Genomic DNA, 57221 nt, shown 5'->3' with positions numbered 1-57221 from the left:
ATCTTCTCCTCCTCGGCGGCCAGCGCCCACCCGTGCGTGGTCACCCGCAACACAACCGTGGCTTCCTGGGCGACCTTGTCCCACAGGAAGCACCCGCCGTCGAAGACCGTCCCGACCATGTCCAGCACGGTCAACCGCGCCCCGACCGCACCCGGCACGGCCACCGCGCCGTCGACCTGCTCGGCGCCAACCCGCACGACGGTGCGCGTCTGGCCCAGGACCTTGCGCAGCCCGAACAGCCCCACCGTGCTCACCCTCTCCAGGAACGACCTGCCCTTCCACGACCCGCACGCCAGCACCCCGACCGGCGCCGTCCACACCAGCAACGACACCAACGCCACCCCGAGATCACCCGCAGCCACCAGATCCCACACCGGACGCACCAGGCCCACCGCCACCAGCACCAGCTGCGCACCGGACAGCCCGGCGATGACACCGGTACGGGAGATCGGCGCGAACACCGCCGTCGGCACCTGCTGCTCACCCACGCCCGATCACCGCCCACCGAACGGGTTCGGACCACGGCCACCCTCACCGCCGGATGATGGCGGCGAAGGAGCCGGAGTCGCAGCGGGCGAGGACGGCGCACTCGGTCCCGGCTGCACGCCACCCCCACCCGAGCCACCCGACCCCGGGCCGCCCGTCCCGCCATCACCCGACGACGCGGGAGCCGGCGGCTCACACTCACCTGACCCCGTGGACCTGCCCCCGGCAGCTGCCTCAGACGATCCTGCGGGCACTTCACCGCTCTCGTGGACCGGCCCAGCCTGCACGCCGCCGCCACCACTAGAACGCGCCGAGCCCGCACCCGACTCACCACCGGTGACAGCACCGGAGGAGTCACCTCGCTCACGGACCTGGTCCGCGGCGGCAGCACCCACACCCTCAGGCCCGGACGAGGCTCCGAGACCGCCACCGGTATCGAAATCGCCGTCGACACTCTCACCGCTGTCCCCGGCAACCCCGAGCCCGTCCTGACCGGCAGTCCGAACGCTGTCCTCGCCGGCGCCCTGAACGTCGCCATCGGGTCCCTCAGGCACCGCCGCGCCAGCGGGCGGCTGGCCCGGCCTGCTCGCACCGTCATCGTCTGGTGCGGGCGCGGCACCGGCACCGCCGGATTCGGCGTCCTCGCTCTTGTCCTTGTCCTTCGAGCCGAGGTCGCTCAGCTTGGACGCGAGCCCCGACATTCCCATCGCCTTCGCCAGCCCCGCGGCCTGGTTGCCGAGCGTGGACAACGCCTCCTTGTCCGGGCCCCCCAACGCCATCCGGGTCATCCCAGCCTGGGTCGCCTGCGAACCCGCGGACTTGACCGCGTCGGAGTGCGCGGTCAGCGCGGCCGACAACTGCCCACCGGCGAACGACACCAGGGACAGGGCCAGGGCGGGGGAGAACACCGCGACCCAGATCCCGACCGTGCCCATGATGAAGCTGTCCAGATTGCCTTCACCGGCCATCTCCAGACAGAGCACGATTATCCCGGCGCCGAGCGGCTTGGTCAGCAGCAGACCGACCACGACCTCGACCCACTTGCTGGCCATTCCCCGGGTGCCCTTGAACCCGACCATCATCAGCGCCGTCGGGGCGAACCCCGTGGCCACCAGCAGGCCGAACGCGCGTGCGGCCATCACCATCGCGATCAGTACCAGCCCGACGATGCACACCAGCGCACCGATCACGATCACGATCCACCCGCCGCCCACGGTCAGCGCGGTCAGCCCGCCGGCGGCCGCCCCCATCGCGGTGGCCGCCGCCGCGGACCCTGTCGCGCCGGACCCGGCGACGTTGTCGAACATCTGCCCCGACAGTCCGTCGGTGATCGACACCAGCTGGGCCAGCAGCAAAATAGCCGCCACGGTCATCGGCCAGGACAGCACCGCGATCATCCCGGCCCGCAGCACCCGGGTCGCGTCACGCACGATCAGCGCAGCCACCACCTCGACCGCGCACATCGCGACCGCCACAACGGCGAACACCGCACCCCAACGTGCGGCCTGCCGGGTCGCGATCTGCCACTCGACGTCGGAGATCTCGGTCAGCGGGTTGTTGAACGCCAACGACATGAACTGCTCACACGCCGTCGAGATCGCATCGATCGCAGCCTTGACGATCCACTCACCGATCTTGTTGAACACCGCCTCCACGGCCGGGTCCCACCACGCGGCCGAACACAGCGCCACCACCCCCACCGCCACCACACCAGCGCCCAGCACCCGACGGCGCCGATGCCCGGGCTCGCGCTGGCTCGCCCACCAGGTTCGGACCAGCGCGGGAGCAGCCGCCAGCTCGGCGGCCGACCTACGCACACCCGCCTGCGGGAAGACGTCCGTGGGCACGGGTGTGGTGGCAGTGCTCATGCCACGACCGGGTCGAGCATGCCGGAGGCGGAACCGAAACCGAGGTCGAACCCGGTCGCCCAGACCAGGACCGCGAAGATCACCGCGATCGCGATCCCGGCGATGAACGCCCACAGCAGGATCGTCGCGGACACCTTTTGCACTTGCTGGGACGAGGACAGCCGCCCGGCGACGAACATCACCGTGCCGAGCACCGCGCAGATCCCGACCAGGATCAGGCACGTGGCCTGCAACCCGCCCGCCCACTCCTGCAACTGGGCCATCCACGGGAAGGCGGAGAAGTTGATCGACACCCCCATGTTGTCCGGGATCTCGTCCTCCGCGGAGACCTGGCCTGCCGCGAGGTACGCGGCAAGGCCGCCCACTGCTGTCATCACGATCTGCTCCTTCTGCCCGAGCGCGGAGTCCTGCTGACCCCGCCTGTAACCGGCCCCGCCCCAGGCAGGGCCGCGCGCCGCGTGCGATATCGACGCCCCGTCACCAGCCGACGGTGATCCCCGCGTAGTGCGTCATCGCCGCGGTCACCGCCCCCAGCACCAGCGCCCCGAGCAACCCCGCGGTCACCGCACCCGAGGCGAACGAAGCAGCCTTCTGACTCACCGGAAACCCGACCTTCCCGGCCACAACCGTCAGCACCCCGATCACGGTGGCAATCCCGCAGCCGATCAACGCCGCCGCCAGCAGTCCGCCGGCGAGGTCCTGCAGCGTGGCGACGGTGTCCGCACCCAACCAGGTGAAGTCCAGCCCGAACCCGTCGATGTCCATGCCCACCCGCCCACTCACGGCAGGTACTCGATCCACGCCGCTCCGTCGCCGATCAACGCCGCCGACACCTGACCGCCGGAAACCTCGACCTCGCAGGTCACGTGCAGGGCCATCGCCGACACCCCGACCTCCGGCGACCCGGCCGTGGTGACCGTGACCTCCACTACCACCCACCCCGCCGGCCAGATCTGCGGGTCGGTGACATCCACCACCGCGACCTCGTTCGGGGTCGGCGCACCCGCGGAGAGCGCCGCCGCGTGGTCCAAGACCGCCCCGGCCACGATGTCCACCTCCGCACCCGGAGCCAACTCCTGCGCCCGGGACCGCGCCGCCGCGGCGTCCTGCTCCTGCGGCGCCCACCCGACCAGCGTCCGGACCCACTGCAAGGCGACTTCAACCTCACTGGACTCAACGTCCCCAGACCCCTGAGCCGACGGCGTCGGTCCCTCGAGCTGCCCGGCGTCCGGTGAGGTGCCGACCGTCCCGCTCACGGCAGGTTCGGCCGATGCGGTGCCGGCATCAGCGGTCTCCGGCGAGCCGCCGGGGGTGACCAGCAACCAGATCGCAGCGGCGATCATCGCCGCACACGCAAGCAAGGCGGCGGTGCCGGTAGCGACCAACCGGCGCCGCGAGGGCAGGGCCGCAGGATTGGCGGACGCCGTGGACGGTGCGGGGTTGTCAGCCATCAGGATCTCCGGAGGTCGGGGGAGCGCGCGCCGAGTTGTGGGCGCACGACGGTCAGGGCTTGGACGGGTCTGCGTCCGGCAGGTACTGCCAGTGCCACGGCTCGGACTTCGCGTAGTCCTTGTGCCCGGGCTCTGCCCACGTCGGATGGAAGAAACCGAACTCAGACCCGTGGTTCTTCATCCACGCGTACGGCGCGGTGTCGTAGGAGTTGATGCCTTCGCCCAGGTCGAAGGCCAGCGCCCACCCGTGGTTCGACGTGCCAGGGGTCGCGGCCATATTGCACTTGCCCCGCGCGCACCACGACGCCTTCGCCGACTGCTGTCCGGCGAAGTCCCGGTAGGCGTCGGTCACCTTGATCGGCTCCCCGAACTGCGCGGCATACGCGGCCGACATCCGATCCAGAGCCTGCGCAGCATCACAGCGCGCCCGCAGCGACGGCGCCATGCTCAGCGCGCACAACTCGCTGGTCGGGATCACCCCGTTGGCGTACCCACCCCAGGCGTTCGCCGACCCGCCCCGGTCCACGAACGTCGAACCGTCCGGGTCGTAGGACACATCTGCGGTGATCGTGCCGCCGGCCCCCGCGGTCGGACTCGCCGAGGCCAGCCCTTCCGCCTCGTCGAAGCCACCGAGCACCATCTGCGCACCGCCGACGATCCCGATCAGTACCAGACCTACGCACATCAATGGCAGCCCCACCGCGACCAGGCACCCACAGCCGACCCGTCGGCGGAACCTCTGCGACCCGACCTTCTTCGCGATCTGGCGCGCGGCCAGGACCTCGACGCTCACGACGCCACCTCGACGCGGGACACACCTTGAGTTGGACGACGCGGATGGTGGACGGCGGCGGGCACAGTGGCCTCCCGATGGGTGCGATCAGGTCACCCAATGCCTCGCTGGTTCGCCGTCACGTGCCGGTCAGCGATATCGCACGCGCGCAGCAACTCCGACCCGCCTCGAGGACAACGCTGCCGCCCTCGACGTGCACCTCACCTCGAGGAGGTCGAGGGGCTCCCCGCTGCAGCCCGGACCGTCCCCAGCACGCAAGACACCACATGGTGTAACGGACGTCATCGACGCCCGGGGCGCCAAGACCATCGGGCACTGCCCGGCGGCCCACGCGCGCTAGCGCCGGCCGCTTGAGCGGTAACCGATGCAGAGCCTTGTCACGACGCGGTGAGCGCCCTAGTGAACTGTGCGGCAAGCTGCCTGAGTTCGTCATCGTCGTCGGTACCGAGAGGCATCACCTCTGCGGTCACGCCCCGACGAACGAATCGCGCGTCCGGGATCTGCGTCAGGATGTGGTCGAGGTCCACCAGCGCAGGTCGAACCTGCTCGAGAGGCCCGCGCTCGAACGTCGCAGCGTAGATCGGCTCGACCCGCCTCTCAGGACCCGCCGCTCTCCGGTCACGGCGCAGGACAACGACCCGTACCTCATCGGTAGATGGGGAGGTCATCAGCGCTTCGCGCACCGTTGCCAGGACCGTCGAAGCCAACGCTCGGACGTACAGCGCGTTGCGGTCGGTCTTGGTGCGCTTCTTCAACGTGGGTTTGCCCGCGGGGGTCAGCACGGCGGCCTTTTCCGGAATGAGGTCGGCCGAGTCGAACACGATCACAACGGTCGTGTACCTGGTGCCGTCCTGTTCGATGCCGGCGTCCACGCAGGTGGACTCGGACGCGTTGTCCGCGAAGGCGGTATCAACCGCCGAGATCACTGTTGTAGGGTCGTGCTCGACCAAGCGTTGGAAATCCGCCGCGGCAGCCGCGAGCCACTCGCGATAGATTCTCAGGTTGTCGGCGTCGACGCGAGCTGCTTGCGAGACCGCTTCAGCGCGTGCACGCTCCTTGGCTGCGCGCCGCTGTCCGGGTCGATAGAACGCGATGCCCTTCACAGCGGCACGCTGATACTCCTTCGCCACGACATCGACGTCGGTTGGTTCTGGGGCTGGGATGGGCTCGGGTACGGCAGCCGGAAACTGCTCGAGATGCAGTGAGGTGAGCTGACGCTCGATCTGCGTGACTTCCTCTGCCTGCGCGGCTCGTTCCAGTTGGGCGAGCGATGGGCGCCGCTCGGTCGGCCGATGGCCGGCCGACGAACCTGCGCCCGTGCTGAACCCTGCAGCGCTGACGCGGGTTGACGTGCGTCCCGAGGAGTATGTGTTCTGCGAGACCCGGACGCCAGCGACCTTCATCGAGGTGTAGGTGCGCCCTCCACCAAAGGAGACTCGGGCCGTGTTGGTCCCGATACTCGTGCGTACCCCGCGGCTTGAGGCGCTGATGCGCACCCCCGGAGCCACCTTGAAACTTACTCGGCGTCTGGCCATCGGATTCTCCCTGCCCCCAGCTCTCCTCGTCGCCGGTGACGGGGCGTGCGGGCCGAGACCCCCGCCCCACAATTCCCGTGCGATCGAGCCGAGACTACTGCGTACAACGTGCTCCGGGGTCTGATTACCACCGCGACCAGAGTCGACCGGCGCAATGCCGCGCCCGCACCGCCCGCCACCGTCACGACGGACGAACTCCGCGGAGATTAGGTGCGCTCGGAGACGCGCGGCTCACGCGCATGCGGTACTTGCGCGGATGCTCGCGAGTCGGCGCTCCGGCTCGCACGGCACTGAGTTGTTTCTGTCAGTTGAGAACGGGGATCTCGGTGACCAGTTCGATCGGACCGTTGACGGTATTCGCATGCACGACGGTCACTACCGCCCCACCCTGGTCGGCCGACCGAGCGGTCACGCCCCGTGCGGTTGCGACCACTCCAGCCGCGGGCGCGCCGTCAACCAGCAGGGCCTCGTCGGTGGGCGTCACCGACTCAGGCTGGACTTGCATCGCCGCCCGCAGCTCGTCCTTCGTGGGGGACCCGGTCCCCGCGCCGTCAGCAAACCAACTGCGAATCGCGGTGGCCGCGGCGACTTCGGGCGAGTGCTCCCTCTGAGCAACGGTGACGGTCAGGAGGGTGTCGTCGCCCAGACCCCATCGAGAGAACGCACCGGTGGCCGGCCCTCCTTCGCCCGACCAGGTCAGCTCGGTGCAGTTCAACACCGTGCCGCCCGCGCGCCTGAGCGCTCGATGGAGCCTCGGGTTGTCGACTCCTGAAGGAGCCTCATCGTTCACAAACTCGTCATCGAAACTCGCACGCACGAGAACCCCCATCAATATGCTGCGAAGTAAGCCTCACCTTCGAGGCTACAGAATAAAGGGGGATCGATGAAGACGAAGCTCGGCCGCGGATCGGCCATTCTCGTAGCCGCGGGCATGGTTGCGGCACTGTGCGGGTTCGCGCCCGCCAACCACACTCCCACCCAGACGGATCCGATCATCACGGTGATCGAGACCCCCATGGTCGCGGGCGGCTTCGACGAGGACGTCGCGCGGGCCAACGGATACAAGATCGTCACCGACGCGAACGGTGAGCAGCGTTCCGTGCCGGTGACCGCCGCGGCGAAAGCCGCCGACGCGCAGATCCTGGCCCAGCAGCAGGCCGAGGGGACGGTCTCGCCGCTGGCAACGGTGGTTGCGGGGGACTGCGGGTCGTCCCGAATCGTCATCGCCGACGGTGCCGGCTTCCGCGACGCCGGAATCAGCACCTCCTTCACGGTGACCCACCCCGCGGTCGGCTACACCTGGTTCGTGGACATCACGGGTAACTCCACCTCGACCCGGCGCACCTTCTCGGGTGGTCTCGCGCTGCGCACGACCTGGCAGCACACCTTCGCCCACACGGTGCCCGCCGCCGGCACCTACATCGCCTCCGTATCGCGAACCAGCAACGCCGTACTGAACAACGGGACGATCTGCTTCAGCGGCGGCCCGTCGGACTCGGACTACATCTCCTGACACGGGGGCTCCGCAGGGTGTCATCGTGACCCCGCGAGGCCCCGGACACAGGTGAAGAACACCGCGCCGGGTCAGCGCCCGAGACCGGATGCGTCTCGGGCGCTAACCCGCCCCGGGTGGTGTGTTGTGCCCGGCTCGCAGCCGCGACGTACCAACCGCGTCAACAACGCTGCAGTTAGGTGCCCGTGAGTCCGCCAGGTTGACTGCGAGGTTGTCGGGGTCTCGCGTGCGGGTAACGGCTCGATCCGTGACGACTGGTTGGCGCAGAGGAGCCGAGATCGCACGCGTATCGCCGTGGGGAAGACCCCAACGTGCGCGGTGCTCGTCCAGACGGATGAGCTTGTCGACCTGCGCCAGCGGGTCCAGGAGCGCGAACCGCGCCGTGGCTTCGAGCGATCGCCGCGCGTACTCCCCGGGCCTAAGCGATGCCCTCCACTGCTCGTAGCGCTGCCGCTCGCTCATCCCCGTCCCGTCCCGCCGACGCGCCCACCGGTCCTTGCTAGCCGCCTGATCGGCGAGGGACAGCGCGTGGAAGCTCGCGGTGCACTGAGCGCGTCGGTGATGGCGTTCTTCGGAGGCCAACGACGCCCACCACTGAACTTGCCGGACCCGCTGGGCCTTGCGGCTACTCGCGATCGCCGCGGCACGTTGGACCCGCCACCGTGCTCGGCGCGCGTCCACGCTCACCACCGCTCGGAACTCGGCTCGCTCAGCTCTGATCACGGCGGTCTTGCGGCGCAGCTCGTCGCGTCCTGCGCCCGCATGCTCGACGGCCAGACTCGCCGCGGTCCGGTGCCATCGGCCCTCAGAGTCCACGTCGGCCAACCCGAGTCGCCCGAGCTCGGCCAGATGGGCCGCGGCAGTGCGCAGAGATGACGCTGTGGGGGAGAGGCCATGCTCGGGGCAGAAACCTCCTGCTGCGGCTGCGGCAGCCAGGGAGAGTCCGTCGCCGGTGTCCGCTGGCAGGTGAGTCCACAGCTGGGCACTGGCGAGTCCAAGGGTGAGGCGGACGGACAGGGATGGGGGCGGCTGGGGGTGTGAAACCCAATGTGGGTCAATGACCCGCACAGCTGCTCCGTCAGCCTGTGGTTCGGGTGGTCGAACGACAGCGCGGATGGTGTTGCTGGTGTCGGTGGTGCCGGGTTCGTAGGTCGCCTCGACCTGGATCCCGCCGGCGGCCGTGAGGCGGGCCATGGCGGCTCGCAAGGTGTTCCTGCTGGCGATCACGGTGTGCAGGAGCAACTCACGCTGGGACAGGTGCAGCGCCGTGCTGGCGTGCCGGTCCATCAGGTCTGCCAGGGCGGTGGCCACCTCGTAGTCCACCCGGCGGGTGCGGACTGGCCACGTCAGCCATTCGCGCTCGGCCCAGTCCCGGAGCCCGACGCCTTCGCCTGCGGTGGCTACGGACTCAGCCCGGTGTTCGGCCGTCCACACGTCGGCGTCGACGACCGCGCGGTTCCACTGGTGCCACCACCAGCGCCGACCTCGCTCCTTGGCCTTCACGAACGCGGTCCGGGCCGAGGTCGTGATCGTCGTCCAAGCCTCGTCCTCGGTGTACCCGGCGATCACTAGCTGATAAGTGGCGGCCGCCTCGATCAGCGACCGGTGCTCGGGCTGGGCGTCGACCGCACGGGCTGCGCCGCGACCGCGGGCTATGTACGCCTGCCACACCTGCGGTAGGTCCCGGCGGCGCCGCCCCGTGCGCGGCGTCAGAGGCTGGATCGGCCCGCGCAACGGCGTCGCCGGGGCACGTCGTGCACGCCCGGCCCGCACCCGAGCACTGGCCGGTTGCCACGACAGCGCCTCCGACGCGGACGCGATCGCAGAAGCTAGACCGTCCGGTACGGGTGTTGGCCCGGAGACCCTGTGCGGCGCGGATAGCGGCCGAATCTTCTCCAGCAGCGCGATGCTGTGGGTTGGCACGCCGCCGAGTTCCCGACGTAGCCCGCCGAGCATCTCGACCATGCGGTCCAGGTGCACACCAGGCAAGACCAGAACGTGCGCGCGCCCCCACCCGCCCCCGGATTGCCGCACCAGGTGCCACAGACCCCGACGCGCACACCAGTCGGCGACTGAGGCGATGGCGGTCGCCCCGAGCTCACCACCCAGGTCGATGTCGACGGCCCGAGCCTCGGGGCGCAGCGTCCCGACGATGGATGCGACACGCCCTTGACCGATCAACGCCAAGCCCGCGGTCAACGTCGGAGGGTTCACGCCCCGCACGCGGGTGTTGCGCCGGTCGATCGCGAACCAGCCTCGGGGAAGAAACAGAAGATCGTCGAGCTGCCGGACGTCGCCGCCCGCCGTGCCGGCTGGGGCCGACCGTTCGATCACCCTGGCCGCCGGTTCTCGAGCGGATCAGTAGCGTCTGCGCTGTTCGGCACCAGCTCGGGGTGCGTCCATGACAGCCACGCCGCCAATGCCCGTGCCGCGCCGGCCCGTTGCGGGACCGGGTGGTCGTCAACCAACCCCACCTCCCGCAGCACGCCCGCGTCGATGTCGGTGCCCTCGTGCGGTTGCCCGGTCGCCCACCACACGGCCAGGTCTCGCCTGGCCCGGGTGGTGTCGGCGCACACCCCGTCGCGCACCGCATGCGCCGGATTCAGATCCCGATCCGCGCACCGACGGCCGGCCGCCCACATCCCCGCACTGATCTGAGCGGTCCGGGCGATCCGCGGGACGTCCACCCGGCCGCCGGCGGAGACCGCGGCGAGCTGGGACACCAGGAGCGTCCGCAGCGCCCGGCACCGGCCATGGGCGGGCCCCAGCACGATCACGCACACCCGGTCCCAAGCCTCGGCCCCGAGCCGGTCGACGACCTGCGCGCGGACCTGCCACAGCGGCCCGGACCAGTCCGGACCCACCGTCGTGTCTGAGCCACGGGGCCGGGTCTCGGGATCCGGCAGGCGTTCGGCCTCTCCGTCGGCCAGCGGCACCTCGAGTGCGGCGCGCGCTCGGGCGGCGCGCACGCACCTGGCCACCTGGATCCGGGTCACCCCGAACGCCCACGCTCGCGCGTCGCGCACATCGGCCCAGCGCACCCGGTTGCTCCACAACGTCACCAGGACCTCACCCACGACGTCGCAGGCAGCGGCGTCCAGGTCACCCACCCCGGCGCGCACCGCACGCGAACTCGCACACGCTCCGGCCAGACGCCGTCGCGCGAACGCCTCCAACTCCGGACGCCACGCCACCAGCTCCGCCGGGTCGCCGGCGTCATGGGCGACGGTGGCGAGCTGGGCCAGGCTCATCACCCGACCCCCAGGTCGAGCTCGCCCTGGTGGGCCAGAGCCCGGTTGGACCACACCGACAACCCGCCCGCGAACGGCTCGACGTAATGCTCGTGTGCCGGGAAGTACGACACGATCTGCGCAGCGATCTGCTGCTTGCCGCCGAAGTACGGCACCGGCGGGCGCATCAGAACACCTCGGGCCGGGCCGCACGCAGCTCGCGCAGCCACCGCCTGGCTGTCGACGTCGAACCAGCAAGCCCCGCGGCCACCAACTCCGGACCGTTGACCGGCCTGCCTTCGCGCACCTGCGACTGAACCCAGGCCACCAGCGCCGGATCCCCTTCCGCCACCGCGTTCGGTGCGGGCTCCGGCGATGGCGGGACGGGGTCCGAGACCGCCCGAAGTGGCGACGGTTCGCCCACAACCCGCAGCGCCCGACCGCCATGGCCCCCGACCACCGACAAACCGGCACCCAGCGTGCCGGCCCCGCGAGGGCCAGAACCGACAGACCTGGCAAGCCCGGACGACCCCGGAGCGCTGGCGACTTCACGCGCGGCCCGCACGGACTGGCCCCCAGGGGGTCGGTGCGAGGACGACCCCGCAGCCCGGTCCGGCGCCAACGGAACCGCACTGGCGCGCGACGGTGGGATGCCCACCTCGGACGCCGGCGCCAGGCCGGACACTGCCGATTGAGCCACGGTCGCCGGCTCCGCACCGGTGGCCCCGCCGTCGGTGGCGACCGTGATGGCGGGTCGAGCCGTCGCGATCATCAACAGCATGTGCGAGGCCACCAACAGCGCTACCGACGGCACCGTCGAGAACGCCGTGGCAGCCCACCCCGCCAGCAACAGCCCATCGACCGCGACCGGGCGGGCATGCAGCGCGTTGCCGGTCATCGAAACCACCGAGAACACCACGAACGCCGCCCACGGATACCACGCGCCCCGCAGACGCCCGGCCCGGAACCGCCACGCCGCCCACGTCGCCAGGAGGATGAACCCGTCCACGATCAACGGGAACGCCCACCCCAACCGCACGTCGATACCCGAAGCCACACCCACCGCCCGCAGAGCCGAGAACGACAGCACGAACGCCAGCACCGCCAGCAGCCCTGACAGCCACAGGCCCGGCCACATCGCCGCCCCGAACCCACTCCGGGACCCCGCGACCTCTGCACGACCTCCGGCGGCGCTCACCGGGGCCACCCGATCGCGAACGCCCGCCGCGCGAGGACCGTCCACTCCCGCCACGCCGTGTCCGTGCGTGCCGCGTCGTGCCCATGCACCGGGCAGCACGCCGCGCCGATCGAGGTCAGTCGGTCCTGCCCGGCATCCCACAGGACATGGCCGAGGACCTCGACCACACCAGGGTCGTGCTCAGCGAGGACATCAGCGGCACCGGCGCTGTGCACGAACGTCTCCCCGTGCACCCGCACCGGCGGCACCACGCGCCCTCGGCAGACCGCCCGTACTAGGTGCACGCACCAGCGATCCCCACGGACCATGCCTGCGGTCACGACGCTCAGAGCGCATAGCGCGAGAGCCCCCAGGTGCAGAACGGCGCTGATGCATCCAACCCACCCGATGACAACGGTCAGCAGCACAGCGCAGATCTGCACCGCCACCAGTGCCCACACCGCCGCGGTCAGGCGACCCGGATTCATCCCCGCGTACGCCACCAGCCGTCGATGCCACCACGGAGCCTGCTCCGGCAGGACGACCGTCCACGCCGACCACCCCACCCCGGCCCAACGTCGCCGCGGCCTGCCCCGGTGCTTGGCCGGCACTTGCGTCGCGTTCACTTCTCGCCTCGTTCCTGCTTGCGTCGGGTGCGGGCAGCGGCGTCCCGTTCACGGGTGCTCATCGCGCCCCACACCCCGGCCCTGCCCGGTTCAGTCATCGCGCCCTCGGCGGCCAATTCCCACGCCCCGCACTCGTCCACGACCGGGCAGTGCGCCGCGCACGCCGCCTTCGCCCGCGCGATCGCCCTATGCCCCTCGGCGATCCACGACAGGTCAGCGGCCTCCGGGGTGGCGCACCACGCCCGGGCCATCCACCCGCGCCCACCACCGACGCAAACGCCCGCATGCGTCAGCGACGGGTCGGCGTTCACGAGGCGCCACCCAGCAGACGGCCGCACGACGCCGCAACGGCGAGCACGGTCACCACCCATGCGAACCACGCCGCGGCCGGCGCCCGACGGGCCAACACCGACACCGCGACGCTCGCCGCCAGGGCGGCGACCACGACCGGGACCAGAGCGAAGCCAGCGAGCTGACCTGACATCCATCCGACGTGCGCGCCGGCGTGGACCACCGCCCACAGCAACAGACGCCGCTCTCGGTTCGCCGTGCGGCCCAGCCCCACCAGAGCGAGACCCAGCACGAGCCAGACTCCCAAGACCATCAGGCCCGGGCCGGCGAGCTGCCGCAGGAGCCAGCACCAGGCCAGGACCGCGACCCACGCCCACCCCAGCGTGTGCAGTTCGCCGAGCCCCAGACCGTCCACCCAGCGGCCGACCCGGCCGCGCTCGGCGCTCACTGCGCACCCACCTGCGACCACGGCGCCCCGTAGCACGTGCCCCAGCGGTCGTGAGCGGGGTCGGCCCACCACTGCTCGGCTACCCGGCCCAGCTCTCGGCAAAGGTCGCCAGCCTCGCGGTCGAGCGCCGCACAGGTTGAGGCGAACGCGGCCAGGAACACCCCGGCGTGTGCGCGGCCGCGCGTCGACCCGGCAAACAGAGCCAGGCTCATGGCGACCTCGCGCGCGAGGTCCGTGCCGTGCAGTCTGAAGGCCTCGGAGACGGCCCACCGGTGGGTGTCGTCGAACAACTCGTCGGTCAGGGGCCTGTGCGTGCCGGGGTAGGTCATGCGATGCTTCCTCTGCAATCTCTTCGAGAGCGACGAGGCCGGTGCCGGGCAAAAGCAGCCGGCCTTCGTCGTGTCCGGGGTCAAAGAACCGCGGGCGGACTACCCGCTGCCGGTCGGCGACGAGGCGTTCGGTCGTCGGTCCGCCGGTAGCGCAGCCACCTCACGCGCGACTGACGTGACGACCTCGACGTCCAGACCGAGGTCTGCGGCGACCTTGGCCGGCGGCGCACCACTGGCGAGAAGCCCAGCGATCTCGCGAACCCGTACCGACCTGGTCACGTGCACTCCGGCAGACGCGGGGACATGGACATCGGCCGGATCGAGGTCCAGGTGCGCGAGCACGTACTGCAGCTGCGCCGCGGCGTCCGCGAGGCTCGGCCCGGCGGCGACGGCCACGTCCGCGGGCAGCAGCGGGTCCGTGGCCCACGCGTCGGCGTCCACGACGACCTCGCGCAGCGTCCGCGCGTGACTGGCCAGCGCTGCCGCACGGATCTGGGCCTCGGTCAGCAGCCCGCCCGCGACTGAACGAGCCATCGCCGGGTCCTCGGTCTGCGAGAGCTGCTGCTCCTGATCCCGGGGCAGGTCGAACATCACCACCGGATCGAGCGCGCCGCGGGCCGCCGCGGCGGACAGGTACGCGCTGACCGTCGACTGCGCGACACCCAACTCCTGCGCGATCTGGACCTGCGTGCGCCCCTGCGAGCGGAGATCCACCACCGCCGCAGTCCGACGACGCACTTGCTCCGAGTCCTGCCGACGAGCCGGCCGCTCGCGCCCGTCACGGCCGACTGTGCTATCGACTGCTCCATCTGGAGCAGTCGATAGCGCCTGGACATCGCGATGAACGGTGCCCGCGCCGACTCCGAGGACCGCCGCGACGGCCCGCTCGGACAGTCCAGCGTCCCGCAGACGAAGAGTCGCGCGCTGACGCTCCGCGACGCTCTCCCAGAGTCGGACACCCGAGAACTCCTCGGCGCAGTACGCCTCCCATGACTCATGGCCCAGAGCGCGCCACGCCCGGCCCTGGAACGCGCGGGTTACGAGCACATCGACCTCGGACAGCACGTCGATCGTGCGGGCCACCGCGGAGCGAATCTGCGACGTCAACTCGCGGGCGGCCTCAGCGGACAGCTCTGGCGGAGACGCCGCACCCGGTTCGGGCACCTCCGTGACGGTGCTCACGCGTCATCACCCTTCGAGGAACCCTGACCTTGCAGCAGCGCCTCGATGTCGCGTCGGCGGAACCGGAGCTGGCCGCTCGGCAGTCGGAGAGACGGCACCCGCTCTGTAGCCGCCCAACGCTGCAATGTGCGCAACGTCACTCCAGGAAGCAAGTCGCATGCTCCAGCCGAGCCCAACCACTCGGACTCTCGATCAGTCCTCATAGTTCTAGACATGAGCCGAACGTACGACCGGCGCGACACAGGCGTCAAGCTTGTGGACAGTCGCAGGAGGAATGTCCTAGATTGACGCACATGACGTTGCAGCCTGAGGCATTGGTCGATCGCTCCATCGACGAGCAGATCGGCGAGCGCGTGCACCACCTCATGTGGAAGGCGCGGATCACGCAGACAGCGATGGCCCCACGGATGGGGATGGCGCAGTCCGCACTCTCGAAGAAGCTCCGTGGCGCGATCACCTGGACCGCCCGCGACATCGTCGCCGCGGCGGCGATCCTCAACGTGGACGCCGGATCCTTGCTCCCGACGCTCGGCTCACCTGCAGAAACAGAAGGCCCCCAGCAGCGGATCGCTGCCGGGGGCCAGGCGCTCCCTCGGTTGGACTCGAACCAACAACCGTCCGATTAACAGTCGGATGCTCTGCCAATTGAGCTACAAGGGATCGTGCGGGGAAAACTCTAGCAGCACTCGGGCGGTGCTGAGGCACACGTCCCGCTCAGTCGCGCAGCCCCGCGGCGGCCCGGACCTCCCGCTCGGCGGCGTCGACCAGTGCGACGGTGCCCGGGTCGGCCAGATCGACCTGCGCGGAGCCGATCACCTGGGTCAGCAGCGTGCCGTCGGGGTCGCGGCGCAGTGCCACCCGGACGGTGCCGGCGCCGGGGACCTGGACGTTCTGCACGTGCACCACGGAGGACTGGACGCGTTCGCGGAAGGTCTGGGTGAACCGGGCGGGGCGGGGGTCGGCGAGGACGTACTCGTCGGCGTCGCCGGTCACCCAGTGCACCGTGATGGACGGGACCTCAGGGTCGAAGGTGCCGCGGTCCACCTGGGACCAGGAGCGGGTGAGGCGGTCGCCCGCGGCGGGCAGGACGTGCAGGGCGAGCCGGGTTGCGACAAGCCACCCGCCGTCGGCGCCGAGTTCGGCGGCGGCCAGGACCGTGTCCCGGGCGGGCAGGTCGAGGCTGCGGCGCAGCGCGTCGGGCAGGGTGGGGCGACGGGTGAAGAGCGGCACGTGCCCACGGTAGTCGCCGTCGACGGCTGCGGACCCGGGACGTGTCGCGCGGCCCGCAGCCGGATCGAGGTAGGCCAGGTGGGGCTTGAACCCACGACCGACGGATTATGAGTCCGCTGCTCTGACCGGCTGAGCTACTGGCCCTTGGTGTCGGTCAGGCTAGCGGACCCGTCGGACGACTCGTGCCCGGTCAGGACCCGAGCACCTCCCGCAGCCACGCCGCCTGGCGCTGCCAGTGGTGCCCGCCGCCGCCCTCGTGCTGGTTGTACGGGTAGACCTCGATGGACGAGGGGCCGGCCCAGGCGTGGTGGGTGGCGAAGACGGTCGACGGCGGGCAGACGGTGTCCTGGAGGCCGACCGAGAACAGCGAGGGGGCGGTGGCGCGGGCGGCGTGGTGCAGGCCGTCCAGGTAGGACAGGGTGCGGAACACCTGGTCGGCCTGGTCGCGGTGCACGGCGAGGTAGCGGGTGACCTCGCCGTAGGGGTCGGTGTCCGAGACCTCGACGCCGCGGGCGATGTGGCAGAGGAACGGGACGTCGGGCAGGGCGGCGGCCAGGCCGTCGACGAGCCCGGCGACCGCGACGGTGAGCCCGCCGCCCTGGGACCCGCCCGCGACCACGATCCGATCCGGGTCGAGGCCGTCCAGGGTGCGGACCGCGTCGACCGCGCGGACGCAGTCGGTGATCAGGCGGCGGTAGTAGTGCTCGGCGGGGTCGAGGATGCCGCGGGTGAGGAAGCCCGTCCCGGCGGGGCCGGAGCCGTGCGGATCCGGGGTCTCGCCGCCGCTGCCCCAGCCGGAGCCCTGGCCCCGGGAGTCCACGAACAGGTGCGCGTAGCCCGCGGTGGGCCAGGCGAGGCGCTCGTGCGGGAGACCGCGTCCGCCGCCGTAGCCGTTGAACTCGACGATCACCGGCAGCGGGTCGGTGCGGCCGGCCGGCCGGACCAGCCAGGCGCGCACCGGGTCGCCGTCGAAGCCGGGGAAGGTCACGTCGTCGACGTCGACCAGGGACAGGGGGCCGTCCACCCGGCGCAGGGTGACGTCCATCGGGTGCCGGCGGGCCTCGGCGAGGGTCCGGGACCAGAAGTCGTCGAAGTCGGCGGGGGCGGGGACGTCCGGCCGGTACTCGCGCAGGGCGGACAGGGGCAGGTCGACCTGGGTGATGCGGTGGCCTCGGCATCGTCGCTGATCGGGACGGGTGCAGTCTGCCGCACGCCCGGGTCCGTCGTGCGGTCCGCGGCCGCCACGACGTCGACCGCCCGCAGCTCGTTGGCGGTGCGAAGGACGGGGGAGCGGGTGAGGTCGGCGGGGTCGAGGTCGGCGGCGGTGCGGACTGTGAAGGTCGCCGTGGCGCCCGCGGGCAGGTCGACCAGGGCCTCGTCGACGACGGCGTCGGCGGCCAGGCGGTCCGGCAGCAGGGTGACGTCGCGAGCGGTGGAGTGCGCGGTGACGTGCACCCGGTAGCCGCCGGGAACGCGCTCGGCGGTGGCGGTGATGGGGTGCGGGTCGAGGGCGGAGTCGATGTCCTCGGCGTAGACGTGCAGGTGGCGGGTCTCGCCCAGCCCGGCGACCAGGACCTCGACGGCGGGGTGCTCGGCGTTCGGCGCCGGGACGCGGGTGACGGACCGGGCCGCCACCGTGACCGGGTGCGTGGTGCCGGACAGCGCCGTCCCGTCGTGCCGCTGCCGCCGCAGGGTCAGGTCCCCGTCCCAGACCTGGTCGGTGTCGTTGACCAGGACGACGTCGCCGTCCAGCACGGTGATCAGCCGTGGCGACCCGGCGTTGCGCAGCGCGTACCAGAGCGGCTTGGGGCGCTCCTCGGAGTCGACCGCGGCCCAGGAGGTCACCGGCCAGCAGTCGTTCAGCTGCCAGACGATCCAGCCCGCGGTGCGCGGCCACCAGCCCCGGTAGTGGGTCACGGCGTGCTCGACGGCGCGGGCCTGGTTGAGCTGGGTGGCCCAGTGCCAGTCGGCGAAGTCCACCGGGACGCCCAGGTGCGGGGCCAGCCCGCGGTCGAGTTTGCCGTTGCCGCACTCGGCCTTCTGGTGGATCAGGAAGGTGGGGTCGGTCTTGGGGTCGTCACCGGTGTGCACCCAGTCGGTGAGGGTGCGCCAGGTCGGCGGACCCTGGAAGCCGAACTCGGAGCAGAACCGGGGGATCTCCGAGCGGTACTCGCGGTAGTCGACCCGGTTCCAGACCTCCCACTGGTGGTGGCTGCCGTGGTCCGGGTCGTTGGGGTGCAGCTCGGGTCGGCCCGGCGTGAACGGGCTGTTGTCGGTGTAGGGGCGGGTGGGGTCGAGCTCGCCGACCACAGTGCGGAACAGGTCAACGGCATAGCGCTCGCCCCAGGTGGCGTCGCCGAGCCGGCGCTTCCAGTCCCAGTCCTCGTGGCCCCAGAGGTTCTCGTTGCCGCCGTTCCAGATCACCAGCGACGGGTGCGGGGCCAGACGTTTGACGTTCTCCCGGGCCTCGGCCTCGATCTCCGCGCCGATCGGGTCCTCCTCGGGGTAGGCGGCGCAGGCGAGCAGGAAGTCCTGCCAGACCAGCAGGCCCCGCTCGTCGCAGGCGGTGTAGAAGTCCTCGGACTCGTAGATCCCGCCGCCCCAGATCCGCAGCAGGTTGAGCCGCGCGCCGAGGGCCTGGTCGAGCCGGCGGTCCAGGCGCACCCGGGTGATCCGGGTCAGGAAGTGGTCGTCCGGGATCCAGTTGGCGCCGCGGACCGCGATCGGCCGGCCGTTGACCACCAGGACGAACGAGGTGCCGTGCTCGTCGTCGGTGAGATCGAGCCGGACCGTGCGGAAGCCGATCCGGCGGGTCCACCGGTCCAGGTCGTCGCCCAGGACGACGGTCAGCTCGTGCAGCGGGTGGTCGCCGTGTCCGACCGGCCACCACAGCGGGGCGTCCGGGACGGCCAGGTGGAGCACGGTGCGGTCGTCGTCGACGGTGCCCTCGACCCGGACCCCGTGCACCTGCGCGGAGACCGGCAGCGGTGCGGCGTCCTCCAGTCCGGAGCGTTCGACGGCGACGTGCAGCTCGACGTGGCCGGTGCCGTCGTCGTCGACCGTGACCAGGGGGCGCACCTCGGCGAGCCGGGCGGTGCGCCAGCGCTCGACCCGCACCGCCCGCCACAGTCCGGCGGTGCGCAGGTCGGGGCCCCAGTCCCAGCCGAAGGAGCAGGCCATCTTCCGGACGAAGTTGAACGGCACCGGGTGGTAGGCGGACGGACGGTCGCCCAGCCGGTCGCGCAGCTCCTCGGCGTAGGCGGTCGCGGAGCGCAGGTCCACGGTGAGCGGGTGCGCGACGCCGTCGGCCAGGTCGGTGACGTCCACCCGGTAGGAGCGGTGCATGTTGGCGGTGTGCAGCAGCGCCGACCCGGCGTAGGTCACCGTCGAGACGGTGTCGATGCCGTCGAAGGCCAGGTCCACGCGTTCGCCGGGTGAGGGCGGGTCGAGCAGCAGGTCGCGGCTGTAGCGCCAGTCGGTGTGGTGGAACCAGCGCAGGTCGTCCTCGTGGGCGTCCAGGAAGGGGTCGGGGATCAGATCGGCGGCGAGCAGGTCGGTGTGCACGCTGCCGGGGACGGTGGCGTGCAGCGGTGCGGCGTCGGTGATCGCGGCCGGGACGGGTCCGCCGGTGGGCGCGATCGTCCACCCGTCGATGAGTGGGGTGTGGTGCATGGTGGCGCTCCTACGCGGGTGGTGGTCGAGGTCGGTACGTCGGCACCGAGTTCGGTGGCCCGGGTACCGAACTCGACGCGGATGTACCGAAGTCGAGCGGGCTGACGGCGAGCGGGCTGACGGCGAGCGGGGTGGGGGTTGGGCCGGGCTGAGACCGGGCGAGGCGGACGGCCGGTGCGGGACTGTCAGCCGGCGAGTTCGGCGAGGCGGCGGTCGGGGTCGGGGGCGGCCTGCGCGAGGAGCCGGGTGTACTCGTGCTGCGGGCGCAGGATGACGTCGTCGGCGGGGCCGCGTTCGACCACCTCGCCCCGGTAGAGGACCAGGATCTCGTCGGAGAAGTGCCGGGCGGTGGCCAGGTCGTGCGTGATGTAGAGGACGCCGAGGTTCTCCTCGCGCTGCAACCGGGACAGCAGGTTGAGCACGCCGAGCCGGATCGACACGTCCAGCATGGAGACCGGCTCGTCGGCGACCAGGATGCCCGGCTCGGGGGCCAGCGCCCGGGCGATCGCGACGCGCTGCCGCTGACCGCCGGAGAGCTCGTGCGGTCGGCGCCGGGCCATCTCGGGGTCGAGCCGGACCCGGCGCAGCAGGTCGAGCACCCGCTCCTCGACCTGGCCGGAGGAGAACCCGGGGTGGTGCAGCGCCACCGGCCGCGCCAGGTGGTGGCCGATCGAGTGGTACGGGTTCAGCGAGGCGAACGGGTCCTGGAAGACCATCTGCACCTCGCTGCGGTAGTCGCGCAGGCCACGCCCCCGGCGGGCGACCGGCTTGCCGTCCACCAGGATCTGCCCGGAGGTGGGTCGCTCCAGCTGCATCAGCAGCTTCGCGATGGTGGACTTCCCGGAGCCGGACTGCCCGACCAGCGCGAGGGTGCGACCGGGCTCCAGCGTCAGAGTGACCCGGTCGACCGCGCGCAGGGTGCGGCGGCCGAGCCGGTACTCCTTGACGACGTCACGCAGTTCCAGGGTGGTCATGCCGGGATCTCCTCGTCGGTGGAGCCGGTGCGCAGGAAGTCGCCGCGCTCGCCGGTCAGGCTGGGGAAGGAGCCCAGCAGGGTGCGGGTGTAGTCGTGGGTCGGCGCGGTGTAGAGGCTGACCGCGTCGGCGAGCTCGACCACCTCACCGGCGCGCATGACCGCGATCCGGTCGCTGATCTCCAGCAGCAGCGGCAGGTCGTGGGTGATGAACACGACCGCGAAGCCGAGCTCGGACCGCAGCCGGGTGATCTCGCGCAGGATCTCCCGCTGCACCACCACGTCGAGCGCGGTGGTGGGCTCGTCCATGATCAGCACCTGCGGCTCCAGGGCCAGGGCCATCGCGATCATCACCCGCTGGCGCATGCCGCCGGACAGCTCGTGCGGGTAGGCCCGCAGCCGGTCGGCGTCCACGCCCACGCTCTCCAGCAGCTCGGCGCAGCGCCGCCGTCGTTCGGCCCGGGGCATCTGCGGTCGGTGGGTGCTGAGCACGTCCTCCAACTGGGCCTGGATCCGCAGCACCGGGTTGAGCGAGTTCATCGCGCCCTGGAACACCATGGCGACCTTGTCCCAGCGGAAGGCACGCAGGTCCTCGCCGTCCAGGGAGGACAGGTCCACCGCGTAGCCCTCCCGGGAGTGGAAGACCACCCGACCGCCGGTGATCACGGCCGGGGGCTTGAGCAGCCGGGTGATCGCGTAGGCCAGCGTCGACTTCCCGCAGCCGGACTCGCCCGCCAGGCCGAGGATCTCCCCGCGGTACAGGTCCAGGGTGACGTTCTTCACCGCGTGCACCGGCGGATCGACCAGGTAGTCCACGCTGACGTCCTCGATGGAGAGGACCGGGTGCGCACTCATACTGTCGCCTCCTCTCCCCGCCCGACGATCTGGGACCGGGACATCCGCCACTTCTTGCGGACCGCCCGGGTCTGGGCGCGGAGCTTGGGGTTGATGATCTCGTCGATGGAGAAGTTGATCAGCGACAGGGCCGCGCCGAACACGGCCAGCAGCAGGCCCGGCGGCACGAACCACCACCAGGCGCCCAGCCGCAGCGCCAGGCCGTTCTGGGCGTAGAACAGCATGGTTCCCCAGGTGAAAGAGCCGGTGGCGCCCAGGCCGAGGAAGGACAGGCCGGCCTCGCCGAGGATGGCCGCGATGATCGCCAGCACCACCTGGGACGCGAGCAGCGGGATCAGATTGGGCAGGATCTCCACCGCGAGGATCCGCCAGCGCTTCTCCCCGGCGACCCGGGCGGCGAGCACGTAGTCCCGGTTGCGCAGGCTGAGCGTGTACCCGCGCAGCACCCGTGCCGATCCGGCCCAGCTGGTGATGGCCAGCACCACCGCGATCAGCCAGATGCTCTTGTCCGGCACGTAGGAGCTGATCACGATCACCAGCGGCAGGCCGGGGATCACCAGCATGACGTTGCTGAACAGGCTGAACCCCTCGTCCCAGCCGCCGCCGGCGAAGGTGCCGACGATGCCGAAGAAGGCGCTCAGCACCAGGGTCAGCACGCCGACCACCAGGCCGATGGTCAGCGAGCCGCGGGTGGCGTGCGCGAGCTGGGCCAGCACGTCCTGCCCGGTCTGGGTGGTGCCCAGCAGGTGCTCCCCGGAGGGGCCGGACAGGCCGATGTCCCGCACGGTGGAGGGATTGCCGACCAGCAGGGGCCCGAGGACGCCGAACAGCACGATGGCGCCGGCCAGGACCACACCGGTGATCAGCTTGGGGGTGACCCGGACGGTGAACCGCCGGGGTGGACGGGCCGCGAGCGCCGCGGGTGCTTCCTGAGTCATGACAGCCATGGGTCCTCCTCCTCAGGAGCGCGCGCGGGTGCGCGGGTCGATGAGGCCGTAGAGCAGGTCGACGATCAGGTTCGCGCCGAGCACGGAGAGCGTGATCACCAGGAACACGCCCTGCATCAGCGCGTAGTCGTTGCTGTTCACCGCCATCAGCAGCGCCGAGCCGACCCCGGGGTAGCTGAACACCGCCTCGGTGACGATGGACCCGGCGACCACGAACCCGAGCGAGATGGCGAAGCCGGACACCGACGGCAGCACCGCGTTCCGGGCCGCGTAGGCCATCCGGATCCGGCGCGGCCGCAGTCCCTTGGCCTCGGCGGTGACGATGTAGTCCTCGGACAGCGTGGACACCATCATGTTGCGCATCCCGAGCATCCAGCCGCCGATCGAGCTGATCACGATGGTCAGCGCGGGCAGCGTGCCGTGCTGGACCACCGAGGTGAGGAAGCCCCAGCTCATTTCCGGGCCGGAATAGGTCCACACGTCGTAGCCGCCGTTCAGCGGGAAGATCTGCCACACGCTGCCGAAGGCGAACAGCAGCAGCAGCGCCAGCCAGAAGTACGGCACCGACTGCAGCATGGTCGTGAACGGGATCAGGTTGTCCAGCCATGACCCGCGCTTCCAGCCGGCGAACGTGCCGAGCCCGACGCCGATCACGAACGACAGCACGGTCGACAGCCCGATCAGGCCCACCGTCCACGGCAGGGTCTGGCCGATGATCTCGCCCACCCCCGCCGGGAAGTACGCGACCGAGGTGCCGAGGTCACCGCTGACCAGCGCGTGCAGGTAGTCGAGGTACTGCTGCCACAGGGATGCGGAGGAGTCGGTGCCGAGCAGCGCCTCCACCGCCTCCCGGGTGGCCGGGCTGACGGGTCCCTTGGTGGCCAGCTTGGACAGCATGATGTCCACCGGATTGCCGGGCATCAGCCGCGGGATGACGAAGTTGATCGTCAGCGCCGCCCACAGTGCCACGGCGTAGAAGCCGAGTTTCTGCAGGAAGTAGCGCACTGCTCACCCCACCGGCGTGATGGTCTTCAACACCTGGCCGTTGTCCCAGGACTTCCAGGATGCGGGCATGGCGTAGGTGTCGTCCGCGGTCGGCCAGCCGGTGGCGCGGGAGGTGTTGAACTCGGTGAGCATCGAGTTGATGTAGATCGGGATGTACGGGAACTGCTCGGTGATCACGCTCTGGATCTCGGCGTAGGCCTCCTGCTGCACGGCCTCGTCCGAGGTGGAGCGGGCGGTCTCCAGGGCGGCGTCGACGGTCGGGTCGGAGAACCGGGACGCGTTGCCCGCGGAGGCCGACTCACCGACCGGCACCGTGTTGTCGCTGGCGTAGAACTTGTTGTACGTGAAGTACGGGTTGCTGGACGCGCCCAGACCGATCGAGTCGAGCGACAGCTGGAAGTTGCCGTTGGTCTGCGCCGCGCTCCACTCGTTCCAGGACACCTGGGTGGGCTTGAGCTCGATGCCGACCTCGGCCAGCTGCTGGGTCATCGCGTCGTTCAGCGAGATGTAGTCCGACCAGCCGGTGACGGTCTGGATGGTCAGCGACAGCCGCTGACCGTCCTTGCTGCGGATGCCGTCCGAGCCGGCGACCCAGCCGGCGTCGTCCAGGATCTGCGCGGCGGTGTCGGTGTCGGCGCTCTGCGGGATCTCGACCTGGTCGGAGTCGGCGATCCACTTCTGGTCGCGCTCCGGCAGCAGCATGGTGGGGGAGGCGGTCGCGGCGAACCCGCCGCCGGCCAGGTTGTTCAGCTGGTCCCGGTTGAGCGCGTGGTAGATCGCCTGCCGGACGGCAGGGTCGGTCTGCGGGCCGGAGCAGCCCAGGTCGGCGTTCGCGCAGGACACCATGACCGTGGTCAGCGCAGGGGTGTTGACGTAGGACAGGTCGTCGTTGCCCGTGATGATGTCCTCGAGGCCGGGCAGGAAGGCGCTCATCCAGTCCACGTCCCCGGCGACCAGGGAGGCGCTCGCGGCGTCGGCGTTGTCCAGCGACACGTAGCGGACCTGCTGCAGCTTCGGCTCACCGCCCCAGTAGTCCGGGTTGGCCGCGAGCACGTAGGACTGCGCGGAGATCGATTCGACCGTGAACGCGCCGGTGCCGACCGGGTCGTGGTTCACCTCGGTGGTGGGGTCCGCGACGTCCTTCCAGATGTGCTCCGGGACGATCGCCTGGTTGCCGAGCACCTGGGGCTCCTGCATGAAGGAGGTCTCCGGGAAGGTCAGCACGGCGGTGTGGTCGTCGGTGGCCTCGGCGGTGGCCGCGATGCCGCCGGTGTTCAGCGCCGGGGTCTGCTGGATCAGGTTGAAGGTGAAGGCGACGTCCTCGGCGGTGAACGGCTCGCCGTCGGACCAGGACACGTCGTCCCGGGTGGTGATGGTCAGCTCGGTGCCGTCGTCGTTCCAGGAGAAGTCGGTGGCGAGCAGCGGCTCCGGCTCCACGTCCGCGGCGAGGTTGTAGTAGGAGAGCGGCTCGAAGATGACCCCGAGGGTCGGCTGCAGCGCGGTGGTGGAGAACGGGTTGAAGTTCTCGGTGATGGTGCCGGTGGCGCCGTTGAAGATCGTGATCGACCCGTCGCCGCCGCCGGTCGACCCGCCGCCTCCGCCGCCCCCGCCACAGGCGGAGAGGGTGAGTGCGGCGGCCGCGAGTGCGGCGGTGGCCGTCAGGGCCCTGGCTCTGGTGCTGCGCGACCTCAGGAACATCGTTGGTCCTCTCCCCGGGCGGGTCCCCACCGGCTCTGGTGAGGCTGAAGGAGATTCTTGCCCTACTAAATTTAGTACGTCAAGATACTGCGCATGTCTCCTTCCACTCGGGTCCGGGTGCTCGATCTGCTGCGGACCGCCGGCACGCTCAGCCGGGTCGAGCTGGCCGATCGCACCGGCCTCACCCCGGCGACCATCACGCACGCGGTCCGGGACCTGATCGGCGACGGTCTGGTGCACGAGGTCGGCCGGGCCCGGTCGAACGGCGGGTCGCCGCGCCGGCTGCTGGAGCTGGTCGCCGACGCCCGCTACGCGGTGGGCATCCAGCTCGATCGCTGCCGGACCACGGTGGTGGTCACCAACTTTTTCGGCCGCCGCCTGGCCGGGACGGTGCTGCCGGGGGTCGGGCACGGCGAACCCGCCGACACCCTCGCCGCCCTGGCCGCCGAGGTGGAACGGGTGCTGGCCGAGGCCGCCGTGCCGCGCGGCCTGGTGCTCGGCGCCGGTCTGGTCACCCACGGCCCGCAGGACCGGGCGCGCGGGGTGATCCGCACCGCGCAGCCGACCCCGGCCTGGCAGGACTTCCCGCTCACCGCGACGCTGTCCGCCCTGCTCGACCTCCCGGTGCTGCTGGAGAACGACGCGACGGCCGCCGCGGTCGGGGAGCAGTGGGCGGGCGACGCGGGCACCGACACCTTCGGCGTGCTGTACCTGGCCAGCGGGATCGGCGGCGGGGTGATCCTGGGCGGCGACGTCTACGGCGACGACGCGGCCAACGTCGTGGAGGTGGGGCACATCCCGCTCGACCCCACCCGGTCCGGCGTGTGCGGGTGCGGCAACGTGGGGTGCACCGAGCAGGTGGCCGGGCCCTTCGCCGTGGTCCGCGAGGCCGCGCTGCTGCCCGGGGTCGCGGGGAGACTCGGGCTCACCGGCGACCCGGACCGGTTGCTGGACGACTTCGACGCGCTGGCCCGGGCCGCGCTGGACGGCGACACCGCCGTCCGCCGGGTGCTGGACCGAGCGGCCGCACACCTGGGCGCCGCGGCGGTGACGTTGATGAACCTGTTCGATCTGGACACCGTGGTGCTGGCCGGGCCGGGATTCGCGGTGGCCGGACCCCTGGTGCTGGCGGCGGCACGTCCGGTGGTGGAACGCGGTGCGCTGGCCCGGCTGCTGCGACCGGTGCAGCTGCGGATGTCCGCGGACCCGGAGGCGGTGGCCGCGGTCGGCGGTGCGCTGGTGGTGCTGCGGGGATCGCGCGGAACCGACCTGTCCACCGGACCGGTCGGCCGGGTGTCGTCCCCAGGGGCCACGCTGGGGGAGGTCTGGGGCGCCGGTGTGGTGCCAGCATGAAGTCCCACGACCCGTAACGCTCCCACCCCGACCCCTGCGACCTCGACCCACGTCTGGAGCCCGCCGTGACAGCGATCCCCGCCGACCTGCCCGTCCTGCTGCGCCGTGACGGTGTCGCCGTGCTGCTCGACCCGCAGCCCACCGGTCTGCCCGCGGTGCTGCACTGGGGCGCGGACCCGGGCGACCTGACCGACGAGGACCTGCTCGCCTGGCGTGCCGGGGCAGGGCGGCAGACCGCGCCGGGCACCTTGGACGCCGCGTGGCAGGTGAGCCTGCTGCCCCAGGAGACCGACGGCTGGGCGGGGCGTCCGGGAGCCCAGCTGATCCGGGACGGTGTGGCGCTCAGCCCCCGTTGGGCCGCACGGGTCGAGGCCGCGGACGACCGCGTGACCGTCCGTGCCGAGGCACCCGGACTGCGGCTCACCGTCGAGCTGGCCTTCCGGCCCGGTGGACTGCTCGGGGTCCGGCACCGGCTCGCCGTGACCGAGGACGCCACCGGCCCGGTCGAGGTCGACTGGCTGGAGCCCACCCTGCCGGTGCCGAGCCGCGCGCACCTGCTGACCAGCTTCACCGGGCGCTGGACCCGGGAGAAGGCCCCGGTCACCGGCGAGCTCGCCCCCGGCGCGCAGGTCCGTCAGTCCCGCCGCGGCCGGCCGGGCCACGACCAGCCCTGGCTGTACGCCCTCACCCCCGAGCAGCCGCGGAACCGCACCGGCGAGGTCTGGGCGGTGCACCTCGGCTGGCCCGCCGACACCAGCTACCGCACCGACCACGGGCCGGAGTTCCCCACCCTGCTCGGTGCCGGGGAGCTGACCCGTCCCGGTGAGCTGGTGCTGGCACCGGGGCAGGAGTACGCCACGCCGACCGCCTGGTTCGCCTGGTCCGACCGGGGACTCGACGGCATCACCGCGCGCTTCCACCGGCACCTGCGCGCCCGCCCGCAGCACCCGGCCCGGCAGCGCCCGCTCGTGCTGAACACCTGGGAGGCGGTCTACTTCGACCACGACCCGGCCACCGTCACCCGGCTCGCCGACCGGGCCGCGGAGATCGGCGTGGAGCGGTTCGTGCTGGACGACGGCTGGTTCCCGGCCCGGCGCGACGACACCCGCGGACTCGGCGACTGGACCGTGGACCGCACCGTCTGGCCGGACGGTCTGCTGCCGCTGGCCGAGCACGTCCGGTCGCTCGGGATGGAGTTCGGCCTCTGGGTGGAGCCCGAGATGATCAACCTCGACTCCGACCTGGCCCGCGCGCACCCGGACTGGCTGCTGCACGACCCGGCGGCGGTCCCCGAACCCGCCGGGCTGTCCTGGCGGCGGCAGTGGGTGCTCGACGTCGCCCGTCCCGAGGCCTACGCCCACCTGCTCGACCGGCTGTCCACGCTGGTCGGCGACCTGGGGATCGCCTTCCTCAAGTGGGACCACAACCGCGACCTGGTCGACGCCCGGCACGGGGGACGGCCCGGGGTGCACGCCCAGACCGTGGCGGTGCTGCGGTTGATGGCCGAGCTGAAAGCCCGGCACCCCGGCTTGGAGATCGAGTCCTGCTCCTCCGGCGGCGCGCGCAGCGACCTGGGCGTGCTGGAGGTCACCGACCGGGTCTGGGCCTCGGACTCCAACGACGCGGTGGAGCGTCAGGACATCCAGCGGTGGACCGGACTGCTGCTGCCCCCCGAGCTGGTCGGCTCGCACGTCGGGCCGCCCACCGCCCACTCCTCGGGCCGCACCGTCGACCTGTCCTACCGGCTGGCGACCGCGCTGATCGGGTCGGCCGGGTTCGAGTGGGACCTCACCGGCTGCCCACCGGAGGAGGTCGGGACGCTGCGCCGGTTCGGCGCGCTCTACCGGGAGCTGCGGGAGGTGGTCCACCGCGGCGAGGCGGTGCACGGCGACCTGCGCGACCCGGCCTGGCGGCTCACCGGCGCGGTGCTGCCCGACCGGGCGGTCTACGTCCTGGCCACCGTCGCCACCCTGGCCGACGCTCGTCCGGAGCCGATCCGGCTGCCGGGACTCGACCCCGACCGGCGCTACCGGGTGCGGGTCCGGGACGAGATCGGCGCGGCGCGCTGGACCCCCGGCAGCCCGCCCTGGATCGCCGCGGGCGAGGTGACGTTGCCGGGCCGGGTGCTGACCGGGGCCGGGCTCCAGGTGCCGTGTCTCTGGCCGGCGCAGGCGCTGGTGCTGGACGTCGAGGCGGTCTGAGCTGCCGCGACGGCGGGCGGTGGCGGGCCTCGGCACCGTCGCCGCGTGGTCAGACCCGTGCCGCCAGCGGCGCCGGACCGGTCGAGCCCCGCACCACCACCCGCACCAGCGGTGCCCGCCCGGGCCGGGCCGCCCGTCCCGCCGCGGTGTCCAGCAGCGCGGTCGCCGTCGCCGCGCCCAGGTCGTGCACGTCCCTGCTCACCACGGACAGCGCGGGCGAGGCCAGCCGGCACTGGTCCGAGTCGTCCCAGGCCAGCAACGAGAGGTCGTCGGGCACCCGGAGACCGAGCTCCGCCGCGACCGCCAGCCCGGCCACCGCCATCACGTCGTTGTCGTACACGACGGCGGTCGGCGGTTCCGGCTCGGTGAGCAGCGCCCGGGTCGCCTGCGCCCCGCTGGTCGCTCCGTAGTCGCCCGCCAGCGCCGTGCCGGTCAGTCCGTGCTCCGCCAGCGCCCGACCGAAGCTCACCGTGCGTGCCCGGGTGTGCAGGAACCGTTCCGGGCCGCCGACCCGGCCGATCCGGCGGTGCCCGAGCGCGACCAGGTGCTCCACCGCGGTCCGCATCGCCGCGCCGTTGTCGTAGTTGTCCACCACCGGCAGCCCCCAGGCCGGGTCGCCGCCGAGCAGCACCACCGGCAGGCCCTCCCGCGCGCACACCGACGCGCGGTCGTCGCCGTCGGTCAGGTCGGTCACCACCACGGCGTCCACCAGCCGTTCGGCCGCCCAGCGGCGGTACAGCGCCAGCTCGGCCGCCCGGTCCTCGGCGGTCACCATCAGCACCGCGCCGCCACGGGGATCGAGGTGTTCCTCCACCCCCGCCAGCAGGTCCCGGTAGAAGGGCGTGAACGGGCCGTCCCCCGGACCGTCGGTCAGCACCAGGCCGAACCGCAGACGGTCGCCATCGCTCGTCATGACCGTGAGTATGGCGCGCCCGGTCCGCCACCGACAGAGCAGCCGCCATACTGGTCGGCATGTCCGAACGGTCGGGCCGGCGGGCTGCACGCAGCACGACGCCCTCCCGTGGCCTGGTGCTCGATCTGGTGCGCACCCGTGCACCGATCAGCCGGGTGGAGCTGGCCGGGATCACCGGGCTCACCCAGGCCGCGATCTCGCACGCCGTCCGGTCCCTGATCGACGACGGTCTCCTGGTCGAGACCGACCAGCGCACCTACACCGGCGGCAAGCCCCGGGTGCTGCTCAGCCTCAACCCGCGCGCCCGGTGCGGGGTCGGGGTCCAGCTGGGCGCCGACTGGATCGTGCTGGTGCTCGCCGACGCCGCCGGGCAGGTGATCGCCCGCGCCCGGCTGCGCGGTGCCCGGGACCGCGACCCGGACGAGGTGGTCGCGCACGTCGCCGGGGAACTGGACGTCCTGCTGCGCGCCGCCGCCGTCGACCCGTCCGCGGTGGTCGGCATCGGCGTGGTCGCCCCCGGCGCGCTCGACCTGGTCCAGGGCGCGATCCTGGTCTCCCGCAGTCTGGAACGCTGGCAGGGATACGCCCTGCGCGACGCACTGGCCGCCGCCACCGCGCTGCCGGTGCTGCTGGACAACGACGCCACCGCCGCCGCGATCGGCGAGTTCTGGAGCGGCCGGATCGCGGGCTCGCTCGCGCACTGCACCCTCTACATGGGCGCGAGCATCGGCGCCGGGATCGTGGTCGGCGGCTCGGTCTACCGGGGCGCCAGCTCCAACACCGGACCGCTCGGCCGGATGCGCCTGCACCGCCCCGACGGCGGCACGGTCGAGGACCTGGCCGGTCCGCGTGCCGTCGCCGCACGGGCCCGGGAGGCGGTCGCCGGCGGCCGGGACTCCGCCGTGCGGTTGAGCGCCGACGGTGATCCGTTCCTCGACTTCACCGCGGTCGCCACCGCCGCGGTGCACGGCGACGCCCTGTGCCGGGACCTGATCCAGGAGTCCGCGGACTACCTCGCCGACGCGGCGGTGACCGTGGCGAACCTGCTCGACCTGGACTCCCTGGTGCTGGCCGGCCCGTCGTTCACCACCGCGGGCGCGATCTACCTGCGCGCGGTCCAGGAGCGGATCGCGGCGGAGTTCTTCCCGGCCGCCCGGCACGACGTCCGGGTGATGCTGTCCGGGCAGGTGGCGGACGCGGCGGCGGTCGGGGCGGCGGCGCTGGTGCTGCAGGAGGAGCTGGCGCCGCGACACCTGGTCGCGGGAGGTTGAGCGGCCGCCCGGTCGACCGGGCGCGGCCGGGATGCACGGCCACCCGGAGCCGGGTCGCGGCCCTGGCCGGGGCTACGATCGCCGACAGGCGACTGGGCGATCCGAGGGAGCCGACCGTGAACGTGCTGGCGCTCGGCCTGGCACTCGTTGCACCCGACGCGCGATGAGGCGCGGCCGACTGCGGGTGCTGCTCGGTGCCGCCCCGGGTGTGGGGAAGACCTACGCGATGCTGGAGGCGGGCCGGGATCTGCGCGCGGAGGGCAAGGACGTGGTGGTCGCCGTGGTGGAGACCCACGGCCGCGCCGCCACGGCCGCCCTGGTCGAGGGGCTGGAGGTGGTGCCGCGTCGCCGGGTCGAGCACCGCGGTGTCGGGCTGGACGAGCTGGACCTGGACGCGGTGCTGGCCCGAGCACCCGAGGTCGCCCTGGTCGACGAGTTCGCGCACACCAATGCCCCCGGCTCCCGCAACGCCAAGCGGTGGCAGGACGTCCAGGAGCTGCTGGACGCGGGGATCCACGTCCTGACCACGGTGAACATCCAGCACATCGAGTCGCTGAACGACGTGGTGCGCACCATCACCGGGGTGCCCCAGCGCGAGACGGTGCCGGACGCCCGGCTGCGCGCGGCGGACCAGGTCGAGCTGGTGGACCTGGCGCCCCAGTCGCTGCGGGACCGGCTGGCCGACGGGCAGGTGTACCCGGCCGAGCGGGTGGACGCGGCGCTGTCGCACTACTTCCGGCTCGGCAACCTCACCGCCCTGCGCGAGCTGGCCCTGCTCTGGCTGGCGGACGAGGTGGACTCCGCGCTGCGCCGCTACCGCGCCGAGCACGCGATCGACGCCCCGTGGGAGGCCCGGGAGCGGGTGGTCGTGGCGCTGACCGGTGGTCCGGAGGGCGAGACCCTGCTGCGTCGCGGCGCCCGGATCGCGGCCCGGAGCGCCGGGGGCGAACTGGTCGCGGTGCACGTGACCACGCACAGCGGCCTGCGGGACTCCGATCCGGGGGCACTCACGGCGCAGGCGGCGCTCGCCGAGGAGCTGGGCGGCAGCTTCCACCAGGTGGTGGGGGAGGACGTGCCGCAGACGCTGGTCGACTTCGCCCGCGCCGCCGACGCCACCCAGCTGGTGATCGGGATCAGCCGCCGGAGCCGGCTGTCCGCACTGGTGTCCGGGCCGGGGATCGGTGCCACCGTCATCCGGGCCGCCGGGCCGATCGACGTGCACATCGTCAACCACGAGGCGGCCGGTGGCCGCCGACGGGTGCTGCCGCCGCTGGGCGGGGCGCTGACCGTGCGCCGACGGGTGCTCGGCCTGCTGCTCGCGCTGGTCGCCGGACCCGTGCTGACCGCCGTGCTGCGCGCCACCCGCACCGAGGACACCCTGGTCGGGGACGTGCTGGCCTATCAGCTGCTGGTCGTGGTGGTCGCCCTGGTCGGCGGCCTCTGGCCCGCCCTGTTCGCCGCGGTGCTGTCCGGGCTGACCTTGGACTACTTCTTCATCGAGCCGCTGCACACCATCACCGTCGGCGACCCGAGACATGTCGTCGCGCTGCTGCTCTACATCCTGAACGCGGTGCTGGTCTCCTACGTGGTGGACCAGGCGGCGCGCCGCACCCGGGCCGCCGAACGGGCCACCGCCGAGTCGGAGCTGCTGACCACGGTCGCCGGGGGCGTGCTGCGCGGACAGGACGCGGTGGCGGCACTGCTGGCCCGCGCCCGGGAGTCCTTCGGCCTGACCGCGGTACGGCTGCGGTCGGTGGACGGGACGGTGCTGGCGGCCGACGGCGACTGGGCGGACGACGCCGACGTGCGGACCGTCCCGGTCGACGACCGCACCGTGCTGGACCGGATCGGCCCCGATCCGGACGACGCGGGCGCCCGGCTGCTCGCGGTGGTGGTCTCCCAGATCGCCGCCGCCCTGGAGCAGCAACGGCTGCGCGCCACCGCCGAGGAGGTCGGACCGCTGGTGGAGACCGACCAGGTCCGGTCCGCCCTGCTGTCCGCGGTCAGCCACGACCTGCGCCGTCCGCTGACCGCGGCCACCACCGCCATCGGCTCGCTGCGGCAGTCGGACGTCGACTGGTCCCCGGCCGACCGCGCGGAGCTGCTGGCCACGGCCGACGAGTCGCTGGGTACCCTGACCGCCCTGGTCACCGACCTGCTGGACGTCACCCGCCTGCAGGCCGGGGTGCTCGGGGTGACCCGGCTGCCGACCGACGTCGAGGACGTGATCCTGCCCGCGCTCGACGAGCTGGGACTCGGCCCGGACGACGTCGAGCTCGACCTCGATCCCGCGCTTCCGCCGGTGGCCGCCGATCCCGCCCTGCTGCGCCGCGTGCTGGTGAACATCCTGGCGAACGCGGTGCGGTTCGACCCGGACCGCCCCCGGGTGAGCACCAGCGGGTTCGGCGACCGGGTGGAGATCCGGATGACCGATCACGGCCCCGGTGTCGCCCCGGACCATCGCGAGGGCCTGTTCGTGCCGTTCCAGCGGCTGGGCGACACCGACAACCTCACCGGCCTCGGCCTCGGCCTCGCGCTGTCCCGCGGCTTCACCGAGGGGATGGGCGGCACGCTCACCCCGGAGGACACCCCCGGTGGCGGCCTGACCATGGTGGTGTCCCTGCCGATCGCCGAGCCCGACCGAGGGAGCGCCCGATGAAGATCCTGATCGCCGACGACGACCCGCAGATCCTGCGCGCCCTCCGGATCACCCTGCGGGCCCGCGGTTATGAGGTGATCGTCGCGACCGACGGCGTCCAGGCGGTGAACCGCGCGGTCGAGCACAAGCCGGACCTGTACCTGATCGACCTCGGCATGCCGAACCTGGACGGGGTGGAGGTGATCGCCGGGCTGCGCGGCTGGACGGCCGCACCGATCCTGGTGGTCTCCGGCCGCACCGGGTCCGCGGACAAGGTCGAGGCGCTGGACGTGGGTGCGGACGACTACGTGACCAAGCCGTTCAACATCGACGAGCTGCTGGCCCGGATCCGTGCGCTGGGTCGCCGCGCCGACGGGGGAGCGGCGGCCCGGGACGCCGAACCGCTGATCCGGATCGGGGACGCCGTCGTCGACCTCACCGCGACCACGGTGACCCGGGCCGGAGCCCCGGTCCGCCTCACCCCGACCGAGTGGCGCGTGCTGGAGATCCTGGTCCGCAATGCCGGGCGGCTGGTGACCCGGCAGACCCTGCTGTCGGACATCTGGGGCTCGGAGCACGTCACCGACACCGGGTACCTCCGGCTCTATCTGTCCCAGCTCCGCAAGAAGCTCGAACCCGACCCTGCGACGCCGCGCTTCCTGCTCACCGAGCCCGGGATGGGCTACCGGTTCGACCCGACAGGTGCTGGCACCCTTGCCGCTGACCAGCAGGAACGGGTCGGGGGCTCCGACACCGACCAGAAGTGACGCAGGTCACATCTGTTCACCCGATGCGGTGGCCTGCCGGGCAATCGCTTGCCAGGGCTCCCACCTGCGGTTCTGTCCCTACTCGGGCGGTACTTGCCGATCTGTCCGTTTTCGGGATAGCTTTCCTCCTGTTGAGCGACAACGGCAAACCCGCCGCGAGGTGGGGACGCAAAGCCACGGGACCCTCGAAGGTCAGCCGGGCTACCGAACCGACTAGGAGTCATCATGGCCTTCCCCCTCGAGACCCGCCCCCAGGCTTCCGCGCTGCTCACCCCCGGTGAGGTCGCGGTGATGTTCCGGGTCGACCCGAAGACCGTCACCCGCTGGGCCCAGGCCGGCAAGCTCTCCGCCGTCCGGACCCTCGGCGGCCACCGCCGTTTCCTCGAGTCCGAGGTCATGGAGCTGCTGAGCGCCGTCCCGCACCAGATGGGCGCTCGCGCCTGAGCTGAATCCGACCGGAACGGCCCCGCCGCCCTCAGGGCAGCGGGGCCGTTCCGCGTCCTGCGCCGTGCTCAGCCACGGCGCAGGACGCACGCTGAGGTCGGCAGCCCGGCCCGAGGTCGGCAGTTCGACCCGAGGTCGGCAGTTGGCCACCCTGTTCCCGGCGTGGACTGCCGAGCTCGACCGGTCCGACGTGCCGGAGAGAACCCCCGGGGTCAGAGGGGGTCGAGGAGGGTGGACAGCACCGCGCGCCGGACCTCGACGATAGAGCGCTCGGGCTGGAACGCCAGCCACTCCAGCCCTGCGACCAGGGTGGCGCCGAACAGCGTCGCCGCCGTGAGGGACGGGTCGCGCTGCGGCCAGCTCTCCGCCACCACCTCCGCGAACACCGCGAACGAGCGGTCCCGCACCTGCCGGATCGAGTCCTCCCACTCCCGTCCGGTGCGGAAGACCTCGGCCGTCATCAGCTTGGCGAAGTCCGGGTGGGTGTGGATCTGCTCCAGCAGCTCGTGCACCAGAGCGCCGATCGCCCGGCGTCCGGACAGCCCCTGGCGGGCCGCGCGCAGCGAGCTGGTCAGTCGCTCCACGCCGTCGTCGATCAGGGTCTCGAACAGCGCGGTCTTGGACCCGAAGTTGTAGAACACCGACCCCTTGGCCACCCCGGCCTCGGCCGCGATGTCGTCCACCGACGTGGCGGTGAACCCGCGGTCGGCGATCAGCGCGATCGCGGCTCGCTGGATCGCCTCCCGGGTGGTCAGGGTGGCGGCGGTGTCACTCATGCTGCACAGCGTCTCAGATGGTCAGCGCCGGGTGCAGGCGACTGAGCGTCCAGGTCCGCATCCGACCCGCCCGCCAGGCGGTGACCGCCAGCGACCCGATCGAGAACGCGGCCAGTGCGGCCACCGACAGCCACAGCCGGCCCTCGGTGCCGCCGGTCAGCAGCTCGCGCAGTCCGGTGATCGCGTAGGTCATCGGCAGGTAGGGGTGCATCGCCCGGAAGATCTCCGGCGTGGTCTCCACCGGGTAGGTGCCGGACGCCGAGGTCAGCTGGATCATCAGCAGCGCGATGATCGCCACCTTCCCGGCCGCCGACCCGAGCACCGCGGTCAGCATCTGCTGCACCGCCAGGAACGCGGCCGCGACCAGCACGGTGAACGCGAAGGTGCCCACCGCGGTCGACCAGCTCAGCCCCAGGCCCAGGTGCACCACCGCCAGCAGCACGGCCACCTGCGCGACACCGATCACCAGGGCCGGGAAGTACCCGGACAGTGCGATCCGCCAGCCGGCCACCGGGGTGGCCAGTGCGCGGTTCGGCAGCGGGCGCAGCAGCAGCCAGGTGATCAGCCCGCCGACGAACAGCGCGAGCGGGATGAAGAAGGGTGCGAAGCCCTCGCCCATCGTCGCCGAGCTGGCGATGTCGGTGTCGTCCGCCCGGACCGGGGTCGCGATGGTGTCCGCGCGCTGGGCCCGGGTGGTGTCGTCGTCGTCCGGCAGTTGGCTCGCGCCGTCGGCCAGCTTGTCGGCGAGCTCCTGGGAACCGTCGATCATCTGGTCCGACCCGTCCGCGAGCTCGGCGGAGCCGTCCGCGAGGGTGCTGGTGCCGTCGGCGAGGGTGGTGGCGCCGGTGGCGAGCTCCTGGGCACCCGAGTCCAGAGTGCCGACCTTCGAGTCGAGGGTGTCAACGTTGGTGTCCAGGGTGGCGGCGCCCGAGGCCAGGGTCGCCGCCGCGGTGGCCGCCTGACCCGTCCCGTCGGCGAGCTGCTGCGCCCCGGTCGCGAGCTGACCCGCGCCGGTGGAGAGCGACGTGAGGCCGGTGGACAGGTCGGCCGAGCCGTCCCGGAGATCGTGCGCCCCGGCGACCAGCGTGGAGAGCTTCCCCGCGTCCAGCGAGGCGCTGGTCAGCGGTTCGGTCGCCGTCGTGAGGTCGGAGACCGTCGCGCGCAACGTGTCCGCGGTCTCGGTGTCACCGGCGGCGTCCGCCTGTGCCGCCATCGTCAGGAGCTGGGTGCCCACGGACGTCAGCTGCGTGCTGACGTCCGGCAGTGCCGCCGCCACCGGGCCGAGTGTCGCCGCGAGCTCGTCCACGCCGTCGCTGACCTGCTTCGCCCCGGTGGCGAGGTCGGTCGACGACGTCGCGGCGGTGGTCGCGCCGGAGGCCAGGTCGGTGGACTTCTGCGCCAGGGTCGAGGCGCCGGAGGCGGCCGTGCCGATCCCGCTGGAGAGCTGGGAGGCGCCGTCGCTCAGCTGCCGGGTGCCGTCCGCCAGCTGTCCGGTCCCGTCGGCGAGCTGCGTGGTGCCGTTCGCCAGGGTGGTCGCGCCGGAGGCGAGCCGCTGGGCGCCGTCCGCCGCGGTGCTCGCGCCGTCGGCGACCTGGTGCGCGCCGTCGGAGAGGTCGCCGGAGGCCGCGTTCAGCGTGAGGGCGCCGTCCGACGCCTGCGCGAAGCCGTCCCGGGCCGATCCGAGGCCGACCAGCACCTGGTCCACGGCCTGCTCGCCGATGGTGGAGGACACCGCGGCCCGGATCTGGGTCATCGCGCTGCGGCCCAGTGTCGACGCGAGGTAGGAGTTCGCGTCGTTGTAGGTCACCTGCAGCTCCGCCGGCACCGGGTCGTCCCCGGCCGCCGAGGCGATGTCGGTGCTGAACTCGGCGGGGATGGTCACCGCGAAGTAGTACGTGCCGTCCTTCACCCCGGCGGCGGCGTCCTCGGCGTCGGTCTGCCGCCAGTCCAGCGCGTCGGAGTCGACCAGCTCGGTCACCACGTCGTCCCCGGCGGTCAGCTGCTCGCCGTCGTCGGTGGTCGCGCCGGTGTCGGCGTTGACCAGGGCGACCGGCAGCCGGTCCAGGTTCCCGGTCGGGTCCCAGTAGGCCCACAGGTAGAGCGCGCCGTAGAGCAGCGGGATGCAGATCATCGCCACGACGGCGAGCTTGGGCAGCACCCCGCGACGGAAGCGCCGCAGCTCGGTGCCGGTCAGGAAGGAGAACATCTCTCAGACTCCGGGGAGGTCAGGCGGGAAGAGCGTGCGGGCCGGTCGCGAGGGTGACCAGCTGGGGCGGGGTGCTCCACGGCACCCGGGCGGCCTCGTCCAGCGACGCGACGGTCGCGATCACGGTCAGTCCGTCGGCCGCCAGGGCCTCCAGGCGGGCCCAGACGGTGCGGCGCCGTTCGGTGTCGTGCACCTGGTCCACGTCGTCGACGACCAGCAGCTCCGGGTGCTGCGTCATGGCCAGCGCGATCCGCAGCAGCATCCGGTCCACCTCGTCCAGGTCCCAGACCACCGAGTCGACCCGCGGCAGCGGCCGCTCGCCGAACACCGGCGCGGCCAGCTCGCCGAACCGCTGCTGGGAGACCCTGCCGGTGTGCCGGTACCAGGGCGACAGCCAGTGCAGCCGCTCCCGGACCAGGTCGCCGACCGTGACCGACTCGTCCAGGTCGTCGATGCCGTCGAACCCGGCCACGGCGGACCGCTTCTGCACCGCGTTGCGGCGCCGGGGGAGCGACTCGCCCAGCACGGTGAGCTCGCCACCGCGGTCCGGGGTCATCCGCCCGGCGATGGTCAGCAGCAGGCTGGAGCGCCCGGCGCCCTGCGGCCCCTGCACCAGGGTGAGCGCACCGGCCGTGAGCTCCAGGTCGACCGGCCCGTAGACCGGTCCGCGTGAGCCGTGCAACCGGAGGTCGCGGGCGACGACGGCCGGCGGGACGTCGAGGTCCGCGGTGTCGTCGTCAGCGGTGGCGGCGGTCTCCTCGGTGGCGGAGTCCTGCTCCAGGTCCGGGTGGGTCCCCACCGCGTCCTCGGGTTTCGGGTCCGGTCGCTGCGGACCCGCCGTCGGGAGATCCGTGGTCCCGCGCTCGGCCGTCGCGACATCCGTGGCCGCGAGACCCGCCGTCGCGATGTGGGTGGTCGCGGTGGCGGAACCGCTCCGGTGGTCGGCCCGGTGGCGCCCCGTGTCGGCGCCGCCGTGGTCCGCACCGGGATCGGCATCGGCGTGCGGCGTCGCAGTCGTCCCCGCCTGCTCCTCGTGCTGTGCCACGTCGTGCTCCTGATCGCTCTCGGTCACCGCTGCCTCGCTCCATCAAACTGACCGGTCAGTACAAACGCTACGCGCCCTCCGGTTCGCTGTCGCCCCCGGGCGCGGTGACCTCCGCCACGGACGTCGCCGACGCGCGGTGACCTCCCCCGCGCGCCTCGCCGGCGCGCGGGGCATGAAAGAATCCCCGCATGGCGATGAGAGAGATCCGTGTGGTCGGCGACCCGGTGCTCCGCACCCCGTGCGAACCGGTGACGACGATCGACGACCGGGTGCGCGGTCTGGTCGAGGACCTCCTGGAGACGGTGGACACCGACGGCCGGGCCGGACTCGCCGCCAACCAGATCGGCGTGAGCCTGCGCGCGTTCTCCTGGAACATCGACGACGAGCTCGGCTACGTGCTGAACCCGGTGATCGTCGAGCTCAGCGAGGACGAGTACCAGGACGGCGACGAGGGCTGCCTGTCGGTCCCGGAGCTGTGGTTCCCGACCAAGCGCGCCTGGTACGCGCGGGTCGAGGGCACGGATCTGGACGGCAAGAAGGTCGTCGTGGAGGGGGTCGAGCTGATGGCGCGCTGCCTGCAGCACGAGGTCGACCACCTGGACGGCCACCTCTACATCGACCGTCTGGAGCGCTCGGTGCGCAAGAAGGCGATGCGCGCGATCCGCGAGCAGTTCTGATCCGACACGCACATCGGGTGGTGCGAGCCGCCCGATGTGCGGCATGATCAGGTCAGCACGCCGCAGGAACATGTGCCACCTGTACCGCCCAGTCCGGGCCTGAGGTCGTTGGGGAAGACGAACCTCGAAACCGTCTGGGAGGGATGACATGGCTGGTGCGATCACCCGCGGTGTTCTTTTCGTGCACTCTGCGCCCCGTGCGCTCTGCCCCCACCTGGAGTGGGCGGCGGGCAACGTCCTGGGCGTCCGCGTGTCCTTGGACTGGACCGACCAGCCCGCCGCGCCCGGCATGTTCCGGGCCGAGCTGTCCTGGCAGGGCCAGCAGGGCACCGGTGCGCGTCTGGCGTCCGCGCTGCGCGGCTGGACCCACCTGCGGTACGAGGTGACCGAGGACGCCAGTCACGGCAGTGACGGTGCTCGCTGGAGCCACACGCCGGAGCTGGGGATCTTCCACGCCCAGACCGACGTGCACGGCAACGTCGTGGTGCCGGAGAACCGGATCCGCGCGGCCCTGGAGTCCTCCGATGCCCGGTCGATGCGCGAGGAGCTGGACCTGGCGCTCGGGCAGTCCTGGGACGACGAGCTGGAGCCGTTCCGCTACGCGGGAGCCGGTGCTCCGGTCCGCTGGCTGCACCGGGTCGGCTGACCGCTGTCCGACCCGGTCGGCGAGCTCGGCGCGGTGATGATCACCGGCTGACATCGCCGATCCACCGGCCGCTCCCAGGAAATCCGCAGGATTCGCCCCTAGCGTCGTGACCACTGGATCCGATCGGATTCAATCAGTCGTCAGGCCGTCCGCGGCCCCGCCAGGGAGGACCCGACCATGAAGCACACCACTCGACGCCGCACCTTCGCCGCGCTGTCCGGGCTGTCCATCGCCGTGACGCTGGCCGCGTGCGGGAACAATGCCGACGCGGTCGACAACAGCGACACCACCTCCGGCTCCAGCGACGCCAGCGCCTCCGCCGACACCGGCACGAGCACGGACTCCAGCGCCGACTCGGAGGACTCCGCCTCGACCGGTGAGTACGCCGACGGCACCTACACCGCCGAGGGCTCCTACTCCTCGCCGGGCGGTGAGGAGTCGATCGAGGTCGAGCTCACCATCGCGGACGGCGTGGTCACCGACGTCACCGTCACCCCGGAGGCCACCAGCGGCAACGCCGCGCGCTTCCAGCAGGAGTTCGCCTCCGGCATCGCGGACGAGGTGGTCGGCAAGGAGCTGTCCGACCTGAGCGTGGACAAGGTCGCGGGCTCCTCGCTGACCGGGGACGGGTTCAACGCGGCCCTGGACGAGATCCGCGCCGATGCCACGGCCTAGTACCCGGTTCCAGGCGATCGGCACCCACTGGCAGGTCGACACCGACCGGCCGCTGGACATCGCCGGCCTGGGGGCCCTGCACGACCGGATCGCGCGCTTCGACGCGGACTGGTCCCGGTTCCGCCCGGACTCCTGGGTGACCCGGACCGCGGACGCCGGGGCAGGGGAGTACGACCTGCCCGGCGACGCGGGGCCGCTGCTGGCCGCCTACGACACGGCCGCGGGCTGTACCGGCGGGGCGGTGTCCCCGCTGGTGGGCCGTGCGCTGGAGGACCTGGGCTACGACGCGGACTACCGGCTCCGCCCGCGCCGGGACGAGGACGGCGAGCTGATCGTCCACCCGGTCCCGGCCTGGTCCGACGCCCCGCGCGCGGACGGGCGGATCACGCTGCCCGCCGACACGCTGATCGATGTGGGCGCCGCGGGGAAGGGCTACCTGGTCGACCTGGTGTCCGAGGTGCTGACCGAACGGGGCTTCGACGCCCACGTGGTCGACGCCGGTGGGGACATCCGGGTGCTCGGCAGCACGCTGCGCGTCGCGCTGGAGGACCCGGCCGACCCGGCCCGGGCGCTCGGTGTCCTCCGGGTGACCGACGGGGCGATCGCGGGCTCCGCGCCCAACCGTCGTGCCTGGGGCCCTGGCCTGCACCACGTCGTCGACGCCCGCACCGGTCGCCCCACCGACCGGGTGCTGGCGACCTGGGCGGTGGCGCCGGACGCGCTCACCGCCGACATCGCGGCCACCGCACTGTTCTTCGCCGATCCCGACCTGGTGGCCGCCCGCTTCGGGATCCGATACGTCGTGCTCGACGCCGACCGCCGCCTGCGCTGGTCGCTCGACCTGGACGGAGAGGTCTTCGCATGATCGTGCGCGCCGGAGCCTGGCTGGACGAACGTCTCGGCCGGGTCACCATGTACCGCCTGCTCACCCTCGGCCTGACCGCGATCGCCGCGATCGCGATCCTGCTGGCGGCCACCGGGACCCTGTTCTTCGCACCGCTGGACATGCTGCTCAGCCTGGCCGTGGCGGTCATCGCCTCCGCGGCCTCCGGCTGGCTGCTCGCCCGGCTGTTCCGCACCCGGGCACACCTCGAGTCGACGCTGATCACCGGTCTGATCCTGTTCTTCCTGTTCTGGCCGACCGGTGAGCCGCGCTACCTCGGCGCCCTCGCGCTGGCCGCCGTGTTCGCGAACCTCAGCAAGTACCTGATCGCCTGGCGCGGCCGGCATCTGGTGAACCCGGCCGCGGCCGGAGCACTGGTGATCGGCCTGACCGGCCTGGACTCCAGCACGTGGTGGATCGCCGACCCGGCGCTGCTGGTCCCGGTGCTGCTGCTCGCAGTGCTGATCGTGGTCCGGACCCGGACCTTCGCACTGGTCGGGACGTTCGTGGCGATCGCCCTGCTCGCGATCGCGATCCGACTGACCGCCGAGGGGCAGGCGTTCGGCCCCGCGCTGTGGTCGGCCGTGACCTCCTACCCGGTGCTCTTCCTCGGCACCGTGATGCTCACCGAGCCGCTCACCCTGCCGCCCCGGCGGTGGCAGAGGCTGGCCGAGGCGGCACTGGTCGCGATCGTGCTGGCGATCCCGTTCACCGCCGGTCCGCTGACCAACACGCCCGAGCTGGCCCTGATCGTGGGGAATCTGCTCGGCTTCGCCTGGGGTCAGCGCGGCGGTATCCGGCTCACGCTGATCGACAACCGGCGGATCGGTCCGCGCACCCTGGAACTGCGGTTCCGCGCCGACCGCCCGGTGCGGTTCCGGCCCGGTCAGTACCTCGAGCTCACGGTCCCGCACCGTCGTCCGGACAGCCGGGGCAGCCGCCGGGTGTTCAGCATCAGCTCCGCGCCCCGGGACGGCGAGCTCACCGTCGCCCTGACCCTGCCCCAGCGGCCCAGCAGCTTCAAGCGCGCCCTGGCCGAGCTCCCGGTCGGCGCCCGGCTGCGCGCGACCGGCGTGGGCGGCGACTTCCTGCTGCCGACCGACCGCCGGCCGGTGCTGCTGGTCGCGGGCGGGATCGGGGTGACGCCGTTCGCCAGCCAGATCGCCGAGGACACCGGACGGGACGCGGTGCTGCTGCACGCCGTCTCCGATCACGGGGACCTCGCCTACGACGAGGTGTTCCGCGGTGCCGGGACCCGGGTGCTGGTCGCCTCCCCGACGCCCGGCGCCGCGCTGCCCGAGGGGTATCTGCACCTGGGGGTCGACCGGCTGACCGCCGAGGCGCTGGCCGAGGCGGTGCCGGACGCCGACCAACGAGTGGCCTACGTGTCGGGGCCGCCGGCGATGGTCGACCACACCCGGGCGCTGCTCCGTGCGGCGGGGGTGCGGCGGGTGCGGACGGACGCGTTCAGCGGCTACTGAGTCCGGCCGCCTGACACACGAGAACGGCCCGGGTCTCCGCGGAGACCCGGGCCGTTCTCGTCGGCACTCAGTGGTTCGTGACCACCAGCGCCACGTTGTGCCCGCCGAAGCCGAAGCTGTTGTTGATCACCGCGAGGTCGCCCGTGGGCAGGTCGCGCGGCACGTCGCGGACCAGGTCCATCGCCATCTCCGGGTCCGGGGTGGAGACGTTGATCGTCGGCGGGGCCTTGCGGTCGGCGATCGCCATCACGGAGAACAGCGTCTCCAGGGCGCCGGCGCCGCCCAGCAGGTGACCGGTCATCGACTTGGTCGCGGACACGGCCGCGCCGTCGATCGCCGACCCCAGGGTCTCGCGGACCGAACGGGCCTCGATCAGGTCCCCGACCTTGGTCGAGGTGGCGTGCGCGTTGACGTGTCGCACGTCCTCCGGGGTGACCCCGGCGTCCTTGAGCGCCATCCGCATCGCGGCGATCTGTCCGCGACCGTTCGGCTCCGGCGAGGTGATGTGGTACCCGTCGGAGGACAGGCCGACGCCGGAGACCGCGGCGTAGATCCGCGCCCCACGGGCCTTCGCGTGCTCCTCGGACTCCAGCACCAGCACCGCGGCGCCCTCGCCGATCACGAACCCGTCCCGGTCGACGTCGTAGGGGCGGGAGGCGCCCTGCGGGTCGTCGTTGCGGGTGGACAGAGTGCGCGAGGCGGCGAACGCGGCGATCGGCATCGGGTGGATGACGGCCTCGGTGCCACCGGCGACCACGACGTCGGCACGGCCGGAACGGATCATGTCGACCGCGTAGCCGATCGCCTCGGCACCGGAGGCGCAGGCGGAGACCATGGCGTGCGCACCGGCGCGGGCACCCAGCTCCAGCTCCACGTAGGCGGAGGGCGAGTTCGGCATCAGCATCGGGACGGTCATCGGCAGGACGCGGCGGGCGCCCTTCTCCCGCAGGGTGTCCCAGCCGTCCAGGGTGGTCCAGATGCCGCCGATGCCCGAGGACACCACGACACCGAGCCGCTCCAGCTCCATCTCCGGCGCACCGGCGTCCGCCCAGGCCTCGCGGCTGGCGATCAGCGCGTACTGCGCGGAGGGGTCCATCTTCTTCAGCTCGGGCCGGGGGAGGACCTCCGACGGATCGACCTTGATGGTCGCGGCGAAGTCGACCGGGATGCCGTACGTCGCGGCCCAGTCGTTCTGCAGGGTGCGCGCACCGGAGGTACCGGCCAGAGCGGCCTGCCAGGTGCTCGCGGCGTCCCCGCCGAGGGGCGTGGTGGCGCCGAGGCCGGTGACGACGACTCGCGTGCTCATGGTGGTGGCTCCTGTGTCAGATGCGTGGCTTGGAAGGCACACCGGGGCCGCGCCGTGCCGTCGAGGGGCACAGCACGACCCCGGTGAAGGAGGGACAGGCTCAGGCCTGCGCGCCCTCGATGAACTTCACGGCGTCGCCGACGGTGGCCAGGTTCTTGACCTCGTCGTCCGGGATCCGGACCTCGAACTTCTCCTCGGCCAGGGTGACGATCGTCATCATCGACAGCGAGTCGATGTCCAGGTCGTCGGTGAAGGACTTCTCGGGCAGGACGGAGTCGGTGGGCAGGCCGGTCTCCTCGCTGACGATCTCGGCCAGTCCGGCGAGGATCTCCTGCTCGGTGTGCGCCATCGGTTTCTCCTTGTGTGTGTGGTGCGCCCCGCGCGGTCGGCGGAAGCGTGGGAACTGTACTGCGGTCGAGCGCCCGGTCAGGGGAGCACGACCACCTGTGCGGCGTAGACCAGGCCGGCACCGAAGCCGATCTGGAGTGCCAGGGCGCCGCTGCCGACCTGACCCTCGCGGATCAGACGCTCGGTGGCGAGCGGGATCGAGGCGGCGGAGGTGTTGCCGGTGTCGGCGATGTCCCGGCCGACCACGACGGACTCCGGCAGCTTCAGCTGCTTGATCATCTGGTCGATGATCCGCATGTTCGCCTGGTGCGGGATGAAGGCGTCGATCTGGTCCGCGGTGACACCGGCGGCGTCGAGCGCCTTCTGCGCGACCGGGGCCATCTGCCAGACCGCCCACTTGAAGACGCTGGGGCCCTCCTGGCGCAGGGTCGGCCAGCCGGCCCCGCTGTCCCGGGTGTCCAGCCAGGAGTGGGTCTGGCGGATGGCCTGCGACTGCGAGCCGTCCGAGCCCCACACGGTCGGGCCGATGCCGGGGATGTCCGACGGGCCGATCACCACGGCGCCCGCGCCGTCGCCCAGCAGGAAGGAGATGCTGCGGTCGGTCGGGTCGATGAAGTCGCTCATCTTCTCCGCGCCGATCACCAGCACGTGCCTCGCGTTGCCGGCGCGGACCAGCGCGTCGGCCTGGCCGATGCCGTAGCAGTAGCCCGCGCAGGCGGCCGAGATGTCGAAGGCCGCCGCCGGGGTCGCGCCCAGCCGGTCGGCCAGGATCGCCGCACCGGAGGGAGTCTGGTGGAAGTAGGTGACGGTGGACAGGATCACCGCGTCGATGTCCGCGCCGGTCAGGCCCGCGTTCGCGATCGCCTCCCGGGCCGCCTTCTCCGCGAGGTCCAGCACGCCGGTGTCGGCGTTCGCCCGGACCCGGGTGATCATCCCGGTGCGCTGGCGGATCCACTCGTCGGAGGAGTCGATCGGGCCGACCAGGTCGTCGTTGGGGACGACGTTCTCGCCGCGGGCGGCGCCCAGGCCGAGGATCCGCGTGTGGGCGGGGCCGGTGGCCTGGGTCAGGGTGGGACGGGTCACTTCGCGCTCTCCTGGGATCCATCGGTGTGCAGGTGCGCCGCGATCAGGTCGCGGGCGGCGGGGAGGTCCTCGGGCGAGGTGATCGCCACGGTCTCCACCCCGGGCAGGCTACGCCGGGCCAGACCCTTGAGCACACCACCCGGCGCCAGCTCCAGCAGGGCGGTCACCCCCAGGTCTGCCAGCGTGGCCTGGCACAGGTCCCACCGGACCGGCGCGGCGATCTGCCGGACCAGGCTGCCCACCACGTCGGCGTCCTCGGCGTACACCGAGCCGTCGGCGTTGGTCAGGAACCGGGTGCGCGGGGCGCTGCGCGGCCAGTCCGCGGCGATCGCGCCGAAGGACTCCAGCGCGGGCTGCATGAACGGCGTGTGGAACGCACCGGCGACCTGGAGCGGGATCACCCGCGCCCGGGCCGGGGGGTTCGCGGCGAAGGCGGCGATCGCGTCCAGCGACCCGGCGGCGACGATCTGCCCGCCGCCGTTCACGTTGGCGGGCCACAGCCCGGCGGCCTCGATCGCGGCGGTCACCTCGGCCGGGTCGCCACCGAGCACGGCGGTCATCCCGGTCGGTTCCGCGGCGGCGGCCTCGGCCATGAACCCGGCCCGGCGCGCGACCAGCCCGACGGCGGCGGCGTCCTCGAATACCCCGGCGACGGCCGCGGCGGCGAACTCGCCCACCGAGTGACCGGCGGTGGCGTCCGGTACCAGCGGCGCGTCGAGGGTGTCCTCCAGCGCCCGCAGCGCGAGCAGCGAGGTCGACACGATCAGCGGCTGGGCCACGGCGGTGTCCCGGATGGTGTCCGCGTCCGAGGTCGTGCCGTGCACGGTCAGGTCGATGCCCGCGGCCTCGGAGAAGGCGGCGAGCCGGTCGGTGGTGCCGGGCAGCTCCAGCCAGGGGCCGAGCATGCCGGGGGTCTGGGCGCCCTGTCCCGGGCAGACGATCGCAAGCACCCGACCACTCTGCCCGGTCCGCCCGGGATCGTCGGCACACGACCCGCACCAACCTGTCGGCGGCGTCTTGTGCGGGTCGCACAAAGCCCGCGGCCGCGCCGGCGGCCGATCTCGCCGCCGGGGTCGCGCGTGGGCTCAGCTCGGGCGGTGGTCCAGGCGGCCGACGGACAGCGCGGTCTGCAGCACGAAGGCCTCCCGCGGGTCCAGGGGGTCCCAGCCGGTGACCTCGGCGACCCGGCGCAGGCGGTAGCGGACCGTGTTCGGGTGCACGTACAGCGTGCGGGCGGCGGCCTCCAGCGACCGCCCCGCGCCGACGTAGGCACCCAGCGTCTCCAGCAACGACCCGGTGCTGGCCAGCAGCGGGAGGTACGCCTGCTCGATCAGCACCGCCCGGGCCGCGGCGTCGCCGACCAGCACCCGTTCGGGCAGCAGATCGTTCGCCGGGACCGGCCGGGGCGCCTGCGGCCACGCCGCCACCGCCAGCAGACCGGCCAGCGCCGACCGGGCGGACCGTGCCGCGTCGGCGAGGTCGTCGCCGAGCGGGCCGAAGATCACCGGGCCGGGCCCGAACCGCGGCAGCAACGCCTCCGCCGACGCGCGCAGATCGCCGTTGCCGCCCAGGAAGATCACCAGGCGCTCGCCCTGGATACCGACCAGCGCGTCGTCCGCGGCGCGACGGGTCGCCCGGCGCAGCTCGGAGGTGCGCACGTCGTCCAGCGGTTCGCCGGTGGTGCCGACCACCGCCATCGTCTGCCCGCGTCCGCTCCAGCCCAGCGCCGCGACCCGGGACCGCAGCGAGTCGTCGACGTCCCCGCGCAGCAGCGCGTCGACCACCAGCGCCTCCAGTCGGGCGTCCCACGCGCCACGGATCTCCGCCGCCCGTGCGTAGACCTCGGCGGCGGAGAACGCCACCTCACGGGAGTAGCGCAGGACCGCCTCCAGCAGATCGCGCTCGGCCCCCGGAGCGGCCAGCTTCTCCGCATGGGCCTCGACCACGTCGACCACCACGCGCACCAGCTGCAGGGTGTGCTGCAGCGAGATCGACCGGGTCAGCTCCGGGGGAGCGGTGGCGAAGATCTCGCCCACCCCGTGCGGCGGCTTGGACGGATCGGCGAACCAGGTGACGAAGGCGGAGATGCCGGCCTGCGCGACCAGGCCGACCCAGGACCGGTCGTCGGCGGGCAGCGCGCGGTACCAGTCCAGGTCCTCGTCCAGCCGGCGCATCGCCGCGGCGGCGAGCATCCCGGAGCCGTCGCGGACGCGGCGCAGTGTCTCCCCGTTCGAGGCGTCGGGGGCGGTCGCGATCCGGCCGGCACGGGTGCGGGTGCGTGCGGGCGACAGACCGGCATCGGCGTCACCGGCGCCGGGGGGCCGCACGGAGTCAGGCATGGCGCTGAGCATACGGCCCGGTTGTGGGGAATCCACAAAGTGCCGCGCGCTCGGGCGCCGCCGTCACCCCGTTCGCCCGGCCGTCCGCGACGACGGACGATAGTGTCGCGTCATGGCTCTGCTGCCCCGACTCCGCCGGCTGCTCGGCCGCACCGCGTCCACGTCCCGGGTCGGTGCGCGCCGACCCGGCTCCAGCCGACACGGCGACGTGCCCCAGGAGGACGCACTGCGCGCCGCCCTGGGCGACAACCCCAACGACGAGCGGGCGTTCGCCGCGCTGGCCGAGATCGTCCGCCGCCACGCGGTGACCGGCTCCGACGACGACCCGTTGACCGCCGAGTCCGAGGATGCCCTGCTCGCGGTCCAGGCCGAGAAGCAGCGGGTCGCCGATCTGGCGGTCTGGGCGCTCGGCGAGGAACTGTCCGGCAACCCGCGCGCCTGGTACCCGCTGGTCGAGGTCGCGCGCCTGTCGGTCCGGGACGATCTGGAGGGCACGGTGCGCCGGCTCACCACGGCCGCCGAGCGGGATCCCTCGGGCAAGGCCCTGGTGGCCGGGCTGCGGCTGCTGCGCGAGGCGGGACTCCCGGTCGAGGCGCTGAACCTGGGCACCGGGCACTGGCACCCCCGCGAGCACGACCCGGAGGTCGGGCGCGAACTGGTCCTGGCCGCGGTCGAGGCCGGACGTCCGCTGGACGCGAAGCAGCATCTGGCATCCCTGGAGCTGGCCCCGCACCCGTCGCGGACCGCGGCGCTGCGCGAGGAGCTCGCCCGGGTGGTCGAGCGCGCCGAGCACGAGGCCCCGCAGGCCTGAGCCGCCGGACCCCGGACGACAGTTCGGGCCCCGTTCGACGGACCCGACCCCGACCCTCAGACCTGCGTTCGTGCACGCTGCGATCCGCAGACTCGCCTCCGTGCGCGTTCGATCCTTGCGCGCGAGGTGATCCGACCGCACGCAAGAGCCCCGCATCCCTGGGGTGGGATGCGGGGCTCTCGCGTGCGTGCTCAGCCGGTCAGGCGTCGCCGCCCGCGTTGCCGGAGGTGCCGGCGTTCACGTCGTGCAGGCGGTACTGCTCGATCGCACGGGCCGGGGCGTCCGCCGCGACCTTGCCCTCGCGGGCCAGCTGCTGCAGCACCCGGACCACGGTGGACGGTCCGTCGATCTTGAAGTGCCGACGGGCCGCCGCGCGGGTGTCGGAGAAGCCGAAGCCGTCCGCACCCAGGGTGGCGTAGCGGCCGGGGATCCACTCGCGCACCTGGTCGGCCACGAGGTGGTCGTAGTCGGTGGTGGCGACGAACGGGCCCTCGGCGCCCTGGAGCTTCTGGGTCAGGTACGGGACCTGCGCCTCGGCGCCCGGGTCGAGGAACGCCTGCTCGTCGGCGGCCAGGGCCTCGCGACGCAGCTCGTTCCAGCTGGTGACCGACCAGACCGCGGCGGAGACGCCCCAGTCCTCTGCCAGCAGCTTCTTGGCCTCGAGCGCCCACGGCACCGCCACGCCGGAGGCGAGGATCTGGGCCTTGGGGCCTTCGCCCTCGTCCGTCGCGACCTGGTGGATGCCCTTGAGGATGCCCTCGACGTCGACGTCCTCCGGCTCGGCCGGCTGGACCATCGGCTCGTTGTAGACGGTGAGGTAGTAGATGACGTCGGGGTCGCGCCCGTCGTCGCCGTACATCCGCTGGATGCCGTCCTTGACGATGTGCCGGATCTCGTACCCGTAGGCCGGGTCGTAGTGCACGACGTGCGGCATGGTCCCGGCGATCAACGGGGAGTGGCCGTCGGCGTGCTGCAGACCCTCACCGGTCAGGGTGGTCCGACCGGCGGTGGCGCCGATCAGGAAGCCGCGGGCCATCTGGTCCCCGGCCGCCCAGAACTGGTCGGCGGTCCGCTGGAAGCCGAACATCGAGTAGTAGAAGTAGAACGGGATCAGCGCCTCGCCGTGGGTGGCGTAGGACGTGCCCACCGACTGGAACGCGGCCGCGGAACCGGCCTCGTTGATGCCGGTGTGCATGATCTGGCCGGACTCGGACTCCTTGTAGGAGAGCATGAGGTCGCGGTCCACGGCCAGGTAGTTCTGGCCGTTGGTGTTGAAGATCTTGGCGCTCGGGAAGATCGAGTCCAGACCGAAGGTGCGGGCCTCGTCCGGGATGACCGGGACCAGCCGGTGACCGAACTCCTTGTCCTTGACCAGGTCCTTGAACAGCCGGACCAGCGCCATGGTGGTGGCGACCTCCTGGCTGCCGGAGCCCTTCTTCAGCAGCTCGTAGGACTTGTCACCCGGGAGGGTCAGCGGCGTGTGCGTGCTGCGGCGCTCCGGCACGTACCCGCCGAGCGCACGACGACGCTCCTGCAGGTACTGGATCGCCGGGTCGTCCTGGCCGGGGTGGAAGTACGGCGGGACGTACGGGTTCTCGTCGATCTGCTCATCCGTGATCGGGATGTGCAGCGAGTCGCGCAGCGTCTTCAGCTCGTCGCCCTTGAGCTTCTTCATCTGGTGCGTCGAGTTGCGACCGGCGAAGCCCGATCCCAGGCCGTAGCCCTTGACGGTGTGCGCCAGGATCACGGTCGGCTGGCCGGTGTGCTCCCGGGCGGCCTTGTACGCCGCGAAGATCTTGCGGTAGTCGTGGCCACCGCGCTTCATCGCCCAGATCTCGTCGTCGGTCATCTTCTCGACCAGCGCCTTGGTGCGCGGGTCCCGGCCGAAGAAGTGCTCGCGGATGAACGCGCCGTTCTCGGCACGGTAGGTCTGGTAGTCGCCGTCCGGGGTCTCGCCCATCAGGTGCACCAGCGCGCGGTCCTTGTCCGCGTTGAGCAGGGCGTCCCACTCGCGGCCCCAGATCACCTTGATGACGTTCCAGCCCGCGCCGCGGAACTGCGCCTCGAGCTCCTGGATGATCTTGCCGTTGCCCCGGACCGGGCCGTCGAGGCGCTGCAGGTTGCAGTTCACCACGAAGGTCAGGTTGTCCAGCCCCTGCTGGGCGGCGTGCTGCAGCATGCCGCGGGACTCCGGCTCGTCCATCTCGCCGTCGCCGAGGAACGCCCAGACGTCCTGCTGGCTGGTGTCCTTGATCCCGCGCAGGTGCAGGTAGCGGTTGGTCCACGCCTGGTAGATCGCCGAGGCCGGGCCGAGGCCCATCGACACCGTCGGGAACTCCCAGAAGTCCGGCATCAGGCGCGGGTGCGGGTAGGACGGCAGACCGCCGCCCGGGTGCGACATCTCCTGGCGGAAGCCGTCGAGCTGGTGCTCGGACAAGCGGCCCTCCAGGTAGGCGCGGGAGTAGACGCCGGGGGAGGCGTGGCCCTGGAAGTAGACCTGGTCGCCGCCGCCCGGGTGGTCCTTGCCGCGGAAGAAGTGGTTCAGGCCGACCTCGTACAGGGTCGACACCGACGCGTAGGAGGAGATGTGCCCGCCGACCCCGATCCCGGGGCGCTGCGCCCGGGTCACCATCACCGCGGCGTTCCACCGGTTCCAGGAGCGGTACTTGCGCTCCAGCACCTCGTCGCCGGGGAAGTAGGGCTCGTCGTGCACACCGATGGTGTTCACGTACGGGGTGTTCAGCTCCTGAGGGATGCTGACGTTGCGCTCACGCGCGCGCTTCAGCATGTTCAGCAGCACGTACCGCGCCCGCGGCCCGCCCTTGTCGTCGATCAGCCCGTCGATGGACTCGACCCACTCGGACGTCTCCTCGGGGTCGACATCCGGTACCTGGCTCAGCAGGCCGTTGATGAGCGGCCCGCGCCCGTCATTGGAAGCCACCAGTGCTCCTCGTCTCTCCACGCGTGCGGGCCGGTCGGCCCCGATGCGCATTCGGCCCGCGCCGGACATGTCAGGTCTGTCGCCATGAGGCGGCTGGCGCGGTTGCGACCCATTCTGTTCCGTCCCCGGGTCGAAAGTCTCCCCATCGTGCCCGACTGAGGCGTGACGTCCGTGACAATCGACCCGATCAGGGGTGGTCCTGATCACGTTCGTCCACAGGTCGGCGGATCGGCGCGTGGTCCCCACACCTGGCCGTTCGCCACGCGCGCGACGTGCTCGGTGGGCTACCGTTCGGTGATCGAGCGAGCGCAGACGGCCCACGACGGGCGGTCTCGGACGGAAGGAACAGGCGGGACGTGGCGACCAGCACGGGCGACGCCCCTCAGGGGGCAGGCCGACTCGGATACTCCACCGGACAGGTGGTGCAGGAGTTCGGTTACGACGACGACGTGGACGAGGCGCTGCGCACCGGGGTCGAGGAGATCACCGGCGCCGAGCTCGTCGACGAGGACTACGACGACGTGGTCGACGGCGTGATCATCTGGCACCGGGACGACGACGGCGACCTCGCCGACACCCTGGTCGACGCCCTGACCGTGCTGGACGACGGCGGCCTGATCTGGGTCTTCACCCCGAAGCCGGGTCGACCGGGCCACGTCGGCCACGACGACATCCAGGAGGCCGGCACCACCGCGGGCCTGCACGCCACCAGCACCTTCTCCATCGCGGACGACTGGTCGGCGACCCGGATGGGCTCCCGCGGCCGGGGTCGCTGAGCCGACGATGACGGCGGGGAGCGACACGCCCGGGATCCTGCCGGTCGGAACTGCTCCCGGATCCGTCCCCCTGACCGAGCACACCGGGCGACCGGTGACGCTCGGTGGCCCTGCCGCGCGTCCCACGCTGGTGGTCTTCGTGCCGTTCGCGTTCTCCCCGGTGTGCGGCGACGAGCTGTCCCGGTTGAACGCGGCGCATCCCGACCTCGCGGCCACGGTCGACGTGGTCGCGGTGTCCTGCGACGCGGTCTCGACCTTGCGCGCCTGGGCCGAGCGGGACGGCTTCGCCTTCCCGCTGCTGTCCGACTTCTGGCCCCACGGCGTCGCCGCGCGGGCCTACCGGGTGTTCGACGACGAGCAGGGCTACGCGCGACGGGGAAGCTTCCTGCTGGACACCGAGGGGGTCGTGCGGTGGTCCACGCTGTCGCCGGCCGGTCGGGGACGGGATCCCGAGCTGTACCGGGAGGCCGTGTCCGGGCTGGTGGCCCGGTAGGCTGACGCACCCCACGAGGGGCCTGTAGCTCAGTTGGTCAGAGCGCCGCGCTTACACCGCGGAGGTCGCCGGTTCGAGCCCGGCCGGGCCCACCCACTCGGTTTCGCAGGTCAGAGGGGATATAAGGCTTCGCCAATTCACCGGGTCGGCCTCACCCCGGGCGCTGCGGCAGGTTGGAGCTTCATCTCGCTGAGCAGCACTTATATCCGCTTGTTGCTTCTTGTAGCGCCCCGCCAGCGCCCGGTCAGCATGCCCAGCGCAGGCCGTCCGGTAGTCCCGCCGGTACCCCGGCCCGCCCCCACTGCCGAACGTCGAGGCACCCTTCCGCGACCACTGCCCCGCACGTGCACGTCCACGCCGAGTGCGAGTGCCCGGCCCGGCAGCCACAGAACATCGCCGACTGGCGGGGTCGGTACGAACCCTGCGCCGGCCACCCCCACCCGCACGCCGGGCAGTAGCGCGGGGGCACACGCACGAAGCCCCGCGCCGTGCGGATCCAGTCAGCCGGGTCGATCACCGGGCGAGTGTGCGCGTCGGGTATGACACGAGTGGTCTGGGTGCAACGAAGGCGCCCCGGCCTCCTGGGCCCGAGTGGGTCCAGGAGGCCGGGGCGCGGTCGCACGGTGCGGATCAGGCGGGGTCGGTGTCGTACTCGACGTAGGTGTCCGTGCCCGCAGCGTCGGGGATCTCGCCGACGTGTTCCTCCCCGTCGAGGGTCGTCACGATGCCGACGGGTTCGGGCTCGATCACGGCGCCGGTGGGCAGCGGCGAGGCGGGGCCGGCGACGACGGTGCCGTCCGGTTCGACGGTCTGGACGACCGTCGCGGCGGGGGTGGCCTTGCTCCGGGCGAGCATGGTGGTGATGGCCTCGACCGCGACGTAGAACGCCGCGACCACGCCGAGCAGCCACGGCTCGATGTTGTCGGGCAGGTCGAGGCCGAACACCGCCAGGACGGCGCCGACGAGCAGCACCACGGCGCGGACGGCGGCCTGCACGGCGACGGGCTCCAGGGTCAGGACCCGCCGCCACCACGGGATGCTGCTGGTGGAGGTCGGGGTGAGGGTGTGGGACATCGGGTCTCCTACTTCACGAGGGTGAACGCACGCAGCCAGTCGGCGGACTGGCGGTCGGTGGTCTCGGGCAGTCGCTCCCGGGCGCGGGCGAGCGCGGACTGGGAGGACAGGTGGCGGCGGGTCATGGTCGCGGGCTCGCACGCGTAGAAGTGCCGCACGCCGGGGACGTAGTCGTCCTGCCCGTTCGGCTTGAGCGGGCCCGATGCGATGAACGCGGACGCACGCTTGAGCTCGGCGAGCTGCTCGGTGACCTGACGGATCAGCTCGGCGTTCTCGGTCTGGATCAGGGCACGGATCTCGTCCTGGGATGCCATCTCGTCCCACTCTCTGGGGGGTGTTGGTGCGATCAGATCCGGCACGGTCGGGATGGTGCCGGTGCTCGCGCTGGTGTCGTTGGAGGTCAGCTCGACGGGCCCGGTGTAGGACCAGTGCCACGCCTCGTTGACCTTGCGGCCCTCGGTGTTGGACCAGCCGAGGGGCACGGCCACGGCGGCGAGCTGCTTGTACCGGGTGCCCTCGAAACCGCCGAGTCCGGTGATGTCGACGGTGATCCCCAGGCCGTGGTTCGAGGTGCCGGGCACCGCGGCGGCCGCCTGGCCGCGCGTGCGGTAGTAGGCGATCCCGTTCCACTCCCGGCGGTCCACCTTGCCGGTGGTGTACTGGGTGTAGGTGGTCTGGTAGCGGTCGAGGAAGATCGACTGCTGCACGGCGTAGGACCGGTACGCGTCGGAGATGCCCGTCGGCACCGGGTACCACCCGTAGGCCGAGTACACCGCCCGGCGCAGGTCCTCCCACGCCGCGGCGGGACCTGAACGCAGTCGGGCGCCGGGCTTCCCGCTGATCGCGACGAGCGCGGAGTCCGGCAGACGGCCGTTGCTGTAGGCCACGGGTCCCTCCTCAGGTGGTGGTGAGTCCGTCGGGCCAGGGCGGTACGTCCTCGCCGGCCTCGTCGAGCAGGGTGCGGAGCTGGTGGATGTAGTCGTCGCGGATCCGCTCGCGCCGCTCGGACGCGTCCAGGCGGTGGCGCAGGTCGGCGAGGTCGGCGCGCATGTCGGTGTCGCGGTGGGACCGGCGGGTCACGAGTGCGGTGATGGTGGTGCCGATCACGAGGGCCGCGGCGCCGACGGCCGCGACGACGATGGACGGGTCGATGGTCACCGGGCATCCCCGGGGTCGGGGTTGATCAGGCGGCCGGCGGCGGCCGTGCCACCGGCCATCGCGAGGTAGAGCAGCGCGATCACCCACTGCCGGGACGGGTCGTCGTCGAAGACCCACCCGAGCAGGTAGGTCACGCCCCAGCAGGCGAGCATCCCCGCGCAAGCCGAGAACGCCGCGACGTCCGCCCCGATCCGGGTGCGGCGGGTGTGCCTGGTCCGGAACGCACCGGTCAGGCACAGCACCCCGGCAGCACCCCACAGCGCGGCGTACACCGGCAGCGGGACCGTCTCCTCCAGGACATCGAGCCCTACCGGCAGCACCACCCCCGACGTGCCCGGGGGCAGGCACGAGGCGACCTGCGCGGCGCACAAGACCGCCATGCACAGCAGGAAGGACCCGCGCGGGCCGTTCAGGCGACGGATTACCCGGTCCGGCATCAGGCGACGCGCCCGGTCAGGTGCGCGTACAGGGTGCGTGGCGCGGAGGAACTGACAGGAGTGCCGACGCCGGTGCCAGCGGCGTTGCGCTGGAGGAAAAACGCGACTGTGTACTGGCCGGTCGAAGGGCAGGTCCACGGCCCGGACAGATCGATGGGCTGACGGCCTGCCGACCCGGCGGCACCGACAGTTGCCTGGGTCGCGGCGACTAGCGTCGCGGTCCCGCCCGGCAAGGCGGTGCCAGCGATGATGCGCAGCTGGGCCGAGTAGATGTCCCCGACCGCGGTGCCGTTGAGCAGGACGCTGTCGCACGCGACCCGGTATTGGCATCCGGCCAGCGCTGGGAATGTGAAGCCGCCGAGTTTGTCGTCGCGGATCAGGTTCCCGGCGCTGGTCTCGCTGCCGTTTGCCGTGGTTGATGTCGGGGTTGGTAGTGCGGGCGGCGCGAAGTGCGTGGCCCAGGTCGTCCCGTCGGTGCTCGATTCCAGGTGCGCGGCGTCCAGGGTGTCCTGGCGGTGGACGTACAGCGGCCTGGCCGGGGTGGGGCTCAGCGCCGCCGCGAGTTGGGTGCGCGCGGCAAGGTTCGTCACGATGTGGATGATGGTCGGGTCGATGGACTCGCCCATCTCGACCATGTCGCCCTGCGGGTCGAACGGGTCGATCCCGGCGGGAACGACGATGCCGCCGGTGGTGGTGGCAGATGCCATGAGGGGTTCTCCTATCGGGTCCAGTCCAGGGCGACCTGCCCGGATTCGGGGTCAGCGCCGACACCCGCGACGCCGCCGTATCCAGTGCCCTGGATGCCGACGCCGCCGCCGTTGTCGGCGAGCAGTTGGCCCCAGGAGGTCGGGATGGTCCACCACCCGGCGCCCTGGTTGGGGGCGAGGGTGATGTCGTGCGGGCCGGACGTGCGGGTGAAGTCCGCCGGTGGGCGTTCCTTGTTGGCTAGCAGGTGCAGATGCACGGTCAGCGGGGTGTTGTAGTCCCCGACGCGCAGCCGCGAACCCAGGCGCACCCGGGCGCCGGTGATGGTGCGCCCGGCGACGGCTCGGGGTGCGTCGCCGTGCCACCAGCCACCGCGGTGGTCCTGGGCGACGTACGGGCTTCCGCCCTGCAAGACGTCGGTGTTCGACGCCCAACCCCACGACCCGGTGCGCCAGGTGCCCGATC

55 protein-coding genes, 3 tRNA genes and 1 riboswitch (1 of these 59 running past the window's edge) are annotated in these 57221 nt (G+C 72.2%); of the genes, 16 read left to right on the top strand and 42 right to left on the bottom strand.

The features are described from left to right. The 8 genes from OGL89_RS07745 to OGL89_RS07710 all read right to left on the bottom strand — a co-directional run. Positions 1-488, bottom strand: partial view of an SCO6880 family protein gene (locus OGL89_RS07745; protein WP_263119338.1) — the beginning only. 964 nt of this gene lie to the left of the window's left edge; 488 of the gene's 1452 nt are visible here — the first part of the coding sequence; it begins with the start codon at positions 486-488; the stop codon falls past the left edge of the window. A gap of 6 nt (positions 489-494) precedes the next feature. Then, on the bottom strand, positions 495-2354 hold the full coding sequence (locus tag OGL89_RS07740; protein WP_263119337.1) for a type IV secretion system protein: 1860 nt from the start codon (positions 2352-2354) through the stop codon (positions 495-497). Further along, a complete protein-coding gene (locus OGL89_RS07735; RefSeq protein ID WP_263119336.1) occupies positions 2351-2731 on the bottom strand; it encodes a hypothetical protein in 381 nt (126 codons plus the stop codon). Before OGL89_RS07735 ends, OGL89_RS07740 begins: the two co-directional genes overlap by 4 nt. Positions 2732-2831: 100 nt before the next feature. Beyond that, a complete protein-coding gene (locus OGL89_RS07730; protein ID WP_263119335.1) occupies positions 2832-3137 on the bottom strand; it encodes a hypothetical protein in 306 nt (101 codons plus the stop codon). After that, positions 3134-3805: a hypothetical protein gene (locus tag OGL89_RS07725; RefSeq protein WP_263119334.1), complete on the bottom strand. Its 672-nt coding sequence runs from the start codon at positions 3803-3805 to the stop codon at positions 3134-3136. Before OGL89_RS07725 ends, OGL89_RS07730 begins: the two co-directional genes overlap by 4 nt. Positions 3806-3857: 52 nt before the next feature. Next, on the bottom strand, positions 3858-4598 hold the full coding sequence (locus tag OGL89_RS17170; RefSeq protein WP_263119333.1) for a M15 family metallopeptidase: 741 nt from the start codon (positions 4596-4598) through the stop codon (positions 3858-3860). 377 nt (positions 4599-4975) lie between these two features. Next, on the bottom strand, positions 4976-6094 hold the full coding sequence (locus tag OGL89_RS07715) for a hypothetical protein (protein ID WP_263119332.1): 1119 nt from the start codon (positions 6092-6094) through the stop codon (positions 4976-4978). A 343-nt stretch (positions 6095-6437) separates the two neighbouring features. Then, the gene (locus OGL89_RS07710; RefSeq protein WP_263119331.1) at positions 6438-6950 is read right to left on the bottom strand and encodes a hypothetical protein; all 513 of its coding nucleotides are present in this window, start codon (positions 6948-6950) and stop codon (positions 6438-6440) included. A 66-nt stretch (positions 6951-7016) separates the two neighbouring features. Here OGL89_RS07710 and OGL89_RS07705 point away from each other — a divergent pair, with 66 nt between their 5' ends. Then, entirely contained in the window at positions 7017-7646 is a 630-nt protein-coding gene (locus OGL89_RS07705) for a hypothetical protein (RefSeq protein WP_263119330.1), read from the top strand. A gap of 102 nt (positions 7647-7748) precedes the next feature. Here OGL89_RS07705 and OGL89_RS07700 read toward each other — a convergent pair whose 3' ends face one another. From OGL89_RS07700 to OGL89_RS07615, 18 genes are all read right to left on the bottom strand, one after another. Then, positions 7749-9980 (bottom strand): hypothetical protein, encoded by a 2232-nt coding sequence (locus OGL89_RS07700; protein ID WP_263119329.1) that lies wholly within the window; start codon positions 9978-9980, stop codon positions 7749-7751. Further along, positions 9977-10897, bottom strand: coding sequence for a hypothetical protein (locus OGL89_RS07695; RefSeq protein WP_263119328.1), 921 nt, complete (start codon positions 10895-10897; stop codon positions 9977-9979). Before OGL89_RS07695 ends, OGL89_RS07700 begins: the two co-directional genes overlap by 4 nt. Next, on the bottom strand, positions 10897-11064 hold the full coding sequence (locus OGL89_RS07690) for a DNA adenine methylase (protein ID WP_263119327.1): 168 nt from the start codon (positions 11062-11064) through the stop codon (positions 10897-10899). Before OGL89_RS07690 ends, OGL89_RS07695 begins: the two co-directional genes overlap by 1 nt. Next, positions 11064-12074: a DUF2637 domain-containing protein gene (locus OGL89_RS07685; RefSeq protein ID WP_263119326.1), complete on the bottom strand. Its 1011-nt coding sequence runs from the start codon at positions 12072-12074 to the stop codon at positions 11064-11066. Before OGL89_RS07685 ends, OGL89_RS07690 begins: the two co-directional genes overlap by 1 nt. Further along, positions 12071-12679 carry a hypothetical protein gene (locus tag OGL89_RS07680; protein WP_263119325.1) on the bottom strand — a complete coding sequence of 203 codons (609 nt, stop codon included), beginning with the start codon at positions 12677-12679 and terminating at the stop codon, positions 12071-12073. Before OGL89_RS07680 ends, OGL89_RS07685 begins: the two co-directional genes overlap by 4 nt. After that, positions 12676-12990 (bottom strand): WhiB family transcriptional regulator, encoded by a 315-nt coding sequence (locus tag OGL89_RS07675; RefSeq protein ID WP_263119324.1) that lies wholly within the window; start codon positions 12988-12990, stop codon positions 12676-12678. Before OGL89_RS07675 ends, OGL89_RS07680 begins: the two co-directional genes overlap by 4 nt. Further along, positions 12987-13418 (bottom strand): hypothetical protein, encoded by a 432-nt coding sequence (locus OGL89_RS07670; protein ID WP_263119323.1) that lies wholly within the window; start codon positions 13416-13418, stop codon positions 12987-12989. The genes OGL89_RS07675 and OGL89_RS07670 overlap by 4 nt, the downstream gene beginning before the upstream one ends. Then, complete coding sequence (locus OGL89_RS07665) at positions 13415-13747, bottom strand: hypothetical protein (protein ID WP_263119322.1); 333 nt, start codon at positions 13745-13747, stop codon at positions 13415-13417. The genes OGL89_RS07670 and OGL89_RS07665 overlap by 4 nt, the downstream gene beginning before the upstream one ends. A 99-nt stretch (positions 13748-13846) precedes the next feature. After that, entirely contained in the window at positions 13847-14929 is a 1083-nt protein-coding gene (locus OGL89_RS07660; protein WP_263119321.1) for a hypothetical protein, read from the bottom strand. A gap of 587 nt (positions 14930-15516) precedes the next feature. Continuing rightward, positions 15517-15589, bottom strand: a tRNA-Asn gene (locus tag OGL89_RS07655). A 54-nt stretch (positions 15590-15643) separates the two neighbouring features. Then, entirely contained in the window at positions 15644-16159 is a 516-nt protein-coding gene (locus OGL89_RS07650; RefSeq protein WP_263119320.1) for a hypothetical protein, read from the bottom strand. A 70-nt stretch (positions 16160-16229) separates the two neighbouring features. Beyond that, positions 16230-16303: transfer RNA gene (locus OGL89_RS07645), tRNA-Ile, on the bottom strand. A 46-nt stretch (positions 16304-16349) separates the two neighbouring features. Then, positions 16350-17321, bottom strand: a complete 972-nt coding sequence (locus OGL89_RS07640; protein WP_263119345.1) for an acetylxylan esterase — start codon at positions 17319-17321, stop codon at positions 16350-16352. A gap of 2695 nt (positions 17322-20016) precedes the next feature. Further along, positions 20017-20805, bottom strand: coding sequence for an ATP-binding cassette domain-containing protein (locus OGL89_RS07635; RefSeq protein ID WP_263119319.1), 789 nt, complete (start codon positions 20803-20805; stop codon positions 20017-20019). Next, a complete protein-coding gene (locus tag OGL89_RS07630) occupies positions 20802-21659 on the bottom strand; it encodes an ABC transporter ATP-binding protein (protein ID WP_263119318.1) in 858 nt (285 codons plus the stop codon). The genes OGL89_RS07635 and OGL89_RS07630 overlap by 4 nt, the downstream gene beginning before the upstream one ends. Next, positions 21656-22606 carry an ABC transporter permease gene (locus OGL89_RS07625; RefSeq protein ID WP_263119317.1) on the bottom strand — a complete coding sequence of 317 codons (951 nt, stop codon included), beginning with the start codon at positions 22604-22606 and terminating at the stop codon, positions 21656-21658. The genes OGL89_RS07630 and OGL89_RS07625 overlap by 4 nt, the downstream gene beginning before the upstream one ends. Before the next feature lie 12 nt (positions 22607-22618). After that, a complete protein-coding gene (locus OGL89_RS07620; RefSeq protein WP_263119316.1) occupies positions 22619-23611 on the bottom strand; it encodes an ABC transporter permease in 993 nt (330 codons plus the stop codon). 3 nt (positions 23612-23614) lie between these two features. Continuing rightward, on the bottom strand, positions 23615-25309 hold the full coding sequence (locus OGL89_RS07615) for an ABC transporter substrate-binding protein (RefSeq protein WP_263119315.1): 1695 nt from the start codon (positions 25307-25309) through the stop codon (positions 23615-23617). A 93-nt stretch (positions 25310-25402) separates the two neighbouring features. Here OGL89_RS07615 and OGL89_RS07610 point away from each other — a divergent pair, with 93 nt between their 5' ends. Continuing rightward, on the top strand, positions 25403-26662 hold the full coding sequence (locus OGL89_RS07610; RefSeq protein ID WP_263119314.1) for an ROK family transcriptional regulator: 1260 nt from the start codon (positions 25403-25405) through the stop codon (positions 26660-26662). A 65-nt stretch (positions 26663-26727) separates the two neighbouring features. Continuing rightward, entirely contained in the window at positions 26728-28863 is a 2136-nt protein-coding gene (locus tag OGL89_RS07605; RefSeq protein ID WP_263119313.1) for an alpha-galactosidase, read from the top strand. Between the two features lie 49 nt (positions 28864-28912). On the opposite strand, the gene OGL89_RS07600 is transcribed toward OGL89_RS07605, so the two are convergent. Further along, positions 28913-29776, bottom strand: coding sequence for a substrate-binding domain-containing protein (locus OGL89_RS07600; protein ID WP_263119312.1), 864 nt, complete (start codon positions 29774-29776; stop codon positions 28913-28915). A 59-nt stretch (positions 29777-29835) separates the two neighbouring features. Between OGL89_RS07600 and OGL89_RS07595 the strand changes: the two genes are divergently transcribed. From OGL89_RS07595 to OGL89_RS07580, 4 genes are all read left to right on the top strand, one after another. After that, positions 29836-31047: an ROK family transcriptional regulator gene (locus tag OGL89_RS07595; RefSeq protein WP_263119311.1), complete on the top strand. Its 1212-nt coding sequence runs from the start codon at positions 29836-29838 to the stop codon at positions 31045-31047. A 163-nt stretch (positions 31048-31210) separates the two neighbouring features. Next, positions 31211-33706, top strand: a complete 2496-nt coding sequence (locus OGL89_RS07590; RefSeq protein WP_263119310.1) for a DUF4118 domain-containing protein — start codon at positions 31211-31213, stop codon at positions 33704-33706. Further along, on the top strand, positions 33703-34452 hold the full coding sequence (locus OGL89_RS07585; RefSeq protein ID WP_263119309.1) for a response regulator transcription factor: 750 nt from the start codon (positions 33703-33705) through the stop codon (positions 34450-34452). Before OGL89_RS07590 ends, OGL89_RS07585 begins: the two co-directional genes overlap by 4 nt. 133 nt (positions 34453-34585) lie before the next feature. Next, positions 34586-34661: riboswitch (cyclic di-GMP riboswitch) on the top strand. Positions 34662-34677: 16 nt separating this feature from the next. Continuing rightward, positions 34678-34896 (top strand): BldC family transcriptional regulator, encoded by a 219-nt coding sequence (locus OGL89_RS07580; protein WP_263119308.1) that lies wholly within the window; start codon positions 34678-34680, stop codon positions 34894-34896. Positions 34897-35108: 212 nt separating this feature from the next. Here the strand turns inward: OGL89_RS07580 and OGL89_RS07575 are convergent, their stop codons facing one another. From OGL89_RS07575 to OGL89_RS17165, 3 genes are read right to left on the bottom strand one after another with little or no spacing between them, the layout of a single operon-like run. Next, positions 35109-35672 carry a TetR/AcrR family transcriptional regulator gene (locus OGL89_RS07575; protein ID WP_263119306.1) on the bottom strand — a complete coding sequence of 188 codons (564 nt, stop codon included), beginning with the start codon at positions 35670-35672 and terminating at the stop codon, positions 35109-35111. Between the two features lie 13 nt (positions 35673-35685). Beyond that, a complete protein-coding gene (locus OGL89_RS07570; protein WP_263119305.1) occupies positions 35686-37878 on the bottom strand; it encodes a YhgE/Pip domain-containing protein in 2193 nt (730 codons plus the stop codon). Positions 37879-37897: 19 nt separating this feature from the next. Beyond that, the gene (locus tag OGL89_RS17165; RefSeq protein ID WP_263119304.1) at positions 37898-38950 is read right to left on the bottom strand and encodes an ATP-binding cassette domain-containing protein; all 1053 of its coding nucleotides are present in this window, start codon (positions 38948-38950) and stop codon (positions 37898-37900) included. Positions 38951-39111: 161 nt separating this feature from the next. Between OGL89_RS17165 and def the strand changes: the two genes are divergently transcribed. From def to OGL89_RS07540, 5 genes are all read left to right on the top strand, one after another. Further along, positions 39112-39600, top strand: a complete 489-nt coding sequence (def, locus tag OGL89_RS07560; protein ID WP_263119303.1) for a peptide deformylase — start codon at positions 39112-39114, stop codon at positions 39598-39600. Positions 39601-39748: 148 nt separating this feature from the next. Further along, complete coding sequence (locus OGL89_RS07555) at positions 39749-40246, top strand: DUF3145 domain-containing protein (protein ID WP_263119302.1); 498 nt, start codon at positions 39749-39751, stop codon at positions 40244-40246. A 177-nt stretch (positions 40247-40423) separates the two neighbouring features. Continuing rightward, positions 40424-40921 (top strand): hypothetical protein, encoded by a 498-nt coding sequence (locus tag OGL89_RS07550; protein WP_263119301.1) that lies wholly within the window; start codon positions 40424-40426, stop codon positions 40919-40921. Further along, positions 40908-41786: an FAD:protein FMN transferase gene (locus OGL89_RS07545; protein WP_263119300.1), complete on the top strand. Its 879-nt coding sequence runs from the start codon at positions 40908-40910 to the stop codon at positions 41784-41786. Before OGL89_RS07550 ends, OGL89_RS07545 begins: the two co-directional genes overlap by 14 nt. Then, entirely contained in the window at positions 41783-43285 is a 1503-nt protein-coding gene (locus OGL89_RS07540; protein ID WP_263119299.1) for an FAD-dependent oxidoreductase, read from the top strand. Before OGL89_RS07545 ends, OGL89_RS07540 begins: the two co-directional genes overlap by 4 nt. 67 nt (positions 43286-43352) lie before the next feature. Here the strand turns inward: OGL89_RS07540 and fabF are convergent, their stop codons facing one another. From fabF to OGL89_RS07515, 5 genes are all read right to left on the bottom strand, one after another. Then, a complete protein-coding gene (gene fabF, locus OGL89_RS07535; protein ID WP_263119298.1) occupies positions 43353-44591 on the bottom strand; it encodes a beta-ketoacyl-ACP synthase II in 1239 nt (412 codons plus the stop codon). A 100-nt stretch (positions 44592-44691) separates the two neighbouring features. Further along, the gene (locus OGL89_RS07530; RefSeq protein WP_168630888.1) at positions 44692-44940 is read right to left on the bottom strand and encodes an acyl carrier protein; all 249 of its coding nucleotides are present in this window, start codon (positions 44938-44940) and stop codon (positions 44692-44694) included. Positions 44941-45017: 77 nt separating this feature from the next. Then, positions 45018-46022: a beta-ketoacyl-ACP synthase III gene (locus OGL89_RS07525; RefSeq protein ID WP_263119297.1), complete on the bottom strand. Its 1005-nt coding sequence runs from the start codon at positions 46020-46022 to the stop codon at positions 45018-45020. Further along, positions 46019-46972, bottom strand: a complete 954-nt coding sequence (locus OGL89_RS07520; protein WP_263119296.1) for an ACP S-malonyltransferase — start codon at positions 46970-46972, stop codon at positions 46019-46021. The genes OGL89_RS07525 and OGL89_RS07520 overlap by 4 nt, the downstream gene beginning before the upstream one ends. A gap of 135 nt (positions 46973-47107) precedes the next feature. Next, positions 47108-48361 (bottom strand): helix-turn-helix domain-containing protein, encoded by a 1254-nt coding sequence (locus OGL89_RS07515; RefSeq protein WP_263119295.1) that lies wholly within the window; start codon positions 48359-48361, stop codon positions 47108-47110. 112 nt (positions 48362-48473) lie between these two features. Between OGL89_RS07515 and OGL89_RS07510 the strand changes: the two genes are divergently transcribed. Continuing rightward, entirely contained in the window at positions 48474-49172 is a 699-nt protein-coding gene (locus tag OGL89_RS07510) for a hypothetical protein (protein ID WP_263119294.1), read from the top strand. Positions 49173-49371: 199 nt separating this feature from the next. Here OGL89_RS07510 and aceE read toward each other — a convergent pair whose 3' ends face one another. Then, on the bottom strand, positions 49372-52113 hold the full coding sequence (gene aceE, locus OGL89_RS07505) for a pyruvate dehydrogenase (acetyl-transferring), homodimeric type (RefSeq protein WP_263119293.1): 2742 nt from the start codon (positions 52111-52113) through the stop codon (positions 49372-49374). 356 nt (positions 52114-52469) lie between these two features. On the opposite strand from aceE, the gene OGL89_RS07500 reads away from it, so the two are divergent. From OGL89_RS07500 to OGL89_RS07490, 3 genes are all read left to right on the top strand, one after another. After that, positions 52470-52889, top strand: coding sequence for a DUF3052 domain-containing protein (locus tag OGL89_RS07500; RefSeq protein ID WP_263119292.1), 420 nt, complete (start codon positions 52470-52472; stop codon positions 52887-52889). A 7-nt stretch (positions 52890-52896) separates the two neighbouring features. Beyond that, positions 52897-53382: a redoxin domain-containing protein gene (locus OGL89_RS07495; RefSeq protein ID WP_263119291.1), complete on the top strand. Its 486-nt coding sequence runs from the start codon at positions 52897-52899 to the stop codon at positions 53380-53382. An 18-nt stretch (positions 53383-53400) separates the two neighbouring features. After that, a tRNA-Val gene (locus OGL89_RS07490) sits at positions 53401-53474 on the top strand. A 538-nt stretch (positions 53475-54012) separates the two neighbouring features. Here OGL89_RS07490 and OGL89_RS07485 read toward each other — a convergent pair. The 6 genes from OGL89_RS07485 to OGL89_RS07460 form a co-directional block, all read right to left on the bottom strand. Beyond that, the gene (locus tag OGL89_RS07485) at positions 54013-54456 is read right to left on the bottom strand and encodes a hypothetical protein (RefSeq protein WP_263119290.1); all 444 of its coding nucleotides are present in this window, start codon (positions 54454-54456) and stop codon (positions 54013-54015) included. 8 nt (positions 54457-54464) lie between these two features. Further along, positions 54465-55343, bottom strand: coding sequence for a M15 family metallopeptidase (locus OGL89_RS07480; RefSeq protein ID WP_263119289.1), 879 nt, complete (start codon positions 55341-55343; stop codon positions 54465-54467). A 10-nt stretch (positions 55344-55353) separates the two neighbouring features. Beyond that, the gene (locus OGL89_RS07475) at positions 55354-55614 is read right to left on the bottom strand and encodes a hypothetical protein (RefSeq protein ID WP_263119288.1); all 261 of its coding nucleotides are present in this window, start codon (positions 55612-55614) and stop codon (positions 55354-55356) included. Then, positions 55611-56051, bottom strand: a complete 441-nt coding sequence (locus tag OGL89_RS07470; RefSeq protein ID WP_263119287.1) for a hypothetical protein — start codon at positions 56049-56051, stop codon at positions 55611-55613. Before OGL89_RS07470 ends, OGL89_RS07475 begins: the two co-directional genes overlap by 4 nt. Next, positions 56051-56758, bottom strand: a complete 708-nt coding sequence (locus tag OGL89_RS07465; protein ID WP_263119286.1) for a hypothetical protein — start codon at positions 56756-56758, stop codon at positions 56051-56053. Before OGL89_RS07465 ends, OGL89_RS07470 begins: the two co-directional genes overlap by 1 nt. An 11-nt stretch (positions 56759-56769) precedes the next feature. Then, positions 56770-57221, bottom strand: a 452-nt coding sequence (locus tag OGL89_RS07460) for a hypothetical protein (protein ID WP_263119285.1), incomplete at its 5' end; no start/stop codon positions are given.

Source organism: Cellulomonas sp. RIT-PI-Y, assembly GCF_025642745.1.
In the GTDB taxonomy this organism is placed as follows: Bacteria; Actinomycetota; Actinomycetes; order Actinomycetales; family Cellulomonadaceae; genus Cellulomonas.
Note: the sequence above shows the minus strand (reverse complement) of the source record. Positions and strands in the feature narration are given on the sequence as shown.

Coding starts and splice junctions, on each gene's coding strand:
- OGL89_RS07740 (WP_263119337.1), bottom strand. CDS start 2,354: ATGAGCACTGCCACCACACCCGTGCCCACGGACGTCTTCCCGCAGGCG.
- OGL89_RS07725 (WP_263119334.1), bottom strand. CDS start 3,805: ATGGCTGACAACCCCGCACCGTCCACGGCGTCCGCCAATCCTGCGGCC.
- OGL89_RS07705 (WP_263119330.1), top strand. CDS start 7,017: ATGAAGACGAAGCTCGGCCGCGGATCGGCCATTCTCGTAGCCGCGGGC.
- OGL89_RS07695 (WP_263119328.1), bottom strand. CDS start 10,897: ATGAGCCTGGCCCAGCTCGCCACCGTCGCCCATGACGCCGGCGACCCG.
- OGL89_RS07690 (WP_263119327.1), bottom strand. CDS start 11,064: ATGCGCCCGCCGGTGCCGTACTTCGGCGGCAAGCAGCAGATCGCTGCG.
- OGL89_RS07665 (WP_263119322.1), bottom strand. CDS start 13,747: ATGACCTACCCCGGCACGCACAGGCCCCTGACCGACGAGTTGTTCGAC.
- OGL89_RS07635 (WP_263119319.1), bottom strand. CDS start 20,805: ATGACCACCCTGGAACTGCGTGACGTCGTCAAGGAGTACCGGCTCGGC.
- OGL89_RS07630 (WP_263119318.1), bottom strand. CDS start 21,659: ATGAGTGCGCACCCGGTCCTCTCCATCGAGGACGTCAGCGTGGACTAC.
- OGL89_RS07625 (WP_263119317.1), bottom strand. CDS start 22,606: ATGGCTGTCATGACTCAGGAAGCACCCGCGGCGCTCGCGGCCCGTCCA.
- OGL89_RS07615 (WP_263119315.1), bottom strand. CDS start 25,309: ATGTTCCTGAGGTCGCGCAGCACCAGAGCCAGGGCCCTGACGGCCACC.
- OGL89_RS07610 (WP_263119314.1), top strand. CDS start 25,403: ATGTCTCCTTCCACTCGGGTCCGGGTGCTCGATCTGCTGCGGACCGCC.
- OGL89_RS07600 (WP_263119312.1), bottom strand. CDS start 29,776: ATGACGAGCGATGGCGACCGTCTGCGGTTCGGCCTGGTGCTGACCGAC.
- OGL89_RS07595 (WP_263119311.1), top strand. CDS start 29,836: ATGTCCGAACGGTCGGGCCGGCGGGCTGCACGCAGCACGACGCCCTCC.
- OGL89_RS07590 (WP_263119310.1), top strand. CDS start 31,211: ATGAGGCGCGGCCGACTGCGGGTGCTGCTCGGTGCCGCCCCGGGTGTG.
- OGL89_RS07585 (WP_263119309.1), top strand. CDS start 33,703: ATGAAGATCCTGATCGCCGACGACGACCCGCAGATCCTGCGCGCCCTC.
- OGL89_RS07580 (WP_263119308.1), top strand. CDS start 34,678: ATGGCCTTCCCCCTCGAGACCCGCCCCCAGGCTTCCGCGCTGCTCACC.
- OGL89_RS07575 (WP_263119306.1), bottom strand. CDS start 35,672: ATGAGTGACACCGCCGCCACCCTGACCACCCGGGAGGCGATCCAGCGA.
- OGL89_RS07570 (WP_263119305.1), bottom strand. CDS start 37,878: ATGTTCTCCTTCCTGACCGGCACCGAGCTGCGGCGCTTCCGTCGCGGG.
- def (WP_263119303.1), top strand. CDS start 39,112: ATGGCGATGAGAGAGATCCGTGTGGTCGGCGACCCGGTGCTCCGCACC.
- OGL89_RS07555 (WP_263119302.1), top strand. CDS start 39,749: ATGGCTGGTGCGATCACCCGCGGTGTTCTTTTCGTGCACTCTGCGCCC.
- OGL89_RS07550 (WP_263119301.1), top strand. CDS start 40,424: ATGAAGCACACCACTCGACGCCGCACCTTCGCCGCGCTGTCCGGGCTG.
- OGL89_RS07545 (WP_263119300.1), top strand. CDS start 40,908: ATGCCACGGCCTAGTACCCGGTTCCAGGCGATCGGCACCCACTGGCAG.
- OGL89_RS07540 (WP_263119299.1), top strand. CDS start 41,783: ATGATCGTGCGCGCCGGAGCCTGGCTGGACGAACGTCTCGGCCGGGTC.
- fabF (WP_263119298.1), bottom strand. CDS start 44,591: ATGAGCACGCGAGTCGTCGTCACCGGCCTCGGCGCCACCACGCCCCTC.
- OGL89_RS07530 (WP_168630888.1), bottom strand. CDS start 44,940: ATGGCGCACACCGAGCAGGAGATCCTCGCCGGACTGGCCGAGATCGTC.
- OGL89_RS07515 (WP_263119295.1), bottom strand. CDS start 48,361: ATGCCTGACTCCGTGCGGCCCCCCGGCGCCGGTGACGCCGATGCCGGT.
- OGL89_RS07510 (WP_263119294.1), top strand. CDS start 48,474: ATGGCTCTGCTGCCCCGACTCCGCCGGCTGCTCGGCCGCACCGCGTCC.
- OGL89_RS07495 (WP_263119291.1), top strand. CDS start 52,897: ATGACGGCGGGGAGCGACACGCCCGGGATCCTGCCGGTCGGAACTGCT.
- OGL89_RS07485 (WP_263119290.1), bottom strand. CDS start 54,456: ATGTCCCACACCCTCACCCCGACCTCCACCAGCAGCATCCCGTGGTGG.
- OGL89_RS07470 (WP_263119287.1), bottom strand. CDS start 56,051: ATGCCGGACCGGGTAATCCGTCGCCTGAACGGCCCGCGCGGGTCCTTC.
- OGL89_RS07465 (WP_263119286.1), bottom strand. CDS start 56,758: ATGGCATCTGCCACCACCACCGGCGGCATCGTCGTTCCCGCCGGGATC.